This is a genomic window from Brevibacillus jepli (assembly GCF_047229145.1).
In the GTDB taxonomy this organism is placed as follows: domain Bacteria; phylum Bacillota; class Bacilli; order Brevibacillales; family Brevibacillaceae; genus Brevibacillus.
Window position 1 is genome coordinate 172,185 of record NZ_JBFEFW010000010.1, and the last position, 42,027, is coordinate 214,211.

The 42,027-nt window shown below is 47.7% G+C and carries 40 protein-coding genes (1 of these 40 cut by a window edge); 28 read left to right on the top strand and 12 right to left on the bottom strand.

The window, feature by feature from the left end; translation table 11 throughout:
* Positions 1-707: the 3' portion of a manganese catalase family protein gene (locus AB1L17_RS13370; RefSeq protein WP_412845326.1), read on the top strand. 187 nt of this gene lie to the left of the window's left edge; only the last 707 of its 894 coding nucleotides appear in the window; its start codon lies off the left edge, out of view; the stop codon is at positions 705-707.
* A 94-nt stretch (positions 708-801) separates the two neighbouring features.
* On the opposite strand, the gene xerS is transcribed toward AB1L17_RS13370, so the two are convergent.
* Positions 802-1,914: a tyrosine recombinase XerS gene (gene xerS, locus AB1L17_RS13375; protein ID WP_412845327.1), complete on the bottom strand. Its 1,113-nt coding sequence runs from the start codon at positions 1,912-1,914 to the stop codon at positions 802-804.
* A 148-nt stretch (positions 1,915-2,062) separates the two neighbouring features.
* Here xerS and AB1L17_RS13380 point away from each other — a divergent pair, with 148 nt between their 5' ends.
* From AB1L17_RS13380 to AB1L17_RS13395, 4 genes are all read left to right on the top strand, one after another.
* On the top strand, positions 2,063-2,440 hold the full coding sequence (locus AB1L17_RS13380; RefSeq protein ID WP_412845328.1) for a (2Fe-2S) ferredoxin domain-containing protein: 378 nt from the start codon (positions 2,063-2,065) through the stop codon (positions 2,438-2,440).
* 292 nt (positions 2,441-2,732) lie between these two features.
* Positions 2,733-3,926, top strand: coding sequence for a glycine C-acetyltransferase (locus AB1L17_RS13385; RefSeq protein ID WP_412845329.1), 1,194 nt, complete (start codon positions 2,733-2,735; stop codon positions 3,924-3,926).
* The gene (locus tag AB1L17_RS13390) at positions 3,923-4,885 is read left to right on the top strand and encodes an L-threonine 3-dehydrogenase (protein ID WP_412845330.1); all 963 of its coding nucleotides are present in this window, start codon (positions 3,923-3,925) and stop codon (positions 4,883-4,885) included. Before AB1L17_RS13385 ends, AB1L17_RS13390 begins: the two co-directional genes overlap by 4 nt.
* Positions 4,886-5,197: 312 nt before the next feature.
* On the top strand, positions 5,198-5,356 hold the full coding sequence (locus tag AB1L17_RS13395; protein ID WP_412845331.1) for a hypothetical protein: 159 nt from the start codon (positions 5,198-5,200) through the stop codon (positions 5,354-5,356).
* 100 nt (positions 5,357-5,456) lie between these two features.
* Here the strand turns inward: AB1L17_RS13395 and AB1L17_RS13400 are convergent, their stop codons facing one another.
* Positions 5,457-6,011: a spore coat protein gene (locus AB1L17_RS13400; RefSeq protein ID WP_412845332.1), complete on the bottom strand. Its 555-nt coding sequence runs from the start codon at positions 6,009-6,011 to the stop codon at positions 5,457-5,459.
* 94 nt (positions 6,012-6,105) lie between these two features.
* The gene (locus AB1L17_RS13405; RefSeq protein WP_412845333.1) at positions 6,106-6,474 is read right to left on the bottom strand and encodes a hypothetical protein; all 369 of its coding nucleotides are present in this window, start codon (positions 6,472-6,474) and stop codon (positions 6,106-6,108) included.
* Positions 6,475-7,299: 825 nt separating this feature from the next.
* Here AB1L17_RS13405 and AB1L17_RS13410 point away from each other — a divergent pair.
* On the top strand, positions 7,300-8,331 hold the full coding sequence (locus tag AB1L17_RS13410; protein ID WP_412845334.1) for a Cfr family 23S rRNA (adenine(2503)-C(8))-methyltransferase: 1,032 nt from the start codon (positions 7,300-7,302) through the stop codon (positions 8,329-8,331).
* Between the two features lie 85 nt (positions 8,332-8,416).
* Here the strand turns inward: AB1L17_RS13410 and AB1L17_RS13415 are convergent, their stop codons facing one another.
* Positions 8,417-10,018 (bottom strand): glycosyl hydrolase family 18 protein, encoded by a 1,602-nt coding sequence (locus AB1L17_RS13415; RefSeq protein WP_412845335.1) that lies wholly within the window; start codon positions 10,016-10,018, stop codon positions 8,417-8,419.
* 148 nt (positions 10,019-10,166) lie between these two features.
* On the opposite strand from AB1L17_RS13415, the gene AB1L17_RS13420 reads away from it, so the two are divergent.
* Complete coding sequence (locus AB1L17_RS13420) at positions 10,167-11,144, top strand: YpdA family putative bacillithiol disulfide reductase (protein WP_412845336.1); 978 nt, start codon at positions 10,167-10,169, stop codon at positions 11,142-11,144.
* A 10-nt stretch (positions 11,145-11,154) separates the two neighbouring features.
* On the opposite strand, the gene AB1L17_RS13425 is transcribed toward AB1L17_RS13420, so the two are convergent.
* On the bottom strand, positions 11,155-11,493 hold the full coding sequence (locus AB1L17_RS13425; RefSeq protein ID WP_412845337.1) for a histidine triad nucleotide-binding protein: 339 nt from the start codon (positions 11,491-11,493) through the stop codon (positions 11,155-11,157).
* 74 nt (positions 11,494-11,567) lie between these two features.
* Entirely contained in the window at positions 11,568-12,857 is a 1,290-nt protein-coding gene (locus AB1L17_RS13430; RefSeq protein WP_412845338.1) for an acyl-CoA thioesterase/bile acid-CoA:amino acid N-acyltransferase family protein, read from the bottom strand.
* Between the two features lie 155 nt (positions 12,858-13,012).
* Here AB1L17_RS13430 and AB1L17_RS13435 point away from each other — a divergent pair, with 155 nt between their 5' ends.
* The 11 genes from AB1L17_RS13435 to AB1L17_RS13485 all read left to right on the top strand — a co-directional run bounded on the left by AB1L17_RS13435 (position 13,013) and on the right by AB1L17_RS13485 (position 22,071).
* Entirely contained in the window at positions 13,013-13,453 is a 441-nt protein-coding gene (locus AB1L17_RS13435; RefSeq protein WP_412845339.1) for an Rrf2 family transcriptional regulator, read from the top strand.
* A gap of 212 nt (positions 13,454-13,665) precedes the next feature.
* A complete protein-coding gene (locus tag AB1L17_RS13440) occupies positions 13,666-14,040 on the top strand; it encodes a response regulator (RefSeq protein ID WP_412845340.1) in 375 nt (124 codons plus the stop codon).
* Between the two features lie 136 nt (positions 14,041-14,176).
* Positions 14,177-15,538 (top strand): ethanolamine ammonia-lyase subunit EutB, encoded by a 1,362-nt coding sequence (locus AB1L17_RS13445; protein ID WP_412845370.1) that lies wholly within the window; start codon positions 14,177-14,179, stop codon positions 15,536-15,538.
* 20 nt (positions 15,539-15,558) lie between these two features.
* Entirely contained in the window at positions 15,559-16,392 is an 834-nt protein-coding gene (eutC, locus tag AB1L17_RS13450) for an ethanolamine ammonia-lyase subunit EutC (RefSeq protein ID WP_412845371.1), read from the top strand.
* Positions 16,393-16,468: 76 nt separating this feature from the next.
* The gene (locus tag AB1L17_RS13455; RefSeq protein ID WP_088907354.1) at positions 16,469-16,678 is read left to right on the top strand and encodes a hypothetical protein; all 210 of its coding nucleotides are present in this window, start codon (positions 16,469-16,471) and stop codon (positions 16,676-16,678) included.
* Between the two features lie 393 nt (positions 16,679-17,071).
* A complete protein-coding gene (locus AB1L17_RS13460) occupies positions 17,072-18,004 on the top strand; it encodes a helix-turn-helix transcriptional regulator (protein ID WP_412845341.1) in 933 nt (310 codons plus the stop codon).
* Between the two features lie 83 nt (positions 18,005-18,087).
* Entirely contained in the window at positions 18,088-18,582 is a 495-nt protein-coding gene (locus AB1L17_RS13465) for a GyrI-like domain-containing protein (RefSeq protein ID WP_412845342.1), read from the top strand.
* 126 nt (positions 18,583-18,708) lie between these two features.
* Positions 18,709-19,293 carry a TVP38/TMEM64 family protein gene (locus tag AB1L17_RS13470; protein ID WP_412845343.1) on the top strand — a complete coding sequence of 195 codons (585 nt, stop codon included), beginning with the start codon at positions 18,709-18,711 and terminating at the stop codon, positions 19,291-19,293.
* A 12-nt stretch (positions 19,294-19,305) separates the two neighbouring features.
* Positions 19,306-19,995, top strand: a complete 690-nt coding sequence (locus AB1L17_RS13475; protein ID WP_412845345.1) for a response regulator transcription factor — start codon at positions 19,306-19,308, stop codon at positions 19,993-19,995.
* Between the two features lie 7 nt (positions 19,996-20,002).
* The gene (locus tag AB1L17_RS13480) at positions 20,003-21,358 is read left to right on the top strand and encodes a HAMP domain-containing sensor histidine kinase (protein ID WP_412845346.1); all 1,356 of its coding nucleotides are present in this window, start codon (positions 20,003-20,005) and stop codon (positions 21,356-21,358) included.
* 86 nt (positions 21,359-21,444) lie between these two features.
* Positions 21,445-22,071, top strand: a complete 627-nt coding sequence (locus tag AB1L17_RS13485) for a LysE family translocator (RefSeq protein ID WP_412845347.1) — start codon at positions 21,445-21,447, stop codon at positions 22,069-22,071.
* 112 nt (positions 22,072-22,183) lie between these two features.
* On the opposite strand, the gene AB1L17_RS13490 is transcribed toward AB1L17_RS13485, so the two are convergent.
* The 3 genes from AB1L17_RS13490 to AB1L17_RS13500 form a co-directional block, all read right to left on the bottom strand.
* Positions 22,184-22,339, bottom strand: coding sequence for a hypothetical protein (locus AB1L17_RS13490; protein WP_412845348.1), 156 nt, complete (start codon positions 22,337-22,339; stop codon positions 22,184-22,186).
* 255 nt (positions 22,340-22,594) lie between these two features.
* A complete protein-coding gene (locus AB1L17_RS13495; RefSeq protein WP_412845349.1) occupies positions 22,595-23,824 on the bottom strand; it encodes an MFS transporter in 1,230 nt (409 codons plus the stop codon).
* 218 nt (positions 23,825-24,042) lie between these two features.
* Positions 24,043-25,497: a SulP family inorganic anion transporter gene (locus tag AB1L17_RS13500; RefSeq protein ID WP_412845350.1), complete on the bottom strand. Its 1,455-nt coding sequence runs from the start codon at positions 25,495-25,497 to the stop codon at positions 24,043-24,045.
* Positions 25,498-25,765: 268 nt separating this feature from the next.
* Between AB1L17_RS13500 and AB1L17_RS13505 the strand changes: the two genes are divergently transcribed.
* The 5 genes from AB1L17_RS13505 to AB1L17_RS13525 all read left to right on the top strand — a co-directional run bounded on the left by AB1L17_RS13505 (position 25,766) and on the right by AB1L17_RS13525 (position 32,880).
* Positions 25,766-26,947 (top strand): P1 family peptidase, encoded by a 1,182-nt coding sequence (locus AB1L17_RS13505; RefSeq protein WP_412845351.1) that lies wholly within the window; start codon positions 25,766-25,768, stop codon positions 26,945-26,947.
* Positions 26,948-27,161: 214 nt separating this feature from the next.
* Positions 27,162-28,910, top strand: a complete 1,749-nt coding sequence (locus tag AB1L17_RS13510) for an ABC transporter ATP-binding protein (protein WP_412845352.1) — start codon at positions 27,162-27,164, stop codon at positions 28,908-28,910.
* Between the two features lie 21 nt (positions 28,911-28,931).
* Positions 28,932-29,714 (top strand): Fe-S oxidoreductase, encoded by a 783-nt coding sequence (locus tag AB1L17_RS13515; RefSeq protein ID WP_412845353.1) that lies wholly within the window; start codon positions 28,932-28,934, stop codon positions 29,712-29,714.
* 123 nt (positions 29,715-29,837) lie between these two features.
* Entirely contained in the window at positions 29,838-31,781 is a 1,944-nt protein-coding gene (locus tag AB1L17_RS13520; RefSeq protein ID WP_412845354.1) for an EAL domain-containing protein, read from the top strand.
* A 193-nt stretch (positions 31,782-31,974) separates the two neighbouring features.
* Positions 31,975-32,880 carry an alpha-helical endospore appendage domain-containing protein gene (locus AB1L17_RS13525; protein WP_412845355.1) on the top strand — a complete coding sequence of 302 codons (906 nt, stop codon included), beginning with the start codon at positions 31,975-31,977 and terminating at the stop codon, positions 32,878-32,880.
* 68 nt (positions 32,881-32,948) lie between these two features.
* On the opposite strand, the gene AB1L17_RS13530 is transcribed toward AB1L17_RS13525, so the two are convergent.
* Genes AB1L17_RS13530 through AB1L17_RS13540 form a run of 3 tightly spaced genes read right to left on the bottom strand, consistent with a single transcriptional unit; the run spans position 32,949 to position 37,561 of the window.
* Positions 32,949-33,095: a hypothetical protein gene (locus AB1L17_RS13530; protein WP_412845356.1), complete on the bottom strand. Its 147-nt coding sequence runs from the start codon at positions 33,093-33,095 to the stop codon at positions 32,949-32,951.
* Between the two features lie 6 nt (positions 33,096-33,101).
* Positions 33,102-35,960 carry a DEAD/DEAH box helicase gene (locus AB1L17_RS13535; RefSeq protein WP_412845357.1) on the bottom strand — a complete coding sequence of 953 codons (2,859 nt, stop codon included), beginning with the start codon at positions 35,958-35,960 and terminating at the stop codon, positions 33,102-33,104.
* Positions 35,957-37,561: an SWIM zinc finger family protein gene (locus AB1L17_RS13540; protein ID WP_412845358.1), complete on the bottom strand. Its 1,605-nt coding sequence runs from the start codon at positions 37,559-37,561 to the stop codon at positions 35,957-35,959. The genes AB1L17_RS13535 and AB1L17_RS13540 overlap by 4 nt, the downstream gene beginning before the upstream one ends.
* A gap of 338 nt (positions 37,562-37,899) precedes the next feature.
* Between AB1L17_RS13540 and AB1L17_RS13545 the strand changes: the two genes are divergently transcribed.
* The 5 genes from AB1L17_RS13545 (at position 37,900) to pxpB (ending at position 41,968) form a co-directional block, all read left to right on the top strand.
* A complete protein-coding gene (locus tag AB1L17_RS13545; RefSeq protein ID WP_412845359.1) occupies positions 37,900-38,667 on the top strand; it encodes an EamA family transporter in 768 nt (255 codons plus the stop codon).
* Between the two features lie 101 nt (positions 38,668-38,768).
* On the top strand, positions 38,769-39,653 hold the full coding sequence (locus AB1L17_RS13550; protein WP_412845360.1) for a YitT family protein: 885 nt from the start codon (positions 38,769-38,771) through the stop codon (positions 39,651-39,653).
* Positions 39,654-39,807: 154 nt separating this feature from the next.
* Positions 39,808-40,578 (top strand): IclR family transcriptional regulator, encoded by a 771-nt coding sequence (locus AB1L17_RS13555; RefSeq protein ID WP_412845361.1) that lies wholly within the window; start codon positions 39,808-39,810, stop codon positions 40,576-40,578.
* 15 nt (positions 40,579-40,593) lie between these two features.
* Positions 40,594-41,241, top strand: coding sequence for a pyroglutamyl-peptidase I (gene pcp / locus AB1L17_RS13560; RefSeq protein WP_412845362.1), 648 nt, complete (start codon positions 40,594-40,596; stop codon positions 41,239-41,241).
* Positions 41,242-41,257: 16 nt separating this feature from the next.
* The gene (gene pxpB / locus AB1L17_RS13565) at positions 41,258-41,968 is read left to right on the top strand and encodes a 5-oxoprolinase subunit PxpB (RefSeq protein WP_412845363.1); all 711 of its coding nucleotides are present in this window, start codon (positions 41,258-41,260) and stop codon (positions 41,966-41,968) included.
* Positions 41,969-42,027: the final 59 nt, after the last annotated feature.

Sequence of the window (42,027 nt, forward strand, 5' to 3'; positions counted from 1 at the left end):
TTGCCAGCATTACGGCGGAAGAGGTAGGGCATGTGGAGCTGGTCTCCAATGCGATCAATCTGTGCATGAAAGGCATTACGCGGCCAGGGGACCCAGATACGACTCCGCTTAATAACGGCTTGAATAAGCGCAATACCTACCATTTTATTGCCACAGCTCAGACCGCGATGCCAGGAGACTCCATGGGAAAATCATGGACAGGGGATTACGTATTTTCGAGCGGGAATCTGGTGCTTGATCTTTTGCACAACTTTTTTCTGGAGTGCGGGGCGCGTACGCATAAGATGCGTGTATACGAAATGACGGATCATCCCACAGCGCGGGCCATGATCGGTTATTTGCTCGTCAGAGGTGGCGTCCATATCGTAGCGTACGCCAAAGCACTGGAGATCGCTACCGGTGTTGATTTGACCAAAATGCTTCCTGTACCCGATCTCGACAACGAACAATTCGATGCGACTCATCCGTATATCGCGATGGGCTTGAATCGCAAGCTGTTTACGTTCAGCTATGAGGATTATCAGGATATCGCCATGATTTGGCGCGGCCCGTTGCCTGATGGTGGCACAGCGGAGGTCATTCAAGGCGTCCCGGATGGTGGACCCATTCCAGACCTTGATGAATTGCCAGAAGAATTTGCGCCAGGTGTATCGCGCGAAGACTTTATGAAAATTGCAGAACGCTTGCAAAGGTCAGCGGGGATGTAGATGGCAGAGGAATTATATACGTAAAAAAGTGACCAGTCGGCGGTGGGCACATGTGTGCATGCAGATTGGTCACTTGTTTTGGGTGAAGCTTATACTACGTCGTTCGATTCACAGCCTTGCCGAGTGCGTCTTCTAGTACATGCGCATACTGCATCGTCGTTTCAATTTTGGAGTGCCCCAATTGTGCTTGTAGCTGGTGCGGGTCGGGGTTCAAACGGAGAAACTGCGTAGCGAAGCTGTGACGAAGCTTATGTACCGACAAGTCGGGGATACCAAACGCTTTGGCATACTTTTTGACGAGCTTTTGGACAGAGCGTACCTCGATGCGATGTCCGTTTGGATTGGCCGGGGAAACGGCAAGAAAAACAGCGTCCTCTTGCGGAGCGGGATTGTACTTTTCGCGTAGCTGTAAGTACCTGGATAAATACTCCTTGCCCCAGTCACTGAAAAACGGAGCATCTTCTTTCTTGCCTTTGCGGACCAATTTCAACTGGTTTTTTTCCATGATGATGTCGGATAGATCGAGACTGACGATCTCAGACACGCGGAACCCACCGGAGAGAATCATCGCGATCAAGGCGGTATCCCTGTCGCGGTTTTGCATATGATACTGCTTCTTTTTTTCCGTATCGCAATGAGCGAGGTATCCATTGTACACAAAATCGACGAACTGGTAGATTTCATCGTCAATCAATATTTTTGCTCGAATGGCATGGGCGCGTGCGAGGGGAGTCAGCTCCGTGATCTCCAGCTCGATTTTGGCCAGTACATTCCGCGTCAAATACGATTCGCCGTTCTCATCTTCTGCGAGGGCAGACAAGTAATGAAAAAGCGATTTCAAGCTCGATATTTTTCTGCTGATGGTGCGGTCGCTGTACTCTTTCTTCGCGCTTTTGGTAGGGTTCGAGAGCAGAGCGGATCGTTCGTACAGATGCGACTCCTGCAAGTATAAAATGTAGCTTTCAACCGTTTCCTTCTTCAAGTCGTTCAAATCGCTTAACGGTATGTCCTTCATATCCGCCGCGGTACTCAATCCTTCCGTCAGCATCCAGCGAAAGAAAAAAGAGAAATCACGAAGGTATCCAAGCAATGTAGACGGCGAGTTCTTTTTCGATTTTTTATGCTCAATAAACTTTTCTACATACCACGGGTAGGAGCCCGCTGTTTGCAAGAGCTGTAAGGCATCGCGCTGTTTGGTAACGGACATGCTTTCACCACCGAAATCTTTTTGTATTTCGTATACGAACATATATTCTATCAAAAACCAAACGTTCTGGGAATTGCAAATTGAACAATTTACCGTCATGATGGGGGTAGTTGTAATTATGTTTTGATAGGAACGGAGAGGATCTGTAGTGGCAACATGGGACTTATCTCAGACGAGACATCATGTGTTGATCTGTAATGGCGGAAGCTGTATGCGCAAGGGCGGAGAAGAAGTTACCGTAGCCATCCGCGAAGCGATTACGAACGCAGGCTTGGATGACTATGTACATACAACCCGCACGCGTTGCAACGGACGATGTGAGGACGCATGTGTGATGATCGTGTACCCCGAGGGAATCTGGTATGAAAACGTGACGCCAGAAGATGCACAGATGTTGGTGGAAGAGCATTTTCAAAACGGCAGACCAGTTGAGTCCTTGATGACGCATCGCTTCGAAACGAACGGCTTTGTGCGCACCATCGACACCAAGCCTGGTATCTTAAAATCACAAAAGGCAAAAAAATGAGGGAAGACCACGCTCCGCTTACCTGTAGCAGGAGCGTGGTTTTTTCTTTATTCAGGAGTCTAAGATTACGACAAAAGGAGAAAGTATGAGAGATGACAATATCGTAACGAAATGATTGAAAACGTTAACAATGTGTCTTTGTGATGTGGACGTTTTAAGCAAAAGGTGGTAAAATGTCTGTAGATAAGGTTGATTTTATGCGAATTTTATCACAATGATATGTCCATACAGCGTGAACAATTGTTTTTGTGGAAGTTACTAACCTATGGCTGAAATAATGGAGGGATTCTCGTTGGCGAGCAAAACACTTGAACATTTTTTACATGAAAACTTAGCTGATTTGAAGAGCAAGGGACTGTACAACGTTATTGATCCGTTGCAAAGCGCGAACGGACCTGTGATTACGATTGCAGGAAAAGAACTGATTAACCTTTCCTCCAATAACTACCTGGGCTTGGCTACCGATCAACGACTGGTGGACGCAGCGGTTGCAGCCGCGAGTAAATACGGAGTAGGGGCAGGGGCTGTACGTACCATTAACGGAACCTTGGACTTGCATGTGAAGCTGGAAGAAAAGCTCGCTGCTTTCAAGCATACGGAAGCCGCTATTTCTTATCAGTCTGGCTTTAACTGCAACATGGCTGCGATCTCTGCTGTCATGGACAAGAACGACGCGATTCTTTCTGATGAGTTAAACCACGCTTCCATTATTGATGGATGCCGCCTGTCTCGTGCGCAAATTATCCGCGTGAATCATTCGGATATCGACGACCTGCGTGCAAAAGCGAAGGAAGCAAAAGAATCTGGAAAATATAAAAAGCTGATGGTCATTACCGACGGCGTATTTTCGATGGATGGCGATATTGCCAAGCTGCCGGAAATCGTAGAAGTAGCAGAGGAATTTGACCTGATTACGTATGTAGATGATGCGCATGGCTCCGGTGTTCTCGGTAAAGGGGCTGGAACGGTTAAGCATTTTGGCCTATCGGATAAAATCGACTTCCAAATCGGTACGCTTTCCAAAGCGATCGGGGTTGTCGGTGGTTATGTAGCTGGACGCCAAGAGCTGATCGACTGGCTGAAGGTACGCAGCAGACCGTTCCTGTTCTCGACGGCGCTGACTCCAGCGGATGTAGCAGCTTCCATTGCGGCTATTGATATCTTGATGAATAGCACTGAGCTGCATGACAAGCTGTGGGATAACGGCCATTACCTGAAAAAAGGCTTGAAAGAGCTGGGCTTCAATATCGGGGACAGTGAAACTCCTATCACTCCATGCATTATCGGAGACGAGCAACAGACACAAGAGTTCAGCAAGCGACTGTATGAAGAGGGTGTGTACGCCAAAGCGATCGTATTCCCGACTGTACCAAAAGGAACTGGACGTGTACGGAATATGCCGACAGCAGCACACAGCAAGGAATTGCTGGACCGCGCCCTTGGCATCTATGAAAAAGTTGGGAAAGAAATGGGGATCCTGAAATGAAAAAAATTCTGGTAACCGGGGCGTTAGGACAAATCGGTTCCGAGCTCATCATGAAATTACGCGATATTTACGGAGCTGATCAAGTCATCGCTACAGATATCCGGAAAAACGAAGACGATCCAGTCGTGCAATCGGGTCCTTTCGAAGTTCTTGATGTCACCGACGGGAACCGGATGTTTGAACTGGCGAAGTCTCACGGCGTGGATACGATCATGCACTTGGCTGCACTGCTGTCCGCAACCGCAGAAGCAAAGCCTCTATTGGCATGGAATCTGAACATGGGTGGTCTGGTCAACGCGCTGGAAGCAGCACGTGAGCTGAACTGCCAGTTCTTTACACCGAGCTCGATTGGCGCATTCGGTCCGTCAACACCGAAGGACAATACGCCGCAGGACACGATTCAACGACCTACGACCATGTATGGTGTGAATAAAGTATCTGGTGAGCTGCTCTGCGATTACTATTATCAAAAATTCGGTGTAGATACACGTGGCTTACGTTTTCCTGGCTTGATCTCGTATGTAGCTCCTCCAGGTGGCGGTACGACGGACTACGCGGTAGACATTTACTATAAAGCGATCCAGAATGGAACGTATACGTCCTATATCGGCAAAGGTACCTACATGGATATGATGTATATGCCTGATGCTCTGAATGCGATCGTTTCCCTGATGGAAGCAGATGCATCCAAGCTGATTCACCGCAATGCGTTCAACGTGACTGCGATGAGCATTGAGCCAGAGGATGTAGCTGCTGCGATCCGAAAACACATTCCTGAGTTTACGCTCTCTTATGAAGTCGATCCTGTGCGCCAGGCGATTGCCGACAGCTGGCCGAACTCCATTGACGCTACCGCTGCCATGCAAGAATGGGGCTTCAAAGCGGAGTACGATCTGGACAAAATGACCGAGGACATGCTCGCAAAACTGCGGGGAAAGCTGCTCCAGCAAGTCGGATAAACGAATAGCAATAGAAAACTGCCACTTCTTCTTGTATGGTTCTACGAGAGAGTGGCAGTTTTTTTGCCAAATAACAAGCTTTACAAGACTTTTGAATGCCTTTCCAGCTGTACGGGCACATTAATTCTGAGCGTAACGACCCTCTCTTTCGGTTATCAGAAATATATTTCGATCTAAAAAAGCTGGCTGAGTCAAACAGAGATACCCGTCCAGATTTGATTTCCGCTATTACGCAGTATGAAGGCTTACTGAATGAATCAGAGGGGTATTCACCTGAGTAGCAAGAGCAAACGACAAGAGAGGAAGAGAACCATGGATTTGCACAAAAACTTGCAGAGCAACCATACTAACGTTGATGAAGAAGGACAAGCCGTTCAAAAGTTACAAGATACCAAAATAAGTCGTAATGAAGATCAACATGTAGAAAGCTGGGGATGGTCGAATAATACTGAGACCATTCGAGATCATTGACCCACTTAGACGAACGAAACCTTCCGGGAGCGGGAAGGTTTTTTTAAATCATAGCCTAGCATCATACGAAAACCGTCCAAACAAGGACGGCTTTCATGGCTTAAAGTAGCATTTGTGGTTGAGGCTGGTAGGCGTTAATCATCGTGTTCATTGTGTGATCGGCAAGCTGCGGAGCTTGGTAGAAGCCCCGAGCATTCATGTATTGCCAGGTCTCATACGCCATTTGCTGGCATGCATTTGCGCCGTTCACATGATATTGGCGAATACCTGGATCTACGCACTCAGCCGCCCAGAGCATGCCAATAGCCGAACCTGCTTTATGCCAGTTCAACATCAGGGTAGTAATCGTCATATCTGACAAGCGTGTCGGGTGTGGGTTGGGAGCAGCCATCTGCGGGTTATTAAGACCAACTGCAGCTGGTTGTGCTACACGCAATTGAATAGGAGCTGGCGCTATGTTGATACCTTTTCCCTGCAAGAGGCTTATCCCTTGCTGGTATGCATTCATGATCATTTGCTGATGCCGGTTAATGATGCTTGTTAATTGGGGGTCTTGTGCCATCTCCGCAAGTAATCCGTGCATTTCAATCGCGGCGTGCTTGGAACGGAGCGCTTCTTGTGTTTCCAAAAATTCATGAGCAGCAAAACGTTGCATAATGGCCTCCTGATGTCTCGTTTTGGTTTTGGACTGTCAACCTTTGTTATTGTTTGTTCAGAGGCAATGGATATTCAGGAAGAATATACCCAATCTAACTGACGTATTCAGCTGAATAGGAATTGGAACCTGCGTGTACGGAAAGCAATGTGTTGGCGTAGCCCACCAATCGATTGACAGTCTCATCCACTACTGCGTAGACTAGCGGGTGCAGAGTAGGGTCATACAGCTTTGGGTCATCGAAAATCACTGTGGTATTGATGAACACTTCTCGATTTCCCATCAAATCGTAATGGATGATGACTTTGCCACATGCGCCTTCTGTCTGCGGATCGCGATAGTTTGGCAAAAAAAGATACCATTCCTCGGCAGTTGCCGAGCGGAAATTTTTCGTGAATGTGAGACCTTGGATTGCTTCCTCGGTTTTTCTTTTTAATTCGGGGTTCATCAAAAAATCCGACACGAATCTATCCTCCTTCTGCTCTTTTTTCAGTATGAATGAGGAAGGGGAAATCCATGCAGCAAGGAAAAAATGTGCAATTTCGTACAGAGCTGCTTTTTCAAACAGGACTTTTCCGTACGTATCCACGACCGCCAATGTCCCTGTTAACCTGTTTTGTCGCATTTTCAGCAACAATAGAGGCTGTAATCTGAATTGTTAATGAAAATTAATGGGTAGTTAGATTTTTGGGGTTGTTGCAATGTATAAGCGGGTATGTTAAGATCGTGCTGACATTTAACGATTGGAGTTGAAGAGGATAATGTAATATTTCTTGCTACGTTTTGAAGAATAAAGCAATGTTTGTTTTGTTCTTCATTGGCAAGAAAGTTGCCTTATTCTTTTCACTCAGAAAATATACCTTTTTCATCCCCTGAACCGGGCTGGATTTGCCGTATTTTTTTGAGCTACAAGAAAGGTAACTTTCTTGTAGCTCTTTTTTATAACGTTTGCCTATGGCTCCGACCATCCTTTTTGTGGAGCATGACAGCGAGTTTTGCAAGCATATCGCGACAAAGATTGTGGAACTGAAAGAGATAAACCAATTTTAGGAGGATGAAAGCGATGGAGATTGAGGTTGTAGATGATTGTGTGAACCGGTTCCTGTTAGGTGAAGCGGTTCACAAAAATACAAATCGGTTGCCGGAGGTTTACCAATCTATCGACAGGTGCACGTAGCGACCCGTCTGCAAACGTACGTGCTGTTTCTGTATAGTTGGTTAAAATGACGTGTCAAAGTGCCAACTGACGGTTGCTTTATTACGTTTTCTCCGGCGGTAAGGAGAAGACATGAGACGATCCTCGAAATATGAAACGATTCGGCGAATATTGTCCGACTGCAAGCAGCCCGAGTATCGGTATGCTCAGATTATGGACGCGATTTTCAAGCAAAACATCGGTGAATACGAACGGATGACCATATTACCCAAATTTTTGCGCGACGAGTTGACCCAGATACTTGGTCCGAATGTCTGCAGCATCGTTCCGGTAAAGGAACTCAAGTCGAAACAGGTCAGCAAGGTGCTGTTTGCCATTGCGGGCGACGAACGCGTGGAGGCCGTACGACTTACTTATGAGCGGGGGTGGAAATCGTATTGTATTTCCACGCAGTGCGGCTGCGGATTCGGGTGCAGGTTTTGCGCCACCGGTACCATCGGCTTGAAACGAAATCTGACCGCCGACGAAATTACAGACCAATTGCTGCACTTTCGCTTGAACGGCCACGCCTTGGACAGCGTCTCATTCATGGGCATGGGGGAGGCGCTTGCCAACCCGAATATATTTAATGCAATGACGATTTTGACCGACCCGCATCTCTTTGGTTTAGGACATCGACGAATTACGATTTCCACCATCGGCCTGTTGCCCGGGATCGACAAGCTGACACGGGAGTTTCTGCAGGTCAATCTAACCTTCTCGCTGCATTCACCGTTTGACGATCAGAGAAGCGAGCTGATGCCGATCAACGACCGATTCCCAGTTCGCGACGTGCTGAAGGCATTGGATCGTCATATCCGGCATACCGGGAGAAAGGTTTATATTGCCTATATTCTTCTTCGAGGTGTCAACGATTCGACGGCGCATGCGGAGGCAGTTGCCGAGTTGTTAAGGGGAAGAGGACCTGGGGAACATCTCTACCACGTTAACCTGATTCCATTCAATTCAACCGAAGTTACGCCAGACAGCTATCGGCAATCTGATCCTGACCGGATTAAAGAGTTTGTTCGGATCGTGAAGTCAAAGGGTATCAGCATTACGGTCCGAACTCAATTCGGATCGGACATTAACGCGGCATGCGGCCAGCTATACCGCTCCAAATAATCGATGTCAGAAACTGAATTTATAACAAAAAGAAGCGCCTTTGCCGCGGCTTTAGCCGGACGGAGGGCGCTTCTTCTTAGGATTCTTACAGTTTTTCACGAGCATGCTTAAGGGTTATCGAATTCTCGATCGCTGTCCACATATCCGTTGATTCAGAACCTACGTACCAGTACGCAAGCCCACCAATTTGCCATTGCAGACTAGCTTGAGCTTTAAGCCCAATTGAACGGCTTTCTTCCAGCCAGATCGTATGTGTGACGCCTTGTTTTTGATACGTTGAGCGGTATTGCCCAATTTTACCGTCCCAGACCGTCTTGGCTCTATATTGAGAGAGCAGCTGGTAGGACTGAGGAATGCTGAGGTCCGTTGATTTCAACGCTCCCTTGGATTGGTACCAATCACGTGTATACAGAGGCAATCCGACAATCAGCTTTTGGGTTGGAACTTCGTCGAGCAAGTCGGTAATGACTTTTTTCAACCATGGCAAGGATGCCACAGAGCCTGCTTTTGACCCGCCTACCCAGTGCTCCTCATAGGCCATTACTACTAAATAATCCGCATACTTTGCTAATTTAGCAAAGTCAAAAGGATCGCTCCAGTCTGAATCACCATCAGGCGGAATATCTACAGATAGCACAGCTCCTTTTGCGTGTAGAGCAGCTGCGAGCTCCTGGATGAACAAGGTAAAGTTGTTGCGATCCGCAGGGGAGAACCCTTCAAAATCGATGTTAATCCCATCCAGCTGGTACTTATCAATGAACGAAGAAAGCTTTTGTACGGCTGCCTTGCGTTTCTTGGGATCGGACAGCATGGCGTGGGTAGCAGCGGGATCGAATTTATTTCCGAATAGCGGCCACACCTGCTTGCCGTTTGCGTGTGCCCAATGAACGAGTGAAGCATCCGTAAAGTCGCTAATGGTTCCGTCCTTTTGCAGGAAGTACCAACGCGGCGAAAGTGTGTTGACCCCACTTTTCTTGACCTGTGCAATGAACTCCTCTGTCGTGGATTGGTATTGCCATCCGAGAGAGACAAGTGGCTTTGCTTTAATATTTTGCTTCTTCAAATTCTCCTGAATTCGATGCAAAATAACAGCCGTTTCTTCTCTCGATAGTGCTTGAGTCGGGCGGAAGTAGCCATTGTAGCCGACCAGCCATTTCTTTTGCATGGCGTGGCTGACTGAGGGGCGTGCCCAGCTCGAAATCGCATTGGCATCCTTCACAGGAAGCTGGTAAGAAGGCGAAATGCTTGTTTCCAGTGCGCGCACGAGAAACGCAGCGGCCTCTTCGCGAGAGATCGTCCGCTTCGGAGCAAAAGTAGTAGGACCGATGCCATTCGCGATGTTCAGTCCAGCAGCAGCCTGTACGTACCCGTATGCCCAAGAGTTTTTCGGGACATCCGAATAGGCTGCGACGTTGCTCGCCACAGGCTTAATACCGAGTGTGCGTGTGAGCATCGCGACAAACTCAGCACGCGTCACCGGGCGAGTCGGGTGAAAATACCCGTTTTCATCCCCTGCGATGACACCTGCCGCGTGTAGCGAACGGATTTGCTCTTTCGCATAGCTGTTTGCGATATCTTTTAAATTTTTCGTCGATGCTGTGGATGAAGGGACTCCCATTGCAAAAGAGAGACCATACACCAAAAAAGCCAAGGAGACTAACCAAATATGTATGTTTTGTTTTTTCATCATACATCCAGTATAAGAAGAGAGAACCAATCTTTCATTGGTCAGATTTTGGTAGAAACCTTGCAGAGGTGCCCGAACTCTTTTGGTGTAATATCGATATGATATGATGGAGGAATAAGAATAGAGAGAATAAAGCGAGGCGGAGAGAATGGAAGACGTACTGATTGTAGGAGGCGGGCCTTGTGGACTGGCAGCGGCAATTGCCTGCAAGCGAGCTGGACTTGATCCCATCATTATTGAAAAAGGGTCGCTAGTCCATTCGATTTATCGCTACCCGACCTATATGATTTTTCATAGCACACCTGATTTACTGGAGATAGGAGACGTACCTTTTGCAACGGCGAATGACAAGCCGACCAGACAGGAGGCACTGAACTACTACCGACTGGTTACAGCGCGTGAAAAATTGCGCGTGAACGTATATGAAACGGTTACGGAAGCGAAGAAGACGCCAGCTGGCTTCGAGGTCACGACTACAGACCGATTCGCCAAAACACATACGTACGAAGCGAAAAACTTGGTGATCGCCACAGGTTACTTTGACAATCCGAATCAGCTGCATGTACCAGGAGAGGAGCTGCCGAAGGTTTCGTCCTTTTATAAGGAAGCGCACCCGTATACAGGACTTAAGGTAGCGGTGGTAGGGGGAAACAACTCTGCCGTAGACGCGGCGATGGAGCTGGAGCGGGCAGGAGCAGAAGTGACAGTGATTTGCCGCAGAACGGAGCTTTCCGACAAGGTTAAGGCATGGACAAGACCTGTTTTTGAGAGTCTGATCAAAAAAGGACGCATCCATATGCTGTTCGGTTCAACTGTCGAGAGCATCGAGGAGCGTTCCATCAGGGTGAAAACAGGAGAGGAAGTCATTACGTTTGCGAATGATCATGTGTTTTCTTTGATTGGATATCGCCCGGATCGTACCTTCCTTCATTCGTTAGGGGTTATGATTGACGAGGAAACAGGAATCCCTTCGCATCATCCAGAGACGATGGAGACGAACATCCCAGGTCTCTATATTGCCGGAGTCATTGCGGCGGGCCATCACGCAAACGCCATTTTTATCGAAAATGGAAGGTTCCATGGTGATGGTATCGCCCGCCACATTGCCTCTCACAGGGAGCAGTAGCTGTTATTGATTAGAACTGCCACTCCAATTGTCTGCCGCCGATAAGGTGGTAGTGCAGATGGAAGACGGTTTGTTGTCCGTGTTTGCCAATGTTGGTCACGATACGGAAGCCGTCCTCTTTCACGCCCATTGTTTCTGCTACTTTTTGCAGTGACATATGGAGGTGGCCGATCAGCTCCTTGTCCTCAGGCTCGATAGCCAGAACGGATTGAATATGCTTTTTCGGGATCATCAGAACGTGTACAGGGGCAACCGGATTAATGTCGTGAAAAGCCAAGACATGCTCGTCCTCGTACACTTTTTTAGACGGAATGTCTCCGTTTACGATTTTGCAAAATAGGCAGTCCATAGGGCGATACATCCTTTCTAAAAAGATAGATAGTAATGCCTACTTCGTCATGCGAGTAGGCTTTCCCTGTTTTTTTACGCAGGAAAAGTCCGTTCCAAAAACTGAAGCACCTCGCGCCAAGAGTGCTCGGAAGCGTAGGCGTTGTTTTTGGGAGTACCACCATTGAGCTGTGTGCGGGTAGTCGGGATGTAAGGAAAACGGAGTCCATGCCCAGCATCTGTGTACCGCAAATGCACCACCGAATGAGCGAATTGGTGATCCTTTAACCGTTGTACCATTTGCTCGCAATGCTCTGCTGCCGGCCACCAGTGATCGTCCTCCGAGGAGAGGAAGAGGATCGGTCCATTAATTTTTTCTACTGGAATCTCGGCATCCTCTAACCACTCACAAGCTGCCCAGGCTTCGGCATGGATGTGGTCGATGCGTTGACCTGCGTCGAGCCGTTCTTGCGAGGCTTTTGTCTGATCCTCTGTCCATGGCACGAACGGAAGAGGCTGTCCTTGAAACGACCAGGAGGATTGCGGAGAGAACGTGTCTGATCCAGCGAATTCCTTATCCGTACCGATATTAACAGTAGAACTGGGACTCGAAGCAATGACAGCATGTACGTGGTGATCGAGCGATGCTGTGACTAATGCCAATTCAGCCCCTTTTGAACGTCCGAATAGCGTAATTTTATCAGGATGGACGGAGGGCTGCTGCTGTAGCCAGTGAATGGCGCGTTGAACATACTCGATCGGGATCTGGCGAATCTCGTCTGGAAGATCATTGCATTGGAAATAGGCGAGTGCGAGTGTCGGGTAGCCGTGAGAGGCGAACAAAGCAGCGAATTGGGAGCAGGAGCCAATTCCACCTTCGCTTCCACCTAGCACAACAATGGCCGGTCTGGGCTCCGTGTGAGGTTTTGAAAAAAACAGACCGACTAGCCCATGTTCGGTCACTTTATGTATCGATACGTCGCGGGAGACAAAGATGCGTTTCACTACAGCTTTCGCCACAGGTTTATCGTGGACTTCTGCAGTCAACTCTATCTCGGTGGAGCGTGGGGTGAACTGAAAGTCGTCCAGGGAATATGAATGAAAGAAGCGCAACGTCTGGACATTCATGGACCAGAACAACCCCATGGGATCAATCCCCTCATAAGTACCAAACAGGGGAGCTTGCGAGACCAAATCTACCGATCCATTTTCGTCCGCTTGGAAAATAGCGTGGGAGGATGCAGTCAATTCCCCTCCAGGCAACCCGTTTTTCAGTGTGGCATGAAGGGTGATTAACTGATTCGGGACAAACCCGCTGAGTGTGATATGAACCGGAACATCTAGCAAGGCTGTTGCAGGCGTAACTTCAATTTGCGGAAGCATCATTATTGTCAACACTCCTTCCAGATTACGGGAAAACTTGACATTTTCATTATAGTAGAAACGATAAAAGCTCGATGTGACGAAATGTGACGGTATGGTTAACTTGACTTCTCGCAAGGGGTGTAACTATAATCATTACAACGAAAGGGTGACACAGTATGAAAATCAGCAGCCGGTTCTCCATTGCGGTTCACATCTTATCGCTGTTATCCATTGATTCCAATTCGCATTGCACTTCCGAATGGATCGCAGGTAGCGTGAACACGAATCCGGTCGTGATCCGGCGTGTGCTGGGGCTGTTGAAGAAGGCAGGACTCGTGCATGTACGTGCCGGTGCTGGCGGCGCTTCTCTTGCCAAGGAACTGGATCAAATCACGCTTCTTGAGATATACCGTGCAGTCGATGTTGTGGAAGAAGGGCAGCTCTTTCACATCCATGAGCAACCGAATCCTGAATGTCCGGTGGGAGCGAATATACAATTTGTGCTGGAGCTGATTTTGACCCGTGCACAGCATGCAATGGAAGCAGTCTTGGCAGATGTGAAAATGTCGCATCTCGTTCAGGATTTGCGCGTAAAAATTTCCGAGAAAGCTCAGTAAGACAAAAAGAAGAGGCTGCAGTCGGTTACTTCAACCGCTTCAGCCTCTTTATAGTATGACGAGAGGGACAGGATTCACTATGGCAATAGGCGAAAAATATGGATATAATAAAATTGTTCGTAAATAGGCAAGAAACCGACAACGGCGTCGGTTGCGTATGGAAATGATGAGCAGTTGGCACGTCCGTTCAATGTTGATCGGGAGGTGGAGTATTGCGTCAGCATTATCGAGTCATCATCATAGACGACGACCCCATAACGCGTATGGACCTGGTCGAGATGTTGCAAGAGCAGGGATATAACGTCGTAGCTGAAGGAAAAAACGGCAAAGAGGCCGTTCGATTGACGCAAATGTGGAACCCGCATCTCATTATTATGGATGTTAAAATGCCAATAATGGACGGTTTGACAGCGACTGGGATTATCCGAGAGCATTCGGACGCGGCTATCCTTCTCTTGACTGCTTACAGTCAAAAGGACATGGTCGTGCAAGCCAAAGCGAAAGGGATATGTGCCTATCTGGTCAAACCCGTCATGGAAGAAGAACTGCTACCGGCAGTGGAGTTCGTGCTTACGGGCAAACAATGAACGAAAAAAGTGAATCGTATGAAGAGCAACGGCGCTTGGACCTAGGCGGATTATTTCGTCTTACGCTTCGAAGCGCTTTTTTACGTTCTATAGATAAAGATCAGGAAAGTTGAAAAGAAAGCGAGTGAAGCTAGAGATGAAATTGGCTTGCGTGATACGAAAACAGCATTACCAGTTTACTTCGGTTCGTGATGTATTGGCAAAAGCGAGTGAAGAAAAGTCTGGCGATCACATGAGTAAACTAGCAGCCAATTCCGCACTGGAGCGGATGGCGGCCAAAGTCGTATTAAGCGAAATGCAGCTTCGTGATATATATGAAAATCCAGTCATTCCGTACGAAAAAGACGAAGTGACACGTATTATTTATGATGATATCAATCTCTCCATTTACGAAGAGATTAAAAATTGGACAGTAGGGGAGCTGCGAGAGTACATCTTGTCGTTTTCCACAGGAATGCCTGAGCTCACAAGAATTAGCCGTGGACTCACGAGCGAGATGATTTCCGCTACGGCCAAGCTGATGTCCAGTATCGACCTGGTCATGGCTTCGCAAAAAATGAAGCATCAAGCTTATTGCAATACATTGATCGGCGAGCCGGGAAGACTTGCATTCCGTTGCCAGCCTAATCACCCAATCGATGATCCTGATGGCATTTTGGCTTCAATGAAGGAAGGCTTGTCATATGGATCAGGCGACGCTGTCATTGGAATTAACCCCAATAATGACTCTGTTGAAAGCGTTACCAAGCTCTTGAAAATGACAAATGATTTCATGCAAAAGTGGGAAATCCCTACGCAAAACTGCGTATTGGCCCACATCACGACACAGATGCAGGCTCTTCGCGGCGGAGCGCCAATCTCTCTGATGTTCCAAAGTCTCGCAGGCTCACAACGCGCGAATGATGCGTTTGGCGTGAACAAGGAGATTTTGGATGAGGCAATGGACTTGATGCTGCGAAAAGGTACGGCGTCAGGACCGAACGTCATGTATTTTGAGACAGGACAAGGCTCTGAAGTATCGCTGGACTCCCATGAAGGGGTCGATATGCAGACGCTGGAAGCGCGTACGTACGGTTTTTGCCGTCACTGGAAGCCGTTCATGGTCAATAACGTCTCAGGCTTTATCGGACCCGAAACACTATATGATGGCAGACAGATGATTCGTGCCGACCTGGAGGATTTGTTCATGGGCAAGCTGCATGGTTTGCCGATGGGAATCGCTCCGACTTATACGAATCACATGTATGCGGATCAGAATGACCAGGAGATTGCAGGAATGCTCACGACCCTGGCAGGAGCGAATTTTTACATGGGCGTACCAGGTGGCGACGATGTCATGCTCAGTTATCAGGATACGAGCTACCACGATGACGCCAGCTACCGCGAGCTCTTGGGACTGCGACCTCTCCGAGAATTCGAGAAATGGTTGGAAAAAATGGGCATTATGGAAAATGGTCGTTTGACAGAGCGTGCAGGCGATTTAACCATTTTTGACTAACGAGTGGGGAGGTAAGCATGATGAAACAGATCAATATGGACGATCTGGTCCAGCGTGTAATCGATGAGCTGTCCAAAAAAGGTCAGGGAGTTATTCATTTTCCTGAGCAAAAGCAATGCGGGGTACCGAACCCCAACAATCCAGAGGCATTAGAGCATGCGATGAAGCGAACACCAGCTCGAATCGGAATCGGTCGGGCGGGTACGAGAATGAAGACGGGGAGCTATCTGCAATTTCGCATAGATCAGGCAGCAGCTCGCGATGCGGTCATGAAAACAATCAGTCCGGAACTGATCGAGAGTCTGCAGCTACCTGTCCTTCATTCAAGAGCGACGAGCATGGAGGAATATTTAATGAACCTCGACTCAGGCCGGATGCTATCGGATGAGTCCGCTCGTTGGCTGGAGCAAAATGGGGATAAAAATAAGGACGTGCAAATCGTCATCTCGGACGGACTCAGCACTTCGGCGTGTGAGGCGACGATTCCAGACTTGCTGCCTGCGTTAATCCAAGGTCTTTCCATGAGAAACATCAGTGTAGGAAAGCCAGTGTTTATTAACAAAGGTCGCGTCTGGATTCAGGATCAGGTCGCATCCATCGTAAAATGTAAGGTCGTCATCTCCTTGATCGGGGAAAGACCAGGGCTTGCGACAGCGGAAAGCCTTAGTGCTTACATGATTTACAAACCGGATGCCAATACGGTAGAATCGGATCGTACGGTTATTTCTAATATTCATAAGGGTGGCACGCTTCCGATTGAGGCGGGTGCTTACCTTGCAGAGCTTTTGGAGGAAATTTTGAAGTACCAGGCGAGTGGTGTAAAATTATCACAGCTTCGGGCGAACAACGGGTAGATTCCCACTGGCGCTTCCTCCTGTCTTGCACTAGAATACATAGAAGATAACCAATTTCTATGAGGAGTTGCTACGCATGACGGAGCCAAACCAAAACGAAAAAGAAACCACCGAGCAAAAGCCTGGGAAGATCAGCCTGCAAGAAGCGATGAAGCGCAAATTGGCTGAGAAGAAACAAGCGCAAGCACAAGCCAATAATCCGTTGAATCAAAAGGCGAAAAATCAGAGCATGAAAAGCCAGCTCACGAAAAAACCAAACAATCAACGCAGACGTATGGGCGTATAGTTTCGAATGAAGCAAGGCAAAAAGGGAATGTGCAGCAAGTTTCGGCTGCAGGTTCTCTTTTTTGTATTAGTAGGCGTTTTTATCGATGAATCAATTAAGCTGGTGAGAAGAAAAAGCACAGGGCTCGCAGACCTTGACAACGCCTACCCAGTCGGAACTTCAAAAAGGGGACTACGCTTGTCGAACACTTCTTCCTTGAGAAACTTCCGCCCGTAAAGTAGCTTTGGATCGACGGTCCCCTTTTTTAAGTGGAGACGGCCAGTGAATCATCCCTGCTGGCGTGTCAGAGTCGAAGAGAGCTGTGATTTTTCTTCTCCTCCACTATGTTGACTCAAACCAGATGGAGCTTTTTATTATGTCTTTCAGACTTTTATCAAAAAGGTGGGGGCAACCATGAAAGTAGAACGGCTACTCGCCATTGTTATCATGCTGCTAAATAAGCGCCGTGTGAGCGCACGTGAACTATCTGATCATTTTGAAGTATCCTTGCGTACAGTTTATCGTGATCTAGAAACCATAAACGCAGCTGGAATACCGATTGTAGCGTATCCTGGGGCGAGCGGTGGATATGAAATCATGGAAAATTTTACGCTCGATCGGCAATACTTATCCTTGGACGAGCTGGTAGCGGTTATCGCTGCGCTTAAGGGTGTTCATTCCTCTACCGACGATAAGCAAATCGGACAGCTTCTGGAAAAAATAAAAGCGCTGCTCACCTCTGCACCGTCTTCCTTCCAAGGAAGTGCTCATCCGGTCGTTTATGACTTCAATCCGTGGGGGAGCACGCCTGCGATCGCCGAAAAAGTAAACAGGCTGCGAGACGCCATTGAGAAAAGGCTTCGCGTGCGGATTACCTATACGAAAATACAAGGCGATTCGACGGAGCGGACGATTGAGCCTGCGACACTGATTATCAAGGGATATGTCTGGTACGTGTACGGCTATTGTTTACAGCGTCAGGAGGATCGTCTGTTTCGTTTATCGAGGATTGCTGAGATGTCCGTGCTGACAGAGGAGTTTTCTCCACGTCCGTATGAACAAGTCAATAAGCTGGAATGGCTAGAAGAGTGGGATACGGCAGAGCGGATTTCACTTGTCCTGCAATTTTCCCCGAGCGTACATGTAAGGGTACGGGATATGTTTGAACCAGGGGCGATTGAGACCATGCAGGACGGTTCGCTGTTAGTGAGGACGATGATGACAGACGATGAGTGGTTAAACGGCATGCTGCTTAGCTTTGGCGATGCCTTGTGTGTACATGAACCCGCGCATGTGAGAAAGCGAATGGGGGATACCGTAAAAAGAATGACAAAACTATATGAATAAACAGGAGAACGTTGACAGATAGTTGTCAGGGTAAGGTCGTTATACTTAATTATGTAAAGCAAATTCTTACAGGAGAGTGTAAAATGATGAACCCAACGATTGTCAAACTGGATGAAATGCGTGTAGCAGGCTTGCAAATTCGTACAACCAACGAAGCGGAATGCGGAGCAAATCCGAAAATCGGGGAGTTGTGGCAGCGTTATTATCAACTAGAGTATCCATTCAAAACTCCCCATCAAAAAGAACCTGGCGTTGTCCTTGGCGTCTATTGCGATTACGAGGGGGATGAGACTGGGGAGTACTCCTTGTTAGTGGGTACCGAAGTCGCAAAAGAAGGAGAGCTGCCTGGCGAGCTTACGGTGAAGACACTGCCTGCATCTACCTATGCAGTCTTTACTACACGCGTAGGCCCAATGGTGGAGGTCGTGATGGAAGCATGGGCGAAAGTGTGGGAATGGTCCCAGCAACCGGGGAACAAGCGGACTTTTACCGGAGATTTCGAACGATATGACGGAGTACGCTGCGCTGATCCCAACAACGCGCAAGTGGATTTGTACATTGCGATCTCAGAAGAGTAATGTTTTTGATCGAAAATAAGCAGTCGTAGTCGCTTTGGCTACGATTGTTTGTTTTTTTCCATGATTTCTTCACAAGTTTCGTTTACTCTGTAGAGAGAAGGTTGCAGAGGGGAGTCATTCATAAGAATGGATTGGTTGACGAATATAGAAGCCTTGGCAGAATGGATTCGTTCATTGGGCATGCTGGGGATTATCGGTAGTATTTTATTGAACATCGTGATCAGTGTGGCGGGTGTTCTACCTTCCATTTTCTTATCAGGTGCGAATGCTGTTGTGTTTGGCTTGTACGGAGGGTTCATGATTTCTTTGACGGGAGAAGTGGCAGGCGCTTGCATTGCTTTTTTCCTGTATCGCTACACGATCCAAAAAGCGGATCGACGTAAAAAACTGAAGTCGTTCAAATGGGTACATGCCATCAATGGTACGACGAGCTTTCGCAAATGTCTTGCCATCGTATTGCTTCGGTTGAACCCGATGATGCCATCCGGTGTAATTAATTTGGGTGCAGCTTTGACGAATATAACGTTTGCGCAGTTTTTGGTGGCGACCTTACTTGGAAAAGTGCCCTCGATGGTATTCGAAACGTTCGTTGGTCATGATCTCATTTACTTCGGAGAAAACAAGTTTCGCTTACTCTTTGCCCTGGTTGCAGGCGCACTCGTCTTTTTGCTTTTCTGGAAAAAGGGAAAGCATCATATACAAGAGGAGTAAGGAGGAATTCACATGTCTACGATCCTGCTAGTCGATGATGAGCTGCAAATTTTAGAAATATTGTCCTCCTATCTTCAAAAGGAAGGCTATCATGTTCTGACGGCTCAAACAGGCAAGGAAGCAGTCGAAATGGCCACGACGGTTTCTTTCACCTGTATCATTTTGGACCTGATGCTTCCCGATCTGAGTGGAGAAGAGGTCTGCATCCAAATTCGCAAAGAGTCTCGTGTCCCGATCTTGATGCTGACGGCGAAAAGTGGTGAGGCCGATCGTATTCGCGGGCTTACGATCGGCGCAGATGACTACTTGATCAAGCCGTTTAGCCCGAGAGAGCTGGTGGCACGTGTCCGCGCCATCATGCGTCGAGCAGGCGATTATTCGTCTCTTTCCGATTACATCGAGGTGGGAGAATTGACCATTTCTATGAATGAGAAGAGAGTCACGAAGAACGGGATAGCCTTGGAGGTTACGCCAAATGAATACCGCTTGCTGACGACGCTTGTCCGTTATCCGGGGAGAACCTGGGGCAGGGAGGAGCTCGTTCGTGAGGTCATGGGCTTCGACTTCGAAGGATATGATCGGACAATCGATACGCATATCAAAAATCTTCGCCAAAAAATAGAGGCTGACCCGAAACAGCCGGAGTATATCAAGACGGTGTATGGATTGGGCTATCGCTTTGACGATCCCATGAAGAAGTGAGGCCAAAATGAAGCATATATGGGTAAAGCTCGCTTTTGTGATCATGACAGTCGGGGCATGTGCGGTTCTTTTTTCCTCCTTGCTTTCGGTAAAGGAAATGGACGTTCACTTTTCGATGTATGCCAATGAAGTAAGAAATCAGCACAATCAGGAAATATCCCGTGTGGCACTGAAGGCGTATCTTGACAATCAAGGCTGGGGAGAGGAAGCCTATCATAAGCTCGAAGCTGTATCTGACGTATTGGGCCTGCATATTACGCTTCTCGATGAGCAACGACAAGTGAAAAAGGAATGGGGCAAGACGCCTGCCCAAAATAGCAACTACAGTGTAGACAAGATTCCCCTTGTCAGTAAGGGCGTCATGATCGGGCAACTGGTGATAAGCCATGATGATCGGAGTGCGTATATGACCTTGGAAAGTCATTTTCAATGGGCGCATAAAAACACAACCTTATGGACGATGGCTGTGTTACTCATTCTAGTGATCATCATTAGTATTCCACTAGCTCGGACCATGGTGCGCCCAGTCGTACAAGTGAGCACGGCGGCGCAAAGAGTCGCTATGGGCAATTTATCCATACGCGTGCCTGAGCCGCGTGGGAAGGACGAAGTGACTTCCTTGGTCGCTGCGTTTAACAACCTGGTCCATAGTCTTGAGCATCAGGAGGAGCTGCGCAAGCGACTGACCTCCGATATCGCTCATGAATTGCGGACACCGCTGAACACGTTGCTAGCCCAAGTGGAGGGCATGATCGACGGGATATGGGAAGCGACTCCCAAAAATCTTGAAAGCACGCGATCTGAAGTACTGCGCCTCAGCCGACTTGTCCGAGATTTGGATCAGGTCATTCAGGTGGAGTCGGGTTCCTTGCAAATGCGCAGTGAAGAGGTGGAATTGAGCGAGGTCGTTAAAGAAGTCACCGAGTCGATGAGCGCTACATTTGCCCGTAATCAAGTGAAATTCCAGTTTCAGGGTGGGGATCAATCTGTCTGGATCAAGGGGGACAGGCAGAGGCTGGCGCAAATCGTGGCGAATCTGTTGACGAATGCCTGCAAGCATACGCCTGCCGGGGGAGAAGTGGTGATCACCGTGGACAAAGCGGACGCCATGGCACGCTTGCAAGTAAAAGATAGCGGTACAGGCATTGATGAGAAAGACCTGCCTTATGTGTTTGAGCGTTTTTATCGAGGGGACCGTTCACGGGCAAGGGAACGCGGTGGAGCCGGATTGGGATTGACCATTGTCAAAGGGATTGTGGAAGCGCATAAGGGGACCATTTCACTTGCTAGCCGAGTGGGAGAGGGGACGACGGTTACGGTATTATTTCCGCCACAAGCTCATGATACCGAAAATAAGGCGTAATCTGTTTCGTTCCCCTTGAGCATGGTTTATGATAGAAGGAGATTTCGAATATTGTATCCAAATGATCCACAAAAGAGGGAGAGCACATGTTTGATTGGACTACCATGGGAGCGTTTTTGGCTGTAGTGATCGGCCTCTTTTTGATTCCGGGACCTGCTGTCCTTTTAACAGCGACGCGTACCGTCCAAGGAGGACGCAAAGCAGGCATTATGGCAGGGCTGGGCATTGCCACGGGAGACTTCATTCATACGATTTTTGCTGCGGTCGGTCTATCTGCAATTTTGATGACATCTGCATGGGCATTTAATCTTGTAAAATTTGCGGGAGCGGCTTATTTGGTCTATTTAGGGGTCCGAGCTCTGATGGAAAAACCGGTTGATCCCGAGCTGCCAAAGGTAACGCCGTTGCCGCCGCTGCAATCGTATGGGCAAGCCATCCTTGCAGAAGTCCTGAATCCGAAGACGGCGTTGTTCTTTCTGGCGTTCCTGCCGCAATTCGTACATCCAGAGCGAGGCGGAGCGATCATTCAGTTCCTCGTCCTGGGACTGATTTTTGCCATCCTGGGGTTCTTTTACACGGCGTTGATTGCAATCAGTATTCGACCATTGGGGCATTTGGTGAAGCGAATCTCCTGGGTCGGCCGCTGGAGTGGCAAGATCGTAGGATCTGTTTACATTTTGTTAGGATTAAAAGTAGCGCTACAAGAGAGGTAAGGCAAAGAGCCGGGGAGCAAGTCTTCCCGGCTTTTTTTATTGTGCGAAGGATACGTAAGGTACTTTTTAGTGCCTTCAGCAGCAAGCTTGAGAAATCTCATCGTTAACGTACTCATTTCTTTCCGAACATGGTACCTTGTAACACAAAGGTAATTCCTGCAATCCCGACGATCGAGAGAAGGCGAATGACACCATTTGCGACAAATAGATTCACGCAGATGAGCGCAATAATGATGAGAATAAGCAAAATCACCGTTTTTCCGGACATGGATGTGTACCCCTTTCATCAAAAGAATTAAAAAGATTCATTGCATGGCGGTCATTCTTTCATCTGCAACGATCAGAATATTCTTTCAACTTCAAGTGAGCACGATCGAGCAGCTCCTAGGGTATGTATGGAATGGGTGCGGGCTGATCCTTTGTTGTTACTATTATTGTAAGTGAACCGGATCGAATATGCAAAACTCCCACCAGCAAACTTCAGGTCCTAACCTGTGCGTTCGGGAGGGAGTTTTCGTTGACATTACTTCGTCGCAAGCTGATGCTCTGCTGACTGCTGCTTCAAAGGCTGGCCAGTCAATTCTGCTCGTTTGGATCGAATCATAATGGCGGTAATCAACAGCGCAATGCCATTGATGATAAACACGATGCGAATCGGGATGAGCCCTCCAAGAACGCCGCCAATGATTGGCCCCATCATCGTCGCCAGTTGCGTCGAGGATTGGTTCAAGCTAAACGCCCTGCCACGAAATTCCGGTTCCGTGACCTTTACAATCATGGCGTTGATGGACGGATAGACAGCGGCAAAAAACAGTCCGTACACGAATCGCAAAATACCGAAGCCATACAGATTGGTGAAGAAAAATTGCAGCAAATTTCCGATCGCCCCGCCCATTAAGCCAATGAACAAAATTTTTGAATAGCCTACCTTCGTACCGAGCTTTCCCCACTGAGGAGCGGCGATGACCGTCGCGATTCCTACGGCGGCGAAAATGATGCCGGAGCTCAGTGAAGCGTCCTGCTGAGATGCACCCAACTGCATGACATACACGGTCAATAGTGGCTCCAGAAGCATGACGGAAATCGTGACCATCAGGCTCATGCCGAGTATGGACATCAAGGGGCGGTTCGCTAACGCAGCTCGCAGGTCATCCCGGACACTGGAGCGGTTGGCAGAGCGGTTCAGATTCGTTTCCTTCACGAAGAAAGTCGCGATTAGCGCTGCGACCAGTACGACAAATCCTGAAAAAATGAAGGCTTCGGCGTTGCCCCATACGTGACTGACGACACCGCCAACCAATGGACCGATGATTCCTCCTGTTGCTCCCGAGGTAGCCATAATCCCAAGTGCGTACCCGACGTTTTTTTCTGGTGTATTCGTCGCTACCAGCGCAATGGCCGCAGGAACATAGCCGGCAAGCAGTCCCTGGAAGATCCGTAACACAAGAAACAAATAAGGGTCGGTAATGAAGTACGTCAAGAAGTACAACAAAGCCAGGCTAAATCCAGAGCGAATCAGCATGGGCTTTCGCCCGTATTTGTCCGCAAGTGAGCCCCAGTATGGAGAAATGAGCGCACTTGCTAAAAACGTGATCCCAAACGAAATGCCTGACCAGGCCTCCAGATGCTCATTGACCCCCAGTGAAGTATGGAGGAAGATGGGCAGGAAAGGGATGGAGATCGAGTAGGCGGTACTACAGAAAAAGACGCCAATCCATAACACAATCAAATTACGTTTCCATGAAAATTCCATCTTTCTGTCACAACCTTTGTAGTTAAAAAGCAGGAATATTGTTACTGATCATTCTAGCACTGCAATTTCTCGGTGACCAATTCGTAAATATGATCAAACTATTGCAAAAATGAAATAAGAGAAACGCTTGACGCCATTTAGAAAAAAGAATATCCCCTAACGACAAGAGACGAAGCTCTTGTATCCGTTAGGGGATTTCCTTTTTACTGGCTGACAGGTTAATGTCCGGTAGGAGTGCTTATCCCTACACGATCAATCAGTAGCTTGCTTTCTTCATTAAGTCCGGAGATGACTACCGATTTGTTTAGCTGTCTGTATTTCTCAACGACCTTCGAAATAGCCGTTACAGCCGATAAATCCCAGACGTGGGAACGAGAGAAGTCAATGATAATCTGCTCGGGATCATCCTGAAAGGAAAACTGGTCGACGAAGTGTGTCATGGTACCGAAGAACAGCTGACCCGAGACGGAGTAAACCTTTTCGCCAGTATCACTTACGTGGGAGGTGGCATGCAAGCGAGCCATCCTCCAGCCAAAAATCACTGCGCTCAGGATCACACCAGAAATGACCCCTTTTGCCAAATCGTGCGTAGCGACGACAACGATCACCGTAGTAATCATGACAATGGCATCACCAAAAGGAATTTTCCGTAGATCCCGTATAGACTGCCAGTTAAACGTACCGATCGAAACCATGACCATGACGCCGACGAGGGCAGCCATCGGGATTTGTTTAACGACGTCTCCAAGGACCAATATCAGGAACAACAGAAAAATCCCTGCAACCAAGGTGGACAAACGGCCACGTCCACCTGATTTCACGTTAATGACAGATTGTCCGATCATGGCACAGCCAGCCATTCCGCCAAAGAATCCAGTGATGATATTGGCGATCCCTTGGCCTTTCACTTCTGTATTTTTGTTACTGCGTGTATCTGTCATCTCATCAAGAATGGCAGCAGTCATCAATGATTCCAGAATCCCGACCAATGCAAGTGGAAAGGAGTAAGGCAGTATGATCATGAGTGTTTCCCAGTTCAACGGGACACTAGGAATATGGAACATTGGTAATTGACGTGTGATTTCACCCATGTCTCCAACAGTTCGTAGATCAAGACCTGCCCAGATTGAAATGACAGTCATGACGATGATTGCTACGAGAGCAGAAGGGACTGCTTTGGTGAGTCGTGGCAACAAATAAATAATCGCGAGCGTTCCAGCCAGCATGACGTACATAACCCAGGACGCCCCAATAAAATGGGGGAGCTGAGCCATAAAGATCAGAATAGCCAACGCATTGACGAATCCAAGCACGACAGTATGAGGGACAAAGGTCATCAGCCTGCCGATTTTACACGCTCCCAGTACGATTTGCAAAATACCGGTCAGAACAGTCGCCGCAAATAAATACTCGATGCCATGCTCTTTGACCAGAGTAATCATTAATAACGCCATAGCACCAGTAGCTGCGGAAATCATACCAGGTCTTCCTCCGACAAACGCAATAATGACTGCGATGCAAAAGGAAGCGTACAATCCAACCATTGGATCGACACCTGCAATAATAGAAAAAGCGATGGCTTCCGGAATCAGGGCAAGTGCAACCGTGATACCTGCCAGCATGTCAGCACGTACGTTAGAAAACCATTCCATTTTTAGTTGTTGAAGGTTCAAAAATGTTCCTCATTTCTGTTTCGTATCGTGACTTTCCCCTTTCAGAAAAGTCGGGGCCGTTTTTCACAGTTTTTCATTATAGTAAAGATGAGTCATCTTCGCCATCATTTTTTTCAGGAAACGGTATAAGGCAAAAAGATATACGACTTTACGACCAAAAGTGCAGGGGGGAATTGAGTGGGACAGTGAAACAAGTTATGATGAAAATAATTCAGAAATTTCTAAATATAAACACGTATTATAGTTTTGATGAAGGGTGGATACGAGGATGGCCAAGGATTGGAAGGATGCAAAGCAAGTACAAGAGAAGAAGGAAGAATTGCTAGTGAAACCGTCCGTAACCAGACGAAAATTCCTCCAAAAAACAGCGATGCTAGGATTGGCAGCAGCCGTACCTGCTTCTCTCCTGACGCTTGGAACTGCTATTGGACAGGAGGCAACTGGAGAAGAAGGAAGCTTGTCAAAGAACGGCTCACCCCGAATGCCCAAGCTTGCGAGTGGGACGATCGTCGATGTTCCTGGCGTCAAAGTAGGACAAGTCCAAAATGAGGAAGCCTTGACTGGCTGTACGGTCATCGTGCTGGAAAAAGGATCAGCCTGTGGGGTAGACGTACGCGGTTCTGCTCCTGGGACGCGGGAGACTGATCTGTTGAATCCGATCAATTCAGTCCAGGAGGTCAATGCGGTTGTTTTAACAGGGGGCAGTGCCTATGGCTTGGATGCGGCGAGCGGCGTCATGCGTTATATGGAAGAACAGGGGCAAGGCTACAATGTTGGTGTCGGAGTCGTTCCGATCATTCCAGCGGCCGTTATTTTTGATTTATCGATAGGCAGTGCAAAAATCCGACCGGATCAACTCATGGGCTACGAGGCTGCACGACTTGCCAGTAAACAGCCAGTTCAGCAAGGAAATGTCGGGGCAGGGACGGGTGCGACAGTGGGAAAAATGGCCGGAATGAAGCGAGCGATGAAGGGCGGACTTGGAACAGCTTCTCGCCGACTGCCGAACGGTCTCGTCGTTGGTGCAATTGTAGCGGTTAATGCAGTAGGCGAGGTACGCTTACCCTCAACAGGCGAAATATTGGCAGGGGCTAGGGGAGAGGATGGCAAAATCCGCGACAGTTTGTCCTGGATGATCGATGCAGCAACGCCGCCAGTTCCAGCCGGTACGAATACCACCATTGCAGTGGTGGCAAGCAACGCCAATCTGAATAAAGTACAAGCGAACAAAGTGGCGCAAATGGCGCATAATGGCCTGGCAAAAACGATTCATCCGGTGCACACGATGAGTGATGGTGACACGATTTTTGCTATTGCCACTGGAGGTGTGGACGCATCAGTCAACCTCGTTGGGACGCTGAGTGTAGAAGTGCTCGCTGAAGCTGTCGTCAATGCGATCCTTTCTGCCAAAGGAGCGGGTGGGGTGCCCGCCTATCAAGATTTGTTCTAAGAGATATTCCGGCTTGAACCTCTCATTTCAGGGTGAAGTAGAGGTTCGAGCCGTTTTTATTCCAACAGATAAGCACAGGTCTCGCAAATGTGCTCAGCCCAGAAAAAAATCCCAATAAATGATCGATTTAAAAGTGAAATCCATATATAATGAAAATGATTTTCATAATCAAATTGGATTCATCTTGTTTGGAGAGAGAGGAGTTGCTGCTTCCATGCTTCGCAGGTTTTTTTCTTATTATCGGCCTTATCGCGGATTATTCGTGCTCGACTTTACGTGTGCGGTGTTCGTTGCCTTGTTAGAGTTGGGATTTCCACTTGCAGTAAACATGGTTGTCGATCAATTACTTCCAAGCAAAGATTGGGAGATGATCGTGTGGGCGTGCATTGGGCTTTTGGCTTTGTATGGCATTAACGCAGGGATGAACTATGTCGTCACGTATTGGGGACATAAGCTTGGGATTAATATCGAGACGGATATGCGGAAGAAACTGTACGATCATATTCAAAAGCTATCCTTCCGCTTTTTTGATAATACCAAGACGGGGCATTTACTATCCCGGCTGACGAATGATTTGATGGAGATTGGCGAGGTCGCTCACCACGGTCCTGAAGACTTGTTTATCGCCGTGATGACGCTGGTCGGTGCCTTTGTCCTCATGTTCAACATCAATGAAGAAATGGCGATACTTACGTTTTTGGTGATTCCGCTCTTGATATTCTTTGTTGTTCACTTCAACCGTAAAATGACGGGAGCGTTCCATCGTCTATACGGCGACATGGCCGATTTCAACGCACGTGTTGAGGACAACGTAGGCGGAATGCGTGTCGTACAAGCTTTTGCCAACGAGCAATTTGAAAACAAAAGATTTGCGGAGAACAACCAACGTTTCCGGATCACCAAGCTGTTGTCTTACAAAATCATGGCTCAAAATATTTCTGTCAGTTACGTGCTGATGCGTTTAGTCAATTTGTTTGTCCTGATTTGCGGCAGCTGGTTTGTTATTCAAGGTGAACTGACCTACGGTGAATTTGTTGCTTTCTTGCTGTTAACGAATGTATTTTTCCGTCCTTTGGAGAAAATCAATGCGATTATCGAGAGCTATCCAAAAGGGATTGCCGGCTTTAAGCGATACATCGAAATCATGGACACAGCACCGGATATTGCAGATGCTCCAGATGCGATCCAGGTAGAGTCATTGAAGGGCGATATTTCGTACAAGAATGTTTCGTTTAGCTACGATCAAGAGTCCTCTGTTTTGCAAAACATTGATTTGAACATCCGGGCAGGCGAGACCATAGCGTTTGTAGGCCCATCTGGTGCAGGAAAAACCACGTTGTGCAGTCTCTTGCCGAGATTTTATGAGATTGACGGGGGCAGTATCACCATTGATGGAATAGATATCCGCCAAATTACGCTAGCGTCATTGCGCAGCCAAATCGGGATCGTGCAGCAAGATGTGTTCCTCTTTTCAGGGACGATCCGAGAAAATATCGTGTATGGAAAACTAAACGCTTCCGAGGAAGAAATCTGGGAGGCAGCTCGTCGGGCTAAATTAGAAGAGTTTATCCGTTCACAGCCTGCTGGACTAGAGACAATTATCGGGGAGCGCGGAGTCAAATTGTCCGGCGGTCAAAAACAAAGGCTGGCGATTGCGCGCATGTTTTTGAAGAACCCGCCGATCCTGATTTTGGATGAAGCTACCTCTGCACTTGATACCGAAACGGAAGCGGCGATCCAGCAATCCTTGCAGGAATTGTCTGTGGGCCGTACGACGTTGGTGATTGCGCACAGATTGGCTACCATTAAAAATGCAGATCGAATCATAGTTGTGACTGAGCAAGGTATTACCGAGCAGGGAAGTCATGATCAGCTATTAGCTCGTGAAGGTCTCTATAGCAGATTGTATCAAGCACAGTTCGGCACGTATCTTGACCAGTCGAACAGCGTATTTTCTGGATAATAAATAGAAAGGGAGATATGGATGCAAGCGTGGGATGACGATTTTTTAGCACAACGTTTTGATATTACTTCAAAAATGAGACCAAATGCCTTATTTTCCATGAAGGCAAGAGATTTGGTAGACCCGAAACATATGAATGAGCTCGTACAAATCTATGCTCCGCTAATCAAGGCACATGAGCTGACTGCTGCTGGTACATACATCAGCAGTTGGCTCACGAGCCCTTCTCTCGGTCTTTCGTACATGATTTCTGTCTGGAATCGCGCACTTACTATGACACTGGATAATATGACGATCGAGTTGTTTTACGAGGATGACTATCCGCAAATCGCATTTGTGATCCCTGCGTATGAGATCGTTGAAGCGCCTACAAGCGAAGCAGAGCGAGCCATTTGGCTGAAGGAATGCTATCGTGCGTATTTCCAAGACTTCCTGCATCCGTTGCTCACGACTCTTGCAAAGGTAACAGGAAATCCGGAAGCGATGCTATGGGGACAGTTCCCGACAAAGTTCAATTATCACACGGACGCTTTTGTGGCGTTGGTAGAACAAGATAGCATCAAGCAACAAGTGAAGGCTGATTACGATGTCCTCTGTAATCAGTTGGAAGGCGAGAGCTTTGGATTGCAAAAAAATCCATTTCGCGTGAAAGTGCGCTGGATCGAGGATATGCGTGATCCTCAAGCGAAAGTGCGCATCAAGAATCAATGCTGTTTGTACTATAAGACGGGGGAGCAAAAGTATTGCTATACCTGTCCGCGGATAAAAGAAGAAGAGCGCGCTCTGATGAGAATTCGCGCGTAGGTGACCCTCCCTTTGTGGAGGGTTTTTTCTATACACCGTAGACGTATGGACATGTGCTAGCCTCTTCCTATAAAGTAGAGTCAGGGGTAAAGTTGGAAAAATCAGAATGATTTCCAGGAAGGCGTGGTTCGTATACAGACAATGAACCAAAAGGAACTGGATCGCTACGTTCGAGATTTTCATCATGCGTTTATCAAGCAAGAGCTCAGCCTGTATTATCAGCCGCTATACGATCTGAGAACAGGGAAAATCATTGGGGCAGAGGCTTTGGTTAGATGGAACCACCAACAAAAAGGGTTGCTACCACCAGATTGGGTGTTCTTGTTAGCAGAAAAGAGCGGATTGACTCTCTTGGTCGAGGAATGGGTCATCAGGACGGCTTGCAAGCAAAATATAGCTTGGCAGGACGCTGGACTACCACCTCTCGTGACATGCGTGAATCTGTCATCCTATGCCTTGGAATCAGACCAGTTGGGTAGCACGATTCAAACGATCTTGGACGAAACAAACCTGCAGCCTCACTATTTGGAGCTGGAATTTACCGAGGATTCTACCAGAGATGGAGAGCGTACCATCGAGATTTTAGCAGAATTAAAAAGAATTGGGGTAAAAATCAGCCTGGATGATTTTGGGAAGGGCTATAGCTGCATTCAACATCTATCCCGTTTTGCCATGAACAAGCTAAAAATCGATCAATCCTGTGTGAGAGAATGCATGAACGATGTCACACAGGCGACCGTTATCAAAACCGTCATGGCGATGGCACGAAGTCTTGGCGTGCAAGTAACAGCAGAAGGCGTAGAGACGCAAGAGCAACTGGAGTTTCTTTGGCAGCTTGGTTGTGATTCTGCTCAAGGATTTTGGTTTAGTGAGCCCATGCCTGCCGAAGACTTGGCTCGTGTGTTGAAGCGTGAGGAAAGGTTTAGGAACAGCGCTTTTCTTCTGCTCAATGGTGGACAACACCGAGATTTTCATACATACGAAGTGGATCAGAGTGAGCGAGGAGACGTTTTTCGCAAACATCAACATGTGAATGAATCGCCATATCGAATGATCGCAGAAAACTTGTCTGATATAATCGTGATCATCAATAGTCAGGGGTTGATTACGTATATTTCGCCATCCGTTCAATCCGTTCTGGAGATCGCTCCTGATGAAGTAGTGAATCGACCCCTGCTAGCACTTCTGCTACTGGAAACGGGCAGGCTTGTTATGCAAACGATTCGTCAGATCACGGTGGAGAAGCAGCCACGTCTCATCACATTTACTTGCCCGGGCCGGAATGGCAATAAGATCACGCTGGAGGCAAAAGGCACCCCGGTGATTCATGAAGAACAGGAGACGAACCAAGTCATCTTTATCATCCGAAATCATACGAAGCACGTGCAGACGGAAGAGTTTTTACAAAAGATGGACAAGCTATCCGTCGTTGGCCAAATGGTTGCCGGGGTTGCACACGAAATACGAAATCCGGTGACTTCAATCAAGGGCTTCGTACAATTGCTCCGTCGAGACCAATGGAAGCGGGAATATTTTGATATTATGCTGGCTGAGTTTCACCAATTAGAGAATGTCCTGCGAGAATACGTCTTTTTATCTCGAAACAGTACGGAACCATATGAACGAATGAATATAGCGGATTTACTTCGCAATGCTGCGTCTAAGGTACAAGTAACGCTAGATCGACATCATCTTGAGCTGGACATCAAGGAAGTGGAAGGAACGATGATCTGGTGCGACCAGAATCAGATCCTCCAACTATTTAACAATCTCCTTACAAACGCTGTTGAGTCGATGAAAGATGGTGGAACGATTCACATAATCGCAAGGCTTAAAGAAAGCGAACAAGTGATGATCAAAATCGTTGATGAGGGTTGTGGTATGGCAGAAGCTCGGCTGAAGCGATTAGGTGAACCCTTCTATAGCACAAAAGAAAAAGGAACCGGGTTAGGACTTATGATTTGTTATAAAATCATTCAGGCACACGATGGGTATATTCATTTTTCGAGTACCCCGAATAAAGGAACGACTGTTCAGGTATATTTTCCTTTAGGCCATAAAAAGTAGATAGATTCCCTTGAGGCAAACTCTTCCCACATGGCCTTAAGGGATTTTTTATGGCATTTCCAGGGAATCATTTGGGCGTTTGTTTATTTTTCATACGAAATAGGCGATGGCACAGAACACAGGTGATGTTCACCCATAAAATATCCCATCTTGGTGCTGCATTAGGTGGTACAGAGAAATACGAGGTTAGAGGATGATAGTCTTGTCGCAAGCAAATGTGCCCAATATTACACCAACCATAACAATTACAAGAGAAGATGCTATTAACTTGCTCTTGTCTTCGATTGCATTAGAAGAATTAGGGCTCAGTCATATTATTCATGCGGAGGGTGAAAAGCTTCAATTCATTCTCGGAACATTGCCTGGGGTTACGGCACCGCCCGCAACGATCAGCGACTTGTTGAATGTGAATGCCAGTGTGAGAGACACCTTGAAAGCCGTAACGCAAAAGGAGTTGCTTTTACAAAATAAGCTGGATAGCATTTGCCCACCAGGTCCGACAAGGCCAACAGGTCCGACTGGTGGGTTTCCTGGAGCTACCGGGGCGACAGGGGCGAGTGGGACCACAGGAACCACGGGAGCTACAGGAATCACAGGAACGACAGGTACAACAGGAACGACAGGTAATACTGGTCCAACGGGAGCTACTGGTGTTGGTATAACTGGAGCAACCGGACCTTTGGCGACAGCAAACAGCATCAATGTCGTGGAAACTACAAACGATATCGTAGCGAACAATAATCCGATCCCGTTGAATTTGGTCGCTCACCAGCAAGGCACAGCCATCACTTTTTCTCCACCAACAGATATCCTGTTAGAGGGCGGCAGAACCTATCTGGCTATATACGAAGTAGAAATCAGTGTGGAAGAGCCGGGGAGTGGGGACGCCGGTATTTCCATGAACTTGAATGGCATCACCGTAATCGGTACGGGTACTACGCAAAGTTCACCTGTATCAGATGTAAAGACTTCTGTGTCAGCACCGGCAATTTTCACTACGCCCGCAGGCCCACCCAGTGTATTGCAAGTAAGGGTAGGTCCGTTCAGCAATCCGCTTAATACGGCAGGATTAACCGTAACTGTTGTTGCCTTAACATAAACAGGGAAAAAGAAAACCAAGGTCCGAGTCATTAAGTGATCGGGTCTTGGTCTATAGGGGAGGATTTTTTATTTTGTTTCGTCGTTATCCCTCTGGTTTTCGGAAAACTGCTGCTGAACGGCTTCCAAGAAACGCTGCCATGCTTCGGGTAGCTTGCGTTCTTCCGTATGTCGATTCCCATTGGATTTTCGATCGTTTTCTTCCACACGCTCCATTCCCATCTATCCTTTCGTGTCTAGCCAATCATGGCGCAGGGTGAACAAGTCTCGCAGCTCCTCCGTCGATAGCTCCGTGATCCAGCTCTCGCCTGTTCCGACAATTTGCTGGCTCAACGATAGCTTTCTCTCCATCATCTCATCGATGCGTTCCTCGATTGTCCCGAGCGAGATGAATTTATAGACATGAACATTGCGCTGCTGGCCTATGCGATGGGCACGGTCAGTGGCCTGATTCTCTACAGCAGGATTCCACCAGCGATCTACGTGAATGACGTGATTGGCTTCCGTCAAATTCAAGCCAGTGCCGCCGGCTCGCAAGGAAAGAATGAAGATCGCCCCGCGTTCATGGTCTGCCAGCGTCTTGTCTTGAAAACGAGAGATCATCTCATCGCGTTTTTCTTTCTTCGTGGACCCATTTAAGAAGTAGACAGGCCCGAAGCCTTCTCTTGTCAGTACCCGTTGGAGTAAATTGCCCATTTCAATGTATTGGGTAAAAATCAGGCAACGCTCTTTCTTTTGGCGAATGTCCTCAACCAATTCCAGCAGCCTTTCCAATTTGTGAGAGCGACTGGCTTCATCGGTTGTTGAGATTTCATTCAAAATCAGCACAGGATGGTCGCACAGCTGCTTGAGTCGTGTTAACGTCGTCAAAATCAGACCGCGTCGCTCCATGGGAGAGGCTTTTTCCATTCGCTCAAACATATCTTGAATCGCTGTTTCATAGAGTGCGCCTTGCTCGGCCGTCAGCGGTACGTACTCCTTGCTCTCATTCTTATCAGGCAGGTCTAGCTGAATGCTCGGATCGGTCTTCACCCGACGCAGCAGGAAAGGTTGAATGAGTCGTTGCACTTGGTTAATGAGCTGCTGGTCTTGATCGCGTTCGATCGGAAGTACAAAGCGTTGGGTAAATTCCCCGAGGCTTCCCAAGTAGCCAGGATTCAAAAAGTCAAAAATAGACCAGAGCTCACTCAGGCGATTTTCGATTGGAGTGCCAGTAAGGGCGATCCGGTGCCATGCTTTCAGATCGCGAACAGCTGACGCTTGCTTCGTATACGCGTTTTTAATATTTTGTGCCTCGTCGAGACAAATCGTATCCCAAGTAACCATGGACAGCTCCTGCTCATCTAAATGGGAAAGAGCATAGGAGGTAATCACGAGATCGGCTCCCTTGATCGCGGGTAAGAATGCCTCTTTCTTTTTGCGATCATTACCATAATGTATCATCACCTGAAGAGAGGGGGCGAAACGCTTCAGCTCTTTTTGCCAGTTGCCAATAACAGAGGTAGGACAGATTAAGAGAGAAGGGGTATTTGCTGCGTCCAGCTGTTTGACATGCAACAAATGCGTGATAAATTGAACCGTTTTCCCCAATCCCATATCATCAGCCAGACAAGCTCCCAACCCAAAGCGTCGTAAAAAGAACATCCATGAGCTGCCTTCTAACTGATATTTTCGCAATGTTCCATGAAAAGTAGCAGGCTGCTCCATGATCGGGATGTGCTTCGTCTCCTGCAGTTGATTCATGAGCGCTCGTAAATGCTGATTTAGTTGAACTTCCACAGATAGGGACGTGTCGAAATCAAATTCGTCATCAGTCGGTTCCTCAACCTCCACAGTTGGGGCGAGGTGCATTTTCATGACATCACGAAGCGTCAGACCGTTCTTCGCATTGGTTTTCTTCAGCGCTTCCTGTAGCTGCAAGAATAGGTCTGGTGTCAATTGTACCCAATGTCCACGAATTTTTAGCAGGCGCTGCTTTTGTTTAATCAGTTGTTCAAATTCCTCTTCGCTAAGCTCCACGGGCCCCAAGGCTAGCTTCCATTCAAAATCCATGAGCTGAGAGACTCCTAGAAAGGACTGCTTGCTTGCGCCAACGGAGGAAGTAATCTTGGCTTTCAGCTTCGGTTTCACCCGTCGTACTTGCTCCCACCAGGCAGGCAAAAAGACATGAATACCCGCTTGCACCAACTGCAAGCTGCTCGACGTCAAAAAGATCCATGCTTGCTCATTGGTAAGCTGGGTAAGAAAACGGTTTTGATTGGCAGGAGCGTCTTTTTGCCAGGGAAGAATTTCTTTGCATTTGCCGAGGTCCGTGAGAAATCGATTCCAGTGCTCACGCCAATCAGCAGGGATACGAGCGGTGACTGCCCCTTCCGCCGTCAGCTGGTGTGGTTCGATGAGAAACAAGTGATCGGGTTCTTCACGATCCTGTAAATACACCTGGAGCTGCCAGTCATTGGGGTGCTGTTCTGCCTCGACGATTTGCAAGCACGTTCGAAACGGTGTCAGGTCGGGCAGCCAGCCAATCGATTGCAGCCATTCCTGTTCCTGAAGATGTGGAGATAGCTCGGCGCCCAAGACGTAGAGAGCCGGGTATTGCGTCAATAGCTGCTCCCACTTTCGTCCAATCTCGCTCGTATCTTGCAAGGATTTCTCGAGGACGAGTGAAAGCCAGCGGTGACCGTACTCTGGAAAATCTTCGGGAACGTGCGTGGCTCTCCAACCGATCTGTCCTTTTTTCCAGGAAGCAAAATCAGGAACGATGGAACCAGCTGCTAGCGTATTGCGTATCGTGACCGCTACTTTCGTATATTGTTCAAATGGTGTGCTCGTTGAATAGGTCCGATGCAATAGCCATAGTGGGGAGACGAAAAAGGAGAGGGCCTTGGCAGGGCCGAGCAATACGCCAAGCTCGTTTTTGTCCAGAAACGTTCCGTAATAAGATGTCTCATCCCAGGCAAATAGCGTACTGGCCAATTCTTCAGGATCGATCGTTGCTCCATGCGAGTCTTTGCCTGTGATCAGGAAACGTCCGTCTGCCAAAAGCTCTCCTTCTAGAACGATGGTAGTGACGGTGTTCATAAGTTGAAATTTCCTCTCCTTAGCTCTTCTTGAAATGCACGTAACCGATTATGCTTGGCAGACAATTGATCAACGTACCGTTCCCAGCACGCATCTTGCCTTGCTCTGTTGTAAATCATCCGAACCTTCTTCATAAGCTTGATCGCTTCTTTGTAAGCCGTTCGGTTCCGTTCCGCAATCAGTCGGTTCACCTCACGCAAATAAAATGGGAAGAGCAGAGTAGGCTCTGTATCCTCGATTTCTTTTAGCTGTACGATAGAAATCTCAACGAGAGGTACCTGGAACGACATTTGCAAATCGATCCATTGCTTAAATTGTCTCGCTTCATATAAATAGGCTGCATATTCGTGATAGCTGCTCGGCAAGAACTGCTTCAGCTTGGCGCCGCATTCGGATGACCGCCCCAGCTGCTCCATCGCTTCCTGCCAAATGGCGATGATGAGTCGGTATTGCTGCGTATCGGCTTGCCCGATTAAGGACGTCAATGAAGCAGTCCAATCAAGGAATCGCTGCCATTCACCATTTCGCGCGAATGATTTCATATAGGACAAGTAGAACGACAGGTTCAAACGGCTCATTTTTTTCCAAATAGCGAGAGCGGCTTCGTCCTTTTTTTCCATCACATGAAAGTGTGCACGCAGAAGCAGTCCTTTTTCCTTGTCTGCGGCAGAACTGTTTTCATCGGCGATAAGCTGATCCAGCTCGTTGATTTCCGCATGCATCCATTCGGGGTTATTCAGCAGCATCCACCACAGCATTTGATAGGCGAAAATCCAGTAGAGGGAAGTCGCTTCGTTCTCTTTCAATTGTTTTGTCAACTGAAGAGTATCTACTATGGCATCGTGGTGGTCAGCCAAAAGAGCAGGGATGTCCGCAAAATACAAAGTCCCTTCTAATTGATCCAATAATCTTTCGGCAGTCTGAACCAAATCCAGGAACCAGTAGGATTGGCGATATGTTTTGACGTATTGCTCCAGCTTCATGAGATGGAACAGATTGGCGTGAATAACGAAGAGCTGTGCCCGATCCTTCGGCCACGATGCAGCAACGCCCAGCACATTTTGATAGCTCGATAATAGCTCAGAGGAGGCTCGATACGATTCCATAGCCGCAAACAGGTTCCGTGTCCAGCTTTCAAAAAAGGTCCACCACTCACTGACGGAGCTGTTCGCGGTAAGTGGAGAGGAGACAGGTGCTGAATCATGTTGAGTTGGAGCTGTATGGCTGTATTTATAAGCAGGGATCAGCATATGAGGCGAAAAGGTTGCTCGTCTTGGTTGTTGGGAACGGGTCAAAAACGTACGAGGATTCTCGAAAACACTGTACATCTGAAAAAAGGTAGCGGCAATATGCTTGCAAATGCGTGAATATGGACACGTACAGGTACTGTTTTGAACCGTTTCCATATCTAAGCGAACGTGATAGACCTCAGAACCCTGAACGTCACTTGTTAAATAAGTGCCTTGTTCTACACGCGTATTGAAGACAACGCCATCTGAAAAGTACGTATAGCCCCGTTCAATAATGTGCCCTTCAACGGCAACGAGGATTTGCTCGCCTACCTGTATCGCTTGATCCCGAGTCAACTCTCTTTGCAACATGTAGTAAAATCCTCCGAACGAAGTGTCATCCCTCCATTATAACCCAAAATGCGGAGAATTGGAAAAGATGAGGATCGAAAGCAAATGCACAAAAAAAGATTGGGGCATAAACCAAAAACAGCGCTTAATTTTTGGAGAGAGTGGGTGTATACTGAACAAGTCGAAAGAAAGGCAACGAAATGCAATTCGTTTTTGTTGTCTTTGGTTGTGTTGTCGAAACGTTATTTGTACAACAAGAGAGAAGGGGCACAAATGCTATCGCTATCGATATTCCTCGTACTATCATCTGGCCTTGCTCATGCTGTTTGGAACCTGTTCACGAAAAAAGTGAGAACAAAATGGCTTTTCTTTGGTTGATTACATTGCCAACGACCATTATTCTCTTGCCTGTTCTTATTTGGGATTTGATGCAAATACAACTGACAGGGTTTATCGTTCTTCTCCTGTTCATGTCCTTTTTCTTTCAAGGCTGTTATACATGGTTGATGGCCAAGGCTTATACATACGGGGATATCTCACAGGTATACCCCATCATGAGAGGTACGGGGACGCTTCTCATTCCGTTTTTTAGCGCCATCTTCTTTCAGGAGTATTTATCCGTACCGGGATGGCTGGGTGTCATTTGCATTGTGATCGGAGTCTTTGCTATTAGTGGGATGATTGGCATCGGGCGTAACATCCAACCTGTGAATCCTCTCGCCCTGCGATACGCCTTTGCTGTCGGGCTATGCATCACCGGATATACGTTAACCGACAAACAAATCGTTCAACAATTATCTCCATTCGCGATATTGGAAATCGCTAACTTTGCTTGTCTGATCGTCGCGGGAAGGTTCATTTGGAAGAAGGGACTCATTCGTCGGGAGTGGCAAAAAAACTGGCGAACGATTGTGCTGGGCGCGATTCTTTCACCAGGCTCGTATTTGTTGTTCTTGTTTGCGATGACGTTGGCACCACTGGCAGCCATTGCGCCTATTCGTGAGGTAAGTACGGTATTTGGTACGCTGCTCGGGATTTTATTATTGAAGGAGCGACAGCGCTTATGGCGGCTGTCCATGTCATTGATGATCACGATTGGGATCATATCGATTGCTGTTTGGGGATAGAGGTTCATCAAGAGTCGGCTAGGAGAAATCCAGGCTGGCTATTTTTTTTGCAACGAGGGAATGATGAAAGGGGAAGAAATAAACGGCTAAGGATGATAAAAATGGATGCAAAAGGGGTTGCACCAATCACTCATAAGCGGACGAAAAAAAGAAGAATCGTACTGAGAGCACTCGGAATCATCATTGGAGCCTTGCTGGTGGCAGTCGGACTCGAAATTTTTCTCGTACCGAACAACATTATTGATGGTGGGGTAACTGGCGTATCCATTATGGTGTCAAAGCTTACGGGAGGCCCACTCGGCTTATTTTTATTCCTGTTGAACCTTCCATTCTTACTCATCGGCTACAAACAAATTGGCAAGACATTCGCCATCTCCACTCTGTTCGGTGTCGTCGTCATGTCCTTGGGGACGAGTTACCTCCATCTTGTACCTAGCTTGACGGACGATCTGCTGCTCTCCGCCGTTTTTGGAGGAATCATCATCGGAATCGGTGTGGGACTTGTCATCCGGGCAGGAGGCTCCTTGGATGGGACGGAAATTGTAGCGATCCTGCTAACGAGGATAAGCCCGTTTTCTGTTGGCGAAATGGTCATGTTTTTTAACATATTTATATTAGGCAGTGCCGGATTCATTTTTGGGTGGGATCGGGCCATGTACTCGTTAATCGCTTACTATATCGCTTATAAAATGATTGATATTACGATGGTTGGACTTGAGCAATCCAGATCGGTGTGGATTATTAGTGATTTTCCAGTCGAGATTGGCGATACCCTGACGGCGAGGCTGGGACGGGGAATTACTTATTTGAATGGAGAAGGTGGCTACTCGGGGGACGTAAAAAAAGTCATTTTCTGTGTCATCACTCGTTTGGAAGAAGCGAAGCTCAAATCGATTGTGGAGGAAATCGACTCATCTGCCTTTTTGGCCATTGGTCATATTCACGATGTGTCTGGCGGGCGGTTTAAGAAAAAGAACATCCATTAGCATACGAGAGTAAGTCCCCCTTCTTACGTAAGTAGAGCTGCATGGAAGGGGGGAAAAACGTATTGACTGCACTGACAGAATTATTTTACGATTACAACATACCAAAATACAAAACGACGTTCCGTATTTTGGGACAACGAAATGGTGATGAGAAGTGGAAAAAACAGCAAACCGAAGCGTGTTGAAAACACTTGAGTTTTTAGAGTACTTCATTCACAACAGTGAATTGAGTCTGGCAGAACTCGTGGAATTGTCAAACATGCCGAAAAGTACGGTATTTCGGATCATCCAGACGCTTGAAATGCGTGGTTTTGTGTCCAAAACGACGAACCATCAGCCGCCTAAGTACGAACTGGGCTTGAAGCTGCTCGAATTTGGGAACATCGTGGCACAGCGATTGGAGATTAGAAAAATTGCGCTCCCATACATGATGCAGCTGCGGGATACCGTCGATGAAGCGGTCAATTTGATCATTCGCTATCAAGATGAAGGGGTTTACATTGAAAAGGTAGATTCGCGTGGGTACGTTCGGCTATACACGCAGGTAGGGCGCAAGTCCCCGTTGTACGCAGGCGCGTGCCCGCGAATTTTATTATCGTTCATGCCAGACGAAGAAATTGTCGCTCTGTTAAATCGGATTGAATTGAAAAAAATCGCACCAGGCACAAATACGGACTTGGAACTGCTGTGGAAATGGATACACGATGCGCGTGAGAGTGGATACACAGTAAGCTACGGAGAATTGGAGCCGGATTCTGCAGCGATTGCGGTACCCATTCGTGATTTTTCTGGACAGGTTATTGCCGGGTTGAGCTTGGCTGGAGCAACGTCGCGTTTTTCGGAGGAGCGATTGGGATACTTGGTTCAAGAGACAAAAGCAGCAGCGAAAAGCATCATGAGCAAGCTCGGATATACGCAAGTATGAGGAGGAGGAGTACATATGAAGACAGTTCTTGTCACAGGGTTTGACCCTTTTGGAGGTGAGACAGTCAATCCGGCTTGGGAATCGGTAAAAGAGCTCGGGAAAATCGAATCTGCTGGATACAAAGTGGAGTTGCGTCAAATCCCTACTGTTTTTGATAAGTCAATCGAACTGCTCTATGCGGCCATCGAGGAGATCAAGCCAGATGTTGTGCTCTGTATCGGACAAGCTGGCGGGCGTGTAGATATTGCGGTTGAGCGTGTCGCGATTAACGTGAATGATGCGCGTATCCCTGACAATGAAGGCAATCAACCAATTGATACCCCTATTCAAGAACAGGGCCCTGTCGCTTACTGGTCTACCCTGCCAATCAAGGCGATCGTAAATGACTTGAGAAAGCAAGGAGTTCCTGCTTCCATTTCACAAACGGCCGGAACGTATGTATGCAATCATCTTTTTTATGGATTAATGCATTATTTAGCGGAACACCATGCTTCAACACGCGGTGGCTTTATCCATATCCCATATTTGCCGCAGCAGGCTGCATGGCTGACAGGACAGCCAAGCATGGCTTTGGAAACGATCGTAAAAGGGCTTCAAATCGCCATTGAGGCAGCTATTTCCTACGATGAGGATATTGTCATGGCAGGAGGTCAAATCAGCTGATTTACGATAAACAAGAATGGAGGGGAAAACGTTGCCGAACTATGAATTCTCTCCACTGGGGGATATGGGTGTCGTTGTAAAGGTTGGGGAAGTCATAGATCAAAGGACGCATGAGAATGTCGTCATGCTCGCTGAGTATATTCAGGAGCAGCCTTTTTTGGGGATGATTGAAATCGTCCCTGGCTTTACTACCGTTACCATTTACTATGATCCAATTGTTCTGTTGCAGCACTTTCCCCAAGGACCGATGCCTTACGAGCGCGTCACTGCGATACTTGACCAGGTGTGTCAACAGCTCACGATCCGTCACAAGGCAGAGCCGCGATTGGTTGAGATTCCGGTTTGCTATGGAGGAAGCTATGGGCCGGATTTGGACATCGTAGCGCAGCAGAACGACCTCACACCAGAGGAAGTCATTTCTATCCATTGTTCTGCCGAGTATTTAGTGTACATGATCGGGTTTGCTCCCGGCTTTCCGTACCTCGGTGGAATGGACGGACGATTGGCGACTCCGCGACGATCCACGCCACGACTCTCGATTCCTAAAGGCAGTGTAGGGATTGGTGGCTCACAAACGGGCATTTATTCTATCGAGACCCCGGGCGGATGGCAAATCATTGGGAGAACACCGCAAAGCCTCTTTCAGCCAAATGAGAGTCATCCAAGCCTCTTGTGTGCGGGTGATAAAGTTCGCTTTCGTCCTATTTCCGAGGAGCCATTCCTGTAATGAAGAAATTTGAGCTTTGAAAGAAAAAAGCGCCTCCTGTATGCTGGGTCTTGGAATGG

What these genes read in the sequence shown, in the direction of transcription:
- xerS (WP_412845327.1), bottom strand. Translation starts at nt 1,914, where the DNA reads ATGTCCGTTACCAAACAGCGCGATGCCTTACAGCTCTTGCAAACAGCG.
- AB1L17_RS13390 (WP_412845330.1), top strand. Translation starts at nt 3,923, where the DNA reads ATGAAAAAAATTCTGGTAACCGGGGCGTTAGGACAAATCGGTTCCGAG.
- AB1L17_RS13395 (WP_412845331.1), top strand. Translation starts at nt 5,198, where the DNA reads ATGGATTTGCACAAAAACTTGCAGAGCAACCATACTAACGTTGATGAA.
- AB1L17_RS13400 (WP_412845332.1), bottom strand. Translation starts at nt 6,011, where the DNA reads ATGCAACGTTTTGCTGCTCATGAATTTTTGGAAACACAAGAAGCGCTC.
- AB1L17_RS13410 (WP_412845334.1), top strand. Translation starts at nt 7,300, where the DNA reads ATGAGACGATCCTCGAAATATGAAACGATTCGGCGAATATTGTCCGAC.
- AB1L17_RS13415 (WP_412845335.1), bottom strand. Translation starts at nt 10,018, where the DNA reads ATGAAAAAACAAAACATACATATTTGGTTAGTCTCCTTGGCTTTTTTG.
- AB1L17_RS13420 (WP_412845336.1), top strand. Translation starts at nt 10,167, where the DNA reads ATGGAAGACGTACTGATTGTAGGAGGCGGGCCTTGTGGACTGGCAGCG.
- AB1L17_RS13425 (WP_412845337.1), bottom strand. Translation starts at nt 11,493, where the DNA reads ATGGACTGCCTATTTTGCAAAATCGTAAACGGAGACATTCCGTCTAAA.
- AB1L17_RS13430 (WP_412845338.1), bottom strand. Translation starts at nt 12,857, where the DNA reads ATGATGCTTCCGCAAATTGAAGTTACGCCTGCAACAGCCTTGCTAGAT.
- AB1L17_RS13435 (WP_412845339.1), top strand. Translation starts at nt 13,013, where the DNA reads ATGAAAATCAGCAGCCGGTTCTCCATTGCGGTTCACATCTTATCGCTG.
- AB1L17_RS13445 (WP_412845370.1), top strand. Translation starts at nt 14,177, where the DNA reads ATGAAATTGGCTTGCGTGATACGAAAACAGCATTACCAGTTTACTTCG.
- eutC (WP_412845371.1), top strand. Translation starts at nt 15,559, where the DNA reads ATGAAACAGATCAATATGGACGATCTGGTCCAGCGTGTAATCGATGAG.
- AB1L17_RS13455 (WP_088907354.1), top strand. Translation starts at nt 16,469, where the DNA reads ATGACGGAGCCAAACCAAAACGAAAAAGAAACCACCGAGCAAAAGCCT.
- AB1L17_RS13460 (WP_412845341.1), top strand. Translation starts at nt 17,072, where the DNA reads ATGAAAGTAGAACGGCTACTCGCCATTGTTATCATGCTGCTAAATAAG.
- AB1L17_RS13465 (WP_412845342.1), top strand. Translation starts at nt 18,088, where the DNA reads ATGATGAACCCAACGATTGTCAAACTGGATGAAATGCGTGTAGCAGGC.
- AB1L17_RS13470 (WP_412845343.1), top strand. Translation starts at nt 18,709, where the DNA reads ATGGATTGGTTGACGAATATAGAAGCCTTGGCAGAATGGATTCGTTCA.
- AB1L17_RS13475 (WP_412845345.1), top strand. Translation starts at nt 19,306, where the DNA reads ATGTCTACGATCCTGCTAGTCGATGATGAGCTGCAAATTTTAGAAATA.
- AB1L17_RS13480 (WP_412845346.1), top strand. Translation starts at nt 20,003, where the DNA reads ATGAAGCATATATGGGTAAAGCTCGCTTTTGTGATCATGACAGTCGGG.
- AB1L17_RS13485 (WP_412845347.1), top strand. Translation starts at nt 21,445, where the DNA reads ATGTTTGATTGGACTACCATGGGAGCGTTTTTGGCTGTAGTGATCGGC.
- AB1L17_RS13490 (WP_412845348.1), bottom strand. Translation starts at nt 22,339, where the DNA reads ATGTCCGGAAAAACGGTGATTTTGCTTATTCTCATCATTATTGCGCTC.
- AB1L17_RS13495 (WP_412845349.1), bottom strand. Translation starts at nt 23,824, where the DNA reads ATGGAATTTTCATGGAAACGTAATTTGATTGTGTTATGGATTGGCGTC.
- AB1L17_RS13505 (WP_412845351.1), top strand. Translation starts at nt 25,766, where the DNA reads ATGGCCAAGGATTGGAAGGATGCAAAGCAAGTACAAGAGAAGAAGGAA.
- AB1L17_RS13510 (WP_412845352.1), top strand. Translation starts at nt 27,162, where the DNA reads ATGCTTCGCAGGTTTTTTTCTTATTATCGGCCTTATCGCGGATTATTC.
- AB1L17_RS13515 (WP_412845353.1), top strand. Translation starts at nt 28,932, where the DNA reads ATGCAAGCGTGGGATGACGATTTTTTAGCACAACGTTTTGATATTACT.
- AB1L17_RS13525 (WP_412845355.1), top strand. Translation starts at nt 31,975, where the DNA reads ATGATAGTCTTGTCGCAAGCAAATGTGCCCAATATTACACCAACCATA.
- AB1L17_RS13530 (WP_412845356.1), bottom strand. Translation starts at nt 33,095, where the DNA reads ATGGAGCGTGTGGAAGAAAACGATCGAAAATCCAATGGGAATCGACAT.
- AB1L17_RS13535 (WP_412845357.1), bottom strand. Translation starts at nt 35,960, where the DNA reads ATGAACACCGTCACTACCATCGTTCTAGAAGGAGAGCTTTTGGCAGAC.
- AB1L17_RS13540 (WP_412845358.1), bottom strand. Translation starts at nt 37,561, where the DNA reads ATGTTGCAAAGAGAGTTGACTCGGGATCAAGCGATACAGGTAGGCGAG.
- AB1L17_RS13545 (WP_412845359.1), top strand. Translation starts at nt 37,900, where the DNA reads ATGGCTTTTCTTTGGTTGATTACATTGCCAACGACCATTATTCTCTTG.
- AB1L17_RS13550 (WP_412845360.1), top strand. Translation starts at nt 38,769, where the DNA reads ATGGATGCAAAAGGGGTTGCACCAATCACTCATAAGCGGACGAAAAAA.
- pcp (WP_412845362.1), top strand. Translation starts at nt 40,594, where the DNA reads ATGAAGACAGTTCTTGTCACAGGGTTTGACCCTTTTGGAGGTGAGACA.
- pxpB (WP_412845363.1), top strand. Translation starts at nt 41,258, where the DNA reads ATGGAGGGGAAAACGTTGCCGAACTATGAATTCTCTCCACTGGGGGAT.